Raw genomic sequence first — 51,638 nt, forward strand, 5'->3', positions numbered from 1 at the left:
CCGATGAACCGCGTCATCGTTCATTGCGAGCAAGCTTTGCTCCTACAAAAGCATCATAAATTACCGGGACATCATGGAATTCATCCGCACCCGCATTGAAACCCAAATCATGAGCCTGACCGGTCTGTCCCTGGGCAAGCTTGATCTGGAGAACCCCAAGGGCGATCCCGGACTGTTCGGGCCTGACTCCGTGAGCTGGCAGGTGCACGGCGACTTCAGCAGCATGCTCATCGGCGGCATCAGCGCCCTGATGTTGCAGGCCTTGCATCCTTTGGCGCTGGCCGGCGTGTGGGACCATTCGAATTTTCGTGAGGACATGCTCGGCCGGTTGCGTCGCACCGGGCAATTCATCTCCGGCACGACCTTCGGATCAAGACAGGACGCCGACTGGCTGATCGAAAAAGTCCGCACCATTCACCTGCAAGTGACCGGCACCGCGCCGGACGGTCGCCCTTACGCCGCCAGCGATCCCGACCTGCTGACCTGGGTGCATGTGGCCGAGGTCAGTAACTTCCTCGCCGCACACTTGCGGTATCGCAATCCGCATTTGTCCCTGTCCGATCAGGATCGCTATTACGCAGAAATCGCCCTGGTCGCCGAACGTCTAGGCGCGCGGAATGTGCCGCGCTCGCGGCAGGAAATTTCCGATTATCTCGAAGGCATCCGTCCGCAACTGCTGTGCGACGCACGCAGCCGGGAAGTGTTGCGGTTGTTATTGAACGCGCCGTCGCCCAGCCGTTTGGCCAGGCCTTTCGGCGGGCTGATGATGCAGGCCGGGATCGATCTGCTGCCGGATTGGGCCAGTGACATGCTTGGCGTCAGCCAGAACCCGCTGCAACGCAAGCTGATCCGCGTCAGCGTCAATCGCAGCGCGCCGATGCTGCGCTGGGCGGTGCGTAATGGCTCGGTGCAACGGGCCAAGCGGCGGATGGGGTTGTTGACCTGACGCTCCGCCTCATGCGGCTAGACCTGTGGCGAGGGAGCTTGCTCCCGTTCGAGTGCGAAGCGCTCGCATAAAACTCCGACAAGGGCTGAGATTTTGGGGCTGCTTCGCAGCCCAGCGGGAGCAAGCTCCCTCGCCACAGTGTTAAACTCCCGCGCCAAATTCCCTCCTGCAAGGCGCCCAGCATGTCTTCCTTGAATCAGGCGCTGCGCGCCGCCCTTGAACATCGCCAGGATCTGCTCGCCGAGCTGCACAGCCAGGGCACCGATTGCTATCGCCTGTTCCATGGCAGCCAGGAAGGCGCCGGTGGCCTGACCATCGACCGCTACGGCCCGCAACTGCTGGTGCAGAGTTTCCATCAGTCGCTGGAACGCGATGCTTTGCTGCAACTGCACGAAATCGTCAACCAGCACCTCGGTTTTGAAAGCCTGCTGGTCTACAACGACCGTTCCCGTGGCAATTCGCGCATCGACCGCGAAGACACTGTCTACCGCGCCGACGAAGCCGCGCTGCAAGATCTGGTCGGTCATGAGTGGGGCCTGAACTATCGGGTGCGCGGGCGCCATGCCGGGCAGGACCCGCTGCTGTTCCTCGACCTGCGCAACACCCGCGGCTGGGTCAAGGACCACAGCAAAAACAAAAGCGTGCTGAATCTGTTCGCCTACACCTGTGGCGTTGGTCTCAGCGCGGCGGCCGGTGGCGCCAGCGAGGTGTGCAACCTGGACTTCGCCGAAGGCAATCTGGCGGTCGGTCGTGAAAACGGCTTGCTCAACCCACAATTGCCGACCATGGAATTCATCCAGTCCGATTACTTCCCGGCCATCCGCCAATTGGCCGGGCTGCCCATCAGCCAGCGTCGCGGGCAGAAACTGCCGAACTATCAGCGCCTGGAACAGCGCCAGTACGATCTGGTGCTGCTCGACCCACCGGCCTGGGCCAAGAGCGCGTTCGGCACCGTCGACCTTCTGCGCGACTATCAGAGCCTGCTCAAACCCGCCCTGCTGACCACCGCCGACAACGGCGTGCTGATCTGCTGCAACAATCTGGCAAAAGTCAGCATGGACGACTGGCGCGAACAGGTTTTGCGTTGCGCCGAGAAAGCCGGGCGGCCGGTGCGCGAGTGGACAGTGATGAAACCCGGTGCCGATTTCCCGTCGATGGATCAGCAACCACCACTGAAAACCCTGATCCTGCAGCTCTGATCCGTGTCAGACAAATCTGAAAAATCCTGAACAGGCTGTTTGCTTCGGAACCGGAATCGCGTGCCATACTCCAAGGCACTCCGATTCAGACAGATGAAGCCACGCATGTACAAAGGATTGATTCGCGCCATCGGCGCCTTGTTGACTGCTCTGGCCCTCTACAGTTTGCTGGGCTTTCTGATTTTGCCGGGCATCGCCTTGCGTATCGCCAACCAGCAATTGGCCAACTATTCCACGACGCCCGCCACGCTTCAGCGGATCGAACTCAACCCGTTCAGCTTCGAAGTGACGCTTTGGGGCCTGAGCATCGGTGAGCCCGGCAAGGAACAGGTCGGCTTCGAACGCCTGTATGCCAACCTGCAACTCGATAGCCTGTGGACCAAGGCGCTGCATCTGTCGGATATCGAACTGGACAAGTCCAAGACCGAAATCCTCTTCAGCAGGGACGGCAAACTCAACCTGCTGGGGCTGTTCAAGATACCGGCCAGCGAACCGACCCCCGCCGATCCTGACGCCAAGCCGTTTCCGCTGCGTATAGACAGCATCAAACTCGCCGGTGGCGCCGTGCACTTCCAGGATGCGCGCCCTAGCGAGCCCATCGAATTCCTCTATGACGCCCTCGATTTCGAGCTGAAAAACCTCAGCACCCTGCCCGAAGACAGCGCCGACATGACCCTGGTGGCTGTCGGCCCCAACGGCGGGCAAATCGACTGGACCGGTAACTTCAGTCTGATCCCGATCGCCTCCGAAGGTAAGCTGAAAATCACCGATGGCAAGATGAAAGCCTTCTGGCCCTACGTGCGCGATGCCGTGCCCCTGGACCTTGAAAGCGGCGTCATGAGCATCAGTACCGACTACAAACTCAATCTGTCCAAGGAAACCGAGCTGCTGCTGAGCAATGTCTCGGCCACCATCGCGCCCTTCGCCATCAAGGCACCGGACGGTCGGCCGCTGGTGAAGCTCGAACGACTGGACGTCAGCGAAACCACTGTCGACCTGGCCAAACAGCAAGTTGTGGTCGGCAAGATCCGCAGCCACAAACTGGAAACCTGGGCCGCACTGGAAGCCGATGGCCAACTCGACTGGCAGAAGCTGTTTGCCAGCCAGCCATCCAAACCTGCCGCCAAGGCTAACGCCGAACCGGCCAGCACTCCCGCTGCCGCCGACTCGCCGAAAGCAGAAACTGCCCCAAGCAAGCCTTGGCAGGTATTGCTCAACGACGTGCAACTGCGCGATTACCAAGTGCACCTGGCAGACCGCAAGGCTCAACCCGCCGTGGCACTGGAACTCGGCCCACTGAATCTCGACCTGCAAAAATTCGACAGCCTCAACGGCTCGCCCTTCTTGCTCAAGCTCGACACCGGCGTGGGCAAGCAAGGCAAGCTCATCGCCGAAGGCGAGGTCAATCTGGCGCCGGTCAGCGCCAAGCTGAATGTGCAGACCAAGGACATCGACCTGCGCGTCGCCCAGTCCTACATCAGCCCGTTCATCCGCCTTGAGCTGCGCAGCGGCATGCTTGGCAGCGATCTGGCGGTCAACCTGAAAAGCACCGAGCCGCTGGCCTTCAGCGTCACCGGCCGCGCCCAAGTTGATCAACTGCACACCCTCGACACCCTGAAAACCCGCGACTTCCTCAAGTGGCAGCAGGTGGTGGTCGAAGGCCTGAACTATCAACACGGCGACAGCCTGTCGATCGACAAGGTCAACCTGCTGCAACCCTATGTGCGTTTCATGATCAACGATGACCGCACTACCAACATCGATGACTTGCTGATCCCGCAACCGGCCGACACCGGCGGCAAACCTGCCGCCGCCAAACCCGCCGCGAGCAAGGACAAGCCGTTGGGTATCCACATCGGCGGCATTGCCATCAATGACGGCTCGGCCAACTTCGCCGACTTCAGCCTGACGCCGAACTTCGCCACCGCCGTCCAGCAACTCAACGGGCAGATCGGCACCATCGACAGCCGTCAGGCGAAGCCGGCCAGCGTCGACGTCAAGGGCAAGGTCGACCGCTATGCGCCGGTCACCATCAAGGGCGCGGTGAACCCGTTCGACCCGATGGCCAGCCTCGACATCGCCACCAGCTTCAAACGCGTGGAACTGACGACGCTGACGCCTTACTCCGGCAAATTCGCCGGTTACCGCATTCGCAAGGGCCGGCTGAATCTCGACCTGCATTACCAGATCACCAAAGGCCAGCTCAAAGCCGAAAACAAAGTCGTGGTCGAGCAGCTGCAACTGGGCGAGAAAGTCGACAGCCCGGATGCCGTGAGCCTGCCGCTGAAATTGGCGATTGCCTTGCTCAAGGACGTCGACGGCAAGATTTCCATCGAGCTGCCGGTGACCGGCGACCTGAACAACCCGCAGTTCAGCGTCATGCCGATTGTCTGGCAAACCCTGCGTAACCTGATCGTCAAAGCCGCGGCCGCGCCGTTCAAACTTATTGGCGGCCTTGTATCTGGCGGCGGTTCGGAAGATTTGGGCAGCGTGTCGTTCGCCCCAGGCTCAAGCGACTTGAGCAAGGACGCCGAAGGCGCTTTGGACAAGCTGAGCAAGGCCCTGAAAGAGCGCCCCGCCCTGCGCCTGGAAATCGAAGGTACGGCGGCGAAGAGCAGCGACGGTCCGCTGATTGCCGAGCAACGTCTGGAACGGGAATACCAGTACAACTACTACAAGATGCTCCAGCGTCGCGGCGACAAGGTTCCGGCCCAGGCTTCGTTGCTGGACGTTCCGGACAGCGAAAAAGGTCCGCTGCTGGAAGGCATCTACCGCACACGCCTGAAGGTTCAGCCGCCTGCGGAATGGAAGGACCTGGGCAAGGATGATCGCACGGCGAAAATGCGCGAAGGCGTGATCCAGTTCTGGAGTTCCAGCGATGTATTGCTGCGCCAGTTGGGCCAGGACCGCGCCAGCAGCATCAAGGACTATCTGGTCGACAAGGGTCAGCTGGCCGATGATCGTGTGTACTTCATCGATGCGCAATTGGGCGAAGCGGAGAAGGACGGCAAGGTCGTGACGCCGATGCATCTGGACGCTGAATGATGGGGGTTCGGCTGCTGCTCGCACTGGCGCTGGCAACCGCTGCGAGCCAGGCCTCGGCAGCGGACACCTTGCGGTGTGGCAGCCAATTGATCAGCGTCGGCGACCGGTCGAGCGAGGTGCTGCAGAAATGCGGCGAACCTGTCGGCCGTGATTTGCTGGGGTACAAGCGCAGCGCCAATCGGCGGGAAGAGTTCCAGGTCGAGGAATGGACCTACGGGCCGAATGGCGGGATGTATCAGTACTTGCGGTTCGAGGGGAACCGTTTAGTGCAGATCACCAGCAAGCGCGGTAATTAAAAGTCAAAAGATCGCAGCCTTCGGCAGCTCCTACATGGGATGAGTACACCTGTAGGAGCTGACGTGGCTGCGATCTTTTGCGTTACAAATAGAACAGGCCCCGACACGAATGCCGGGGCCCGTAATGGCCACATCCTTATGGCCGTTCGCATGAACTCCTGAGATGCGGCAGACGTATGACTTGGCCCGTCTACCGCGCCTTCTCCCGGTCCAGGCGAGAAGTCTTGCCTTACTCGGCTTTCAGGCCGTCAGCGGAGACCGCTTTGACGCCTTTGATTTTCTTGGCGATCGCCACGGCGGTGGTTTTCTGAGCATCAGTTACCGCAGTTGTGGACGACAGAGACACGACGCCTTTGTTGGTTTCAACTTTGATATCGGTACCTGGGATGCCTTTTTCGGTGACCAGGTCGGCTTTGACTTTGGTAGTGATCCAGGTATCGGAAGTAGCTTCTGTTGCCTTGGTCATTTCACCCGCTGCCAGAGTCATTGGAGCTTGGGTAGCCTGGGTAGTCTGGGCGAATGCAGCGCCAGCCATGGTCAGGGTCAACGCGGTAGCAGCAGCGGCAGTGATAGCGAACTTCTTCATACGAGTAACTCCTGTTTTTCTGGAAATTCTGCTGGGTTCTTGTCAGCAGGGTTACCAGAGATATTGCGAACGCTGTGCCAAGTTTGAGACAGATAATTAATCCTTATAAATCAACGACTTACTAAAAAGACTATTTTGCGGATTCGTGCAAAATGCATGAGTTGAACTTTATCTACATGCAAGTTGCGGGTTTTCAACAAGGCCTAAAGCCATGAATTGTCGGAGGTTTTCTCATTTACTCGACATTCTGGACTGCGAGCAAAAAAATACCCCGCCACGGGCGGGGTATCAGGCATGAAAAGCAATGGTTCAAGCTTTCGGAGCAACCCCCGTGCAGCCCTTCGGCGCGTATTCCTGATCCACGGTTGTGGCACACGTCCAGCCAGTCACCGTACGCGAAAGGGTAATGGTTTTATTCAGTACCGGACCCGGCGCATTAAGGATCGTGCAACCAATAGTCCCGGTGCCATCAGCGGCTTTACCCGAGGCCGTGGTGGTGCAGTTGGAGGTGGCTGCTGTGCCGCCAACCTTGGTCAAATCAGGGTCGGTCCCTTGATTGATAATGTCCTCGAACGGCACCTTCAACGCCGAAATCTCGGCCAGCCCCGCCGTCACCTTGGCCCGCGCCTGATACTTGGAGTAAGCCGGTATCGCGAACGTCGCGAGAATCCCGATGATCGCCACCACGATCAGCAGCTCGATCAGGGTAAAACCTTTTTGAGTGTTCATAGACAGCCTCCGTGCATGAGTCGAAATCTCATGATCTGAACCTGTCGCAGCACAGCCCATGCCAAGCCCCGTGCGCCCTATAGACGGGGGGCGTGTAGTCTGCGACGCCCTTTCCTACTCCCAGGATCCGCACTATCTGACGCTTTTTGTCACCTCACTACCGCTGGTTTGGCTCCATTGCTTGACTAGGCTATAAGTCATGAATTGTCTGCGTCCGGTATCCCAATGAATGACATCGCCCTCAGCGGCCTGGCCAAGCAATTGGTCCTGGCCGAGCTGCTCACTGACAAAAGCGCGCAACAGGCGTCCCAGCAAGCCCAACGCAACCGCATCTCCCTGGTCAGCTATCTGGTTCAGAACAAACTGGTCAAAAGCCGCCAGGTCGCCGAGATCGCCTCGGAGCATTTCGGCATGGCCTTGCTGGACCTTCATGCCCTGGACACGGAGATTCAGCCCAAGGGCCTGGTCAGCGAGAAACTGGTCCGCCAGCACCACGCGCTGCCCCTCTGGCGCCGAGGCAACAAACTGTTCGTGGGGATTTCCGACCCGACCAATCACCAGGCCATCAACGACATCCAGTTCAGTACCGGGCTTACGACCGAAGCCATCCTCGTGGAGGACGACAAGCTCAGCGACGCCATCGAGAAGTTCTTCGACACCCATGGGACCGGCCTGGAAGACATGGCCGATGTCGACCTCGAAGGCCTGGACATCGAGACCATCGATGACAAGCGTCAGGACGCCATCGTCGGCCAGGATGCCGATGACGCGCCGGTGGTGCGCTTCGTCCACAAAATGCTGCTCGACGCGATCAGGAGCGGTTCTTCCGACCTGCATTTCGAGCCCTACGAGAAAATCTATCGCGTGCGGATGCGCACCGACGGCATGCTGCGGGAAGTCGCCAAGCCGCCGATCCAATTGGCCAATCGAATCGCCGCGCGGCTGAAGGTCATGGCCAGCCTCGACATCTCCGAACGCCGCAAGCCCCAGGACGGGCGGATCAAGATGCGCCTGTCCAAGAGCAAATCCATCGACTTCCGGGTCAACACCTTGCCGACCCTGTGGGGCGAGAAAGTGGTGATCCGGATTCTTGATCCCTCCAGCGCGCAAATGGGCATCGACGCCCTCGGCTACGAGCCTGAACAACAAGAACTGTACATGGCCGCACTCAGGCAACCTCAAGGCATGATTCTGGTGACCGGCCCCACCGGCTCGGGCAAAACCGTTTCGCTCTACACCGGGCTGAACATCCTCAACACCGTGGACATCAACATTTCCACCGCCGAAGACCCGGTGGAGATCAACATGGAAGGCATCAACCAGGTCAACGTCAATCCGAAGCAAGGGATGGACTTCGCCCAGGCGCTGCGCTCGTTCCTGCGCCAGGACCCGGACGTGATCATGGTCGGCGAAATCCGTGATCTGGAAACCGCCGAAATCGCCATCAAGGCTTCGCAGACCGGGCACCTGGTGCTGTCGACCCTGCACACCAACAGTGCCGCACAAACCCTGACCCGCTTGCAGAACATGGGCATCCAGGGTTTCAACATCGCCACGTCCGTCAGCCTGATCATCGCCCAGCGCCTGGCGCGCAAACTGTGCAGCCATTGCCGGGTGCCGCTCGACATTCCCCGCGAGGCGCTGCTCAAGGAAGGCTTCCCCGAGGAACGCATCGGCACATTCACGATCTATGAGCCGGTCGGCTGCGAACAATGCAACGGCGGCTACAAAGGGCGAGTGGGGATTTATGAAGTGGTGAAGAACACAGCGGACTTGCAACGATTGATCATGGCCGAAGGCAACTCACTGGACATCGACGAGCAGATGCGCAAGGACGGCTTCAACGACCTGCGCACCTCGGGCCTGCTCAAAGCCATGCAGGGCATAACCAGCCTTGAAGAAATCAACCGGGTTACCAAGGACTGAACATGGCGGTCAAGGCAGCGAAAATCAGCATTTACGCCTGGGAAGGCACCGACCGCAAAGGCACGAAAGTCACCGGTGAGTTGAGCGGGCAAAACCCGGCGCTGATCAAGGCACAACTGCGCAAACAAGGCATCAACCCCGGCAAGGTGCGCAAGAAATCCGTCTCGCTGTTCAACGTCGGCACGCGCATCAAGGCCCAGGACATTGCCCTGTTCACGCGCCAGATGGCGACCATGATGAAAGCCGGCGTACCGCTGTTGCAGTCGTTCGACATTATCGGCGAAGGCTTCGATAACCCGGCCATGCGTACGCTGGTGGACGAGGTCAAACAGGAAGTCGCGGCCGGCAACAGCTTCGCCGCGGCCCTGCGCAAAAAGCCGCAATACTTCGATGAGCTGTACTGCAATCTGGTGGATGCCGGTGAACAGGCCGGCGCGCTGGACACCCTGCTGGAACGGGTCGCGACCTACAAGGAAAAGAGCGAAAGCCTCAAGGCCAAGATCAAGAAAGCCATGACCTATCCGCTGCTGGTGGTGTTGGTCGCGATCGTTGTCACCGGGATTCTGCTGGTCAAGGTGGTGCCGCAATTTCAGTCGGTGTTCGAAGGGTTTGGCGCCGAATTGCCCGCCTTCACTGTGATGGTCATTGGTCTGTCGCGATTCATGCAGGACTGGTGGTGGATGATGCTCGGCGTGCTGATCGTCGCGATCTTCGCGCTGCGTCACGCCTTCAGGACGTCTCAGGCCTTTCGCGACCGAACGGACGCCTGGCTACTGAAGCTGCCGCTGGTGGGCACCTTGATGTACAAATCCGCGGTGGCGCGTTTCGCCCGCACGTTGTCGACGACCTTCGCCGCCGGTGTGCCGTTGGTGGAAGCCCTGGAATCGGTGGCCGGCGCCACCGGCAACATCGTATTCAAGCGTGCGGTGCTGCGCGTCAAGCAGGACGTTTCGACGGGCATGCAGTTGAATTTTTCCATGCGCACCTCAGGCATTTTTCCGAACATGGCGGTGCAGATGACCGCCATTGGCGAAGAGTCCGGCGCACTGGACGACATGCTCGACAAGGTCGCGGGTTTTTACGAGGACGAGGTGGACAACATGGTCGATAACCTCACCAGCCTTATGGAACCGTTCATCATGGTGGTGCTGGGTGTTATTGTCGGCGGCCTGGTGGTTGCAATGTACCTGCCCATCTTCCAACTCGGCTCAGCGATCTGACATGCCCTTGAACGAAATCCTGCTCCAATACCCGCTGGCATTTGTTGTCATCGCGGGAGTGATTGGCCTATTGGTGGGCAGCTTCCTCAATGTGCTGGTCTGGCGCCTGCCGAAAATGCTCGAACGCGAGTGGCGCGTTCAGGCCCATGAGATCCTCGGGCTGCCCGGTGAAACCCCGCTGCCGACCTTCAACCTGTTCCTGCCCCACTCCCAATGTCCGCATTGCGGCCACCGGATTCGCCCGTGGGAAAACATTCCCGTGCTCAGTTTCCTGCTTCTGCGCGGGCGCTGTTCAGGGTGCAAGGCACCGATCAGCAAGCGTTACCCGTTGACCGAACTGGCCTGCGGCCTGTTGTCGGCGTTCATTGCCTGGCACTTCGGCTTCGGCTGGCAGGCCTGCATGGCGCTGCTGCTGACCTGGGGTCTGTTGGCCATGAGCCTGATCGACGCCGAGCATCAACTGTTGCCGGATGTGCTGGTGCTGCCGTTGATGTGGCTGGGGCTGATCGTCAACAGTCTCGACCTGTTCGTACCGCTGCATGACGCGTTGTGGGGCGCCATTGCCGGTTACATGGCGCTGTGGTCGGTGTTCTGGCTGTTCAAGCTGATGACCGGCAAGGACGGCATGGGCCATGGTGATTTCAAGTTACTGGCGCTGTTTGGCGCCTGGGGCGGCTGGCAGGTTTTGCCGCTGACCATCCTCCTTTCATCCCTGGTGGGGGCCGTTATCGGCGTGATTTACCTGCGCCTGCGCAAGGCTAAAACCTCGACGCCGATTCCCTTCGGCCCCTATCTGGCAATTGCCGGCTGGATTGCCTTGCTCTGGGGTGGTCAAATAACCGACTTCTATTGGCAGTTTGTCGGTTTGAAATGAATACCCCTGTGGAAAAACCCTGGATTCTCGGCCTGACCGGCGGCATCGGCAGCGGCAAAAGCGCGGCGGCCCAGCACTTCATCGACCTCGGCGTGCACGTGGTCGATGCCGACCATGCGGCTCGCTGGGTGGTGGAGCCGGGCCGACCGGCGCTGGCGAAGATCGCCGAGCACTTCGGCCCCGGCGTGTTGCTGGCCGATGGGCAACTGGACCGTGCCGCCCTGCGTAAACTGATCTTCGAAGTGCCGGATGAACGCCGCTGGCTGGAAGCCTTGCTGCATCCGCTGATCGCCGAGGAAATCGCTCATCATCTGGCGCTGGCAAAATCACCTTACGCGATTCTGGTTTCGCCATTGCTGATCGAGTCCGGCCAGTACGCCATGACTCAACGGGTGCTGGTGATCGATGCCCCGGAAGAGCTACAGATCGAACGCACCCTGCAGCGCGACCAGACCAGCGAACAGCAGGTCCAGGCGATCCTCAAGGTCCAGTCCAGCCGCCAGGACCGCGTCAGCCATGCCAACGAAGTGGTGGTCAACGACCGCGACCTCGCCTGGCTGCACAGCGAGGTCGAACGCCTGCATCACTTTTACCTAACTTTGCCTGGAGGCCAGTCATGAGCCAGATTCCAACCGTCGAATGCCCGACCTGCGGCGCCCCTGTCGAATGGAGCCCCGAGAGCAAGTTCCGACCGTTCTGTTCCGACCGTTGCAAACTGATCGACCTGGGCGCGTGGGCCTCGGAAGAACACAAAATCCCAGTGGCGCCGGATGCCGAGGACGAACTGTTCAGCGGTGATTTCGACCCGCGTCACTGAGCCATTGCGTCGACGATTTCAGGCTTTGATGTCCATCAAGACTTGGGATCGTCGTCCTTCCACGGCGCCGACAGATAGCGCGTGCGGTTGAAGGTTTCCAGCCATTCCGGGCAGAACACCACCAGCGCGCTGACCACCATGCCGTTAATGAACGCCTCGGGAAAAATGATCAGCCACAGGTAACCGATAAAATCTTCGAGCCAGTACGGCAGGGCGAACAGTTCGTCGTACCACAGCACCGTGAGCGCCAGCACCAGGCACAACAATGCCGAAAGCGCGGCGGCAAAGAACCCGGAAACGAAGATGTAGACGAAGAGATTTCGTGGTTGTGCGCGTTCCACCAGAATCGCACAGCACTCGGTGACCAATACCGGCAACAGAATGAACAGCGCGCCATTGACCCCCATTGCCATCAAGTCCTGACGCCCGAGCAGCACCAGCCCGGCTTGCGCCACCACGCCGCCGACGATCGCCAGCGGCCAGTCCAGCAACAGGGTCACCGCCGTCATGCCGATGAAGTGGTAAGACACGCCGGTATCGAAATCCCGTCGCACCAGCCACAGCATGAATAACGCGAACACCGTGCCGAACAGCAGATGCTGACGACGGCTGTCGGTGAACAGCTCGACCCACGGTGCGCGCGCAGCGGCCCAGATCAAAACCGGTCCGTAGATCAGCCACCCCACGGTGAGGGTTTGAGATGACAGCAACTCGGCACCGATCATGGCTGGGCGCGCTCCCTTGTCTTGCCGTAAGCGAACAGGCCCCCAGTCTACCCGCCCCTTTTGATCTCGTGCCAAATGGGCGCTGATTGTTACGTTTTACGCAAGACTGCATCTGGCGTTCGCCCCTTTATCGGACGGTGGCAAAGACTAAAATTCAAACATCAAAACCGATCCGGAGTACGCCAGCATGAAAACGTTGTTCAGCCTGTTGCTGACCGTCATCGCTACCTCGGCCATGGCCGCCGAAATCGAGCCACCCGCTGTCCAGTACAACCCCGCGCAGCCACTGGACATCGCCAAGGTGGTTTCCGTATCGGATACCGCGACCGCGTGCGGGGTTGTGCCGGCGACGATGGTGTACGTCGATCATCAGGGCCAGACCCGCCGCGTGACGTACGAAGTCATCGGCGATTGCACCAGCAACCTTTGATCAATGGCTCATAACAACGTCCACGTGTAGCTGAGGATCAGACGGTTTTCGTCGATGTCGCTGCGGTAATTGGAACGCGCCATCGCATTGCGCACGCGGATACCCAGGCCTTTGAGGCTGCCGCTTTGCAGCACATAGCCGATGTCCAGGTCACGCTCGCGATCCTTGCCTTCATAGCCCTTGCCGGTGTCGACATTGTTGCCGCTGATGTAGCGCACAGTACTCGTCAGCCCCGGCACGCCGAGTGCCGCGAAATCGTAGTCGTAGCGCGCTTGCCACGAGCGCTCATCGGTGTAGGCGAACTCATAGGTCGGCACTTCGTTGCCCAGTGGTGAGATGTTGGCAAACACCCGTGGAAATGCGCTGTCGCCAAACATGCCCTGATAGCCGACGTAAAACGTATGGCCACCCCGCTTGGCCGATAGCAGCGAAAAGAACGCCTGGTTATCGATATTGCCCAGCAGCTTTTTGCCGTCCTCGCGCGAATCGTAGTAACCGAGATTGGCGCCGAGAACCCAGTCGCCCACCGGCTCGCTGTGCTTGAGGCCAAGGAAGCGCTGGTTATAGATATCTTCCAGTTGCCCGTACCACGCGCTGACCGAAGTGCGCTTGTCATTGAAGGCATAATCGGCGCCGGCAAAATTGAATCCGTCACTGCTGACCTGACGCTGCGGAACATGGCCGAGCATGGCTTGCATCTTTTCGTCACCGGCCTCGTTGCGCAGGCTGGTTGAACTCAGGTGACCACCCTGCAGCGTCAGGCCGCTGATCTCGTTGGAGGTAATGCTTGCGCCCTGGTAACTCGGCGGCAGCAGGCGAATGTCACTGAACGCCAACACCGGTAGATTGGGTTGCAACTCACCGACTTTCAGCTCGGTTTTGGAGTAGCGCATTTTCAACGCGCCTTCGAGACGGCTGTAGTTGTCCGGCGCACGGCCGTCGTCCTGCACCGGCAACAAGCCCGTATTGGTCCGGTCCGGGGCGCTGTCGAGCTTGAGGCCGAGTAAGCCAATGACGTCCACACCAAACCCGACGGTGCCTTGGGTGTAGCCGGATTTCACGTTGAGAATGAAGCCCTGCGCCCACTCTTCAGCCTTCGACTGTTGATTGGCGCCGACGATGTCGGAAAAGTCGCGACTGAAGTAATAGTTACGCGCCTGCAAGTTCGCGGTGGTGTCTTCGATAAAGCCTTTTTCAGCAGCCATCGCGCCTGTGGAAAAACTCGAGGCGACAGCCAGGGACAACGCAGAACCGGTTGTTGGGAAAATCTGTTTCATTGTCTTTCTCTTATTGTTATTGATCGACAGGTTGAACAACTACAGTTGCAGTGGATTCGCGACGGGGAACAGGACGACGGGCGTTTAACAGCACATGGGTGACCATGCCGAAAATCAGCCCCCAAAATGCGGCGGACAATCCAAACAGCGACATGCCCGACGCGGTGACCAGAAAGGTCACCAACGCGGCTTCACGATCGTTCGGCACTGCCATCGCCCCCGCCAAAGCCCCAGCAATCGCGGCGAACAGCGCCAATCCGGCCAGTGCGGCGATCAGCTCTTTGGGGAATGCGGAAAACAGCGAGACCAGCGTGGCGCCGAAGATCCCGAACAGCAGGTAACACAGGCCGCCGACAACCCCGGCCACGTAGCGCTTGCGCGGATCTTCGTGGGATTCGCGACCGGTACAGATCGCCGCCGTGATCGCCGCCAGATTCAAACCATGGCAACCGAACGGCGCCAGCAACGCCGTACCCAGCGCGCTGCTGGCAATGATCGGGCTCGCCGGCGTCGAGTAACCACTGGCGCGCAGCACCGCCATGCCGGGCACGAACTGGCCGGTCAGCGCCACCATCACCAACGGCAAGGCGATGTTCAGGATCGCGCCCAGGCTGAACTCGGGCGTGATCCACACCGGCGTGGCCAGGCCGATCACCAGCGCTTCACGATGCAAATCACCGGTGAACGCAGCAATCGAACAGCCCACCAACAGCACCATCAACACCGCATAACGCGGCATCACCCGCTTGCAGATCAGGTACGTGGCAAACATCGCCAGCACCAGCAGCGGCTTGCGTTGCATCGACACGAACAACCCGGTGCCGAAACTGAAGAGGATGCCCGCCAGCATCGCCGCCGCAATCGCTGCGGGCAGCTTGCTGATGATCCGGTCAAACGCCCCCGAGATCCCGACCACGAAAATGATCAGGCTGCTGATCAGGTAAGCACCCACGGCCTCTGCCATGGAGATGTCCGGCAGCAGCGCCACCAGCAACGCCGAGCCCGGCGCCGACCAGGCGATGATCACCGGAACGCGGTAGCGCAGGCTCAAACCGATACCCAGCACCGCGCTGCCGATGGAGATCGCCCAGACCCAGGACGACAACACTTCCCGCGAGAGATGGGCCGCTTCGGCCGCCTGAAAGATGATCACCAACGGACCGGCGTAGGAAATTACCGTGGCGATGAATCCAGCCACGGCGGCGGACAACGAAAAGTCCTGGAAGAACGCTTTCATGACTCAGGCACCGGTCGCGGAGAGCGCTGGGCTGACACTGGAGGCGCTGCGTCGGCTGCTGATGGCGAACACGGTCATGGCGAGGGCCGCCACCGCACCGGGCAAGGCAAACGCCATGAAGTTCAGTTGTAGCGGCAGGCTGATCCCGAGCAAGGCACCGCCCAGCAATGGACCGACGATGGCTCCGTTGCGCCCGATGCCCGAGGCCCAGCCCAGCCCGGTGGAACGGATGGTCATGGAATAGAACTGCGCGGCGCAGGCGTACAGCAGAATCTGCGAGCCAATGGTGGTGGCGCCGGCAATGGCGATCAGCAGGTACAACACCGGCATCGGGCTGTTGAAACCCAACAGCGTGATCGACACCGCCGCCATGGCGAAAAACACCGCCAGCACTTTCGGCAGATTGAGTTTGTCGCCTAACACTCCGCCGCCGACCGCGCCGAAGATCGCCCCGAAGTTCAACATCAGCAGGAACGACAGGCTCGAACCGAGGCTGTAACCGGCGTTGGCCATCAGTTTCGGCAACCAGGAACTCAGCGCGTACACCATCAACAGGCAGCAGAAAAACGCCAGCCACAACATCAGCGTGCGCAGCGCTCGGCCCTCACGGAACAACTGCAGAACGGGCGTGCCCGTGCCCTTCACTTCGGCCATGTGCAACTGATCGGAAGGCTGCGCAACGTAGGCCGGATCGATGCGTTGAAGAATGTCGCGTGCTTCTTCATCGCGCCCCTGACGCAACATGAACCCTACCGATTCGGGCAGGAAGTACATGATCAGCGGCAACAACAGCAACGGCAGGACCGCCACGTAAAACACCGACTGCCAACCGAAACTCGGGATCAGCACAATGCCCAGCCCGGCGGACAACATGCCGCCGACCGAATAGCCGCTGAACATGATCGCCACCAGCGTGCTGCGGATTTTCTTCGGCGCGTACTCGTTCATCAGCGCCACGACGTTAGGCATCACACCGCCAATGCCGAGCCCGGCAATGAAACGACACAGGCCAAACTCGGTGGGGTTGCGGGCAAAGCCGTTGAGCACGGTGAAACCGCTGAAGAGCATCACGCAGATCGTGATGGCTTTTTTACGACCGATCCTGTCCGAAAGCGGTCCGAAAAACAGCGCGCCGAACATCATGCCGAACAGCGCATAACTGCCCAGTGCGCCGGCTTGCAGAGGGCTGAGCCCCCACTCTTTCATCAGCATCGGCAAGACCACGCCGTAGATCACCAGATCGTAACCGTCGAAGATGATGATCAGGGCGCACCAGAACAGCACCATCCAGTGAAAGCGGTTGAAACGAGCGTTGTCGATAACCTCATGTACGTCGATCTTGCGCATGGCATTTATCTCTTGTTGTTGTTTTTTTAGAGCGTGGGTATCACGGCTTACGTCCGTACAGCCGAGGGTAGAGCCACCAGGCGCGGGTCAATATCCGCATTGCGCAGACCACTATCCGTTTTGTGCAGGGCCCTGAAACGGGCATGGGAACCGAGGGAATTGCCTCTCTCCGATAAACTGTCTTCTTCGCGATCGCATTTGAACGCTAAGCTTGGGCCTATGGATGACTCAGATTACTTACGCCTGCTGACCATCGCGGCCGAGCAAGCCAACGCGTTCCTGTCCAATGCCCGCAAATGGGAGCGTGAGCGTTGGGTCTGTCAGCGCCTGCTGCAAGGGCTGAACATTCCCTATCGCGCCGACGAATTCGCCCCGGCCGGAGAGCCGCCGGACGTGTTGTTTCGCGACGCCAGTTTCGAGGTGTTCTTCGTGCTTGATGAGGGCCGGCGCCTCAATGATGAATGGCGAGATGAGCTGCAACGTCGACGTAGCGCATTCTCCTTGAGCCAATTGGTAAGACGCGAAGCCAAGCCGCGACGCATCCCCGCCAACGAGTTCTTGCTGCGACTGGCACCGACCTTGCGCAAAAAAGCGCACAACTACAAAGAACGCGGTATGGACCTGGGTGAGCTGGACATCATCGCCTTCGCCAGCCTCAAGCGCGAAGTGCTGGACCTCAACAGCCATTTCCCGCCGCCTACGGAATACCTGCGCCAGGGTTGGCGCTCGCTTTCGCTGGTGGGTCCGACCTTCGCCCGTGTGCTGTTTGCCCATCCTGATGCACCGGACTTCCTGCGCAGCAACCTGGGACGCAGCATCGTTTTCGATGTCGGGATCAGCCTGTGAGTCCGTTGCAGGAATTGATTGCCCATGTCCCGCAAACCGGCCGCGTACGCTGGATCGGCGTGCGCCCGGAGCGTCACGCGCCGATGATCGAACTGGACGCTGTGGAAGCGCGGCTTGAAGCCGGTTTGACCGGTGACCGCGCCCAGCCCGGCGTACGCAACGCGCGGCAGGTAACGCTGATTCAGTGGGAACACTTGCCGGTCATCAGTTCGCTGATGGGCCGCCCGGCGGATCAACCGATCCGGCCTGAAGATCTGCGGCGCAATCTCGTTATCAGTGGGATCAACCTGTTCAGCCTCAAGGGGCGACGCTTCCGGATTGGCCAGGCGATTTTCGAAACCACCGGCTGGTGCCAGCCCTGCGCGCGCCTGGAAAACAACCTCGGCAGCGGAACGTTCCAGGCCGTGCGCGGGCATGGCGGAATCACCGCTCGAGTGTTACAAAGTGGCATCATTCGCCTGGAAGATACGGTGAGCGTCGAGCCCTTGCCAGAGAGCGGCTATGCTCCGTTCATCGCGGGATAACGCCCGTTGTAGCTTCATCACATTTAGCAACGTCTACCCCTGACGAGGCCCGATATGACCAGCCGCCTGAACCCTGACGACCAGAAGCATGTCGAAGCGTATCTGCAACTGTCCCAACACCGAGTCGAGCGCCGGCCATTCCGGCCGTGGATGCTCCTGGTGATGGTGCTGGCAGTGACCATTGGTCTGGGCCTGTTGAGCCGACTTATCAGTTACCTGACGCTATGAGCTGCCTTGCGCTCGCTTGGGTAACCGTACCGATTTCTTTTAGCCTTGCGAGTTATCCCCATGTCCCATCGTATTGTCATTGTCGGCGGCGGCGCCGGCGGTCTGGAGTTGGCTACCCGTCTGGGTAAGACTCTGGGCAAGCGCGGCACGGCCAACGTCATGTTGGTCGACGCGAACCTGACCCACATCTGGAAACCGTTGTTGCACGAAGTCGCGGCCGGTTCCCTGAACTCTTCCGAAGATGAACTCAACTATGTTGCCCAGGCGAAATGGAACCACTTCGAGTTCCAGCTGGGGCGCATGAGCGGGCTCGATCGCGCGAACAAGAAAATCCAGCTGGCCGCGACCTATGACGAAGCCGGGCTGGAACTTGTGCCAGCGCGGGAAGTACCTTACGACTCGCTGGTGATTTCCGTCGGCAGTACCACCAACGATTTCGGCACCCAGGGCGCGGCGCAGCACTGTCTGTTCCTCGACACCCGCAAACAGGCCGAGCGTTTCCATCAACAATTGCTCAACCACTACCTGCGCGCCCATGCCGGGCAAACCGACGCGGTCGAGCAAATCAGCGTGGCCATCGTCGGCGCCGGTGCTACCGGGGTCGAACTGGCAGCTGAACTGCACAACGCCGCCCATGAACTGGCGGCCTATGGCCTGGACCGGATCAAACCGGAAAACATGCACATCACCCTGATCGAAGCCGGGCCACGGGTGCTGCCGGCGCTGCCTGAGCGGATCGGCGGACCTGTGCATAAAACCCTGGAGAAACTCGGGGTCAACGTGATGACCAACGCGGCGGTCAGCGAAGTGACGGCGGACAGCCTGATCACCGCCGATGGCAAAGTGATCAACGCCAGCCTGAAAGTCTGGGCGGCGGGGATTCGGGCACCGGGTTTCCTCAAGGACATCGATGGCCTAGAGACCAACCGCATCAACCAACTGCAAGTGCTGCCGACACTGCAAACCACTCGCGACGAAAACATCTTTGCCTTTGGTGACTGCGCTGCTTGTCCGCAACCGGGCACCGACCGCAACGTGCCGCCGCGCGCCCAGGCAGCGCATCAACAGGCGTCGTTGCTGGCCAAATCGCTGAAGCTGCGCATCGAAGGCAAGGCATTGCCGGAGTACAAGTACACCGACTACGGCTCGCTGATCTCGCTGTCACGTTTCTCGGCTGTGGGTAACTTGATGGGCAACCTCACCGGCAGCGTGATGCTGGAAGGCTGGCTGGCGCGGATGTTCTACGTGTCGCTGTACCGCATGCACCAGATGGCGCTGTACGGACCGTTTCGCACGGCGATGCTGATGCTGGGGAGCAAGATCGGACGCGGGACCGAGCCGCGTCTCAAGCTGCACTGATGTAAAACCTGTGGGAGCTAGCTCCCACAATTTCTATCTGAAGAAATTACACCCGAAACCGCCGCACCATCCCCTGCAACGCATTCGCCAGTTGCGACAACTCATGGCTCGATGCGCTGGTCTGATCGGCCCCGGTGGCAGAACGCACCGACAAGTCGCGAATGTTCACCAGATTACGGTCCACCTCACGCGCCACTTGCGCCTGCTCTTCGGCCGCGCTGGCGATCACCAGGTTTCGCTCATGGATCTCATGCACGGAAGCCGTGATGGTTTGCAACGCCTCGCCTGCGCGCTCGGCCAGGACCAGCGTGCTGGCAGCACGCGAAGCGCTGGAGTTCATCGCCTCAAGCGCCTGGCTCGACCCATCGCGCATGCCTTGCACCATTTGCTCGATTTCCTGGGTCGATTGCTGCGTGCGATGGGCCAAGGCGCGCACTTCATCGGCCACCACAGCAAAACCTCGACCACTCTCCCCCGCCCGCGCCGCTTCAATGGCCGCGTTCAGCGCCAGCAGATTGGTTTGCTCGGCAATGGCGCGAATCACATCCAGCACCTTGCCGATATCCTGCGACTGATTGGCCAGGGACCGCACCAATTCCCCGGTACTTTGCACGTCATGGGCCAGCGAACTGATCGCGCTGGCCGTCTCGCTGACTCGTTCCTGCCCCAGATGCGCCGACTCACTGGACTGGCGAGTGGCATCGGAGGTGGACACGGCGTTACGAGCGACCTCTTCCACAGCGGAGGTCATTTCATTGACCGCCGTGGCCGCCTGCTCAATTTCGTTGTTCTGTTGTTGCAGGCTCTGATTGCTGTCGAGGGTAACGGCGTTCAATTCATCGGCAGCCGTGGCCAGTTGCGTCGCGGAGCCGCTGATGCCTTGCAGGGTTTCCCGCAAATTCTGCTGCATGGTCGCCAATGCCTTGAGCAAACGGCTGACTTCGTCGTTGCCATGGGTTTCGATCGGGCGAGTCAGGTCGCCCTGCGCCACATGTTCCGCTGCGCTCACGGCTTCACTCAGCGGACGCACGATGCTGCGGGTCAATAACATCGCCAGGGCAACAGTCGCCAACGCCGCGAGGGCGATAAACAGGCTGACGATCGTGCGCGACGTTTCGTAGTGTTCTTTGGATTTCTCGCTCTCTGCCGCGACTTGTCGGCTAAACAGTTCCGCCAGGTCACTGAGTTGCTTGCCGGAGCCGTCGACCACGGTCTTCATATCCACCAGCAGCAGCTTGGTCAGCTCGTCGCGACGGCCTTGTTCGGCCAAGGTGAAGGATTGGGCAATACCGGCGCGATAGGCTGTGAAGGTGTTTTTGAATTGGTCGTACAACGCCTTGCCTTCAGCCGTGGTGACCAGCTTGTCGTAGGCGGCGATTTTGTCGCTCAGCTCCTTGTCCCGGGTATCCATCTGGCTGCGGTATTGCGCGATGTTCTTCGGATCCGGGTCCAGCGCCATGCGCAAGGAAATGGTGCGAATGCGCAACATGATTTCGCGTATTTCATCACCGCCGCGAATGCTCGGCAGCCATTGTTTCTCCACCGCCACTTCACTCTCGCGAATGCTCGACATCTGCCCCAGCGCAAAAATCCCGAGCAGCGCTACAAGCACCGCGATCAAGGCAAAACCCAGTGCGGCACGGGGGGCAATATTCAACTGACGCAGAAACATAACGAGTGCCTTTGTTTTTATTGGCTTGAGTGGAGGCGCTGTCGCGCACCGGTAGCTCGTTATCGGCAAGTTGTACGATGACTAAAGAGATGGATGCACTTTTTCGAAGGCAAAAAAAATCCCCGTATCTTTCGATACGAGGATTTTTAATATGGTCGGGGTAAGGGGATTCGAACTCCTGACATCCTGCTCCCAAAGCAGGCGCGCTACCGGACTGCGCTATACCCCGGTAAAAAAAAGGCACCTTTGAAAGGCGCCTTCTTCGATCAGTGCTTTTGGCCTCTGATCTTAAGATTCGATTCCAGCGCTAACTGGTTTCAAAAATGGTGGGTCGTGTGGGATTCGAACCTACGACCAATTGGTTAAAAGCCAACTGCTCTACCAACTGAGCTAACGACCCAAAAATGGTCGGGGTAAGGGGATTCGAACTCCTGACATCCTGCTCCCAAAGCAGGCGCGCTACCGGACTGCGCTATACCCCGGTTTGAAATTGGCTCCGTGACCAGGACTCGAACCTGGGACCCAATGATTAACAGTCATTTGCTCTACCGACTGAGCTATCACGGAACTACACATTTCAATTTACAACGGTGAAGCTTTACTGCGTTCTCTTCGACCCGTTCGCATCGCTGCGTTCGTGTGTCTGAGGCGCGCTATTCTACAATCTTAAGCACCTCTGTCAACCCCCTAAATTGCTTTCAAGTTAATGATTTGCAACTTATTTCAGATTTCCGCTTGGGGAGCAGAAACCCTACCGGGTGACTTACTGCGGGGCGCACTTTACAAGCCTTTTCCTTTAAGTTCAACAGCCTGGCGAAAAAAAGGCCTCGCAATGCGAGGCCTCCTTTTTTGTACTGCCGTTTGGACTCAGTTGAAAACGATTTCGTCGTTTTCCACTGTACCCACAGCCGTGTCTCCCGGCATGAAGCGACCGGACAGAATCAGCTGTGCCAGCGGGTTTTCGATCCAGCGCTGGATCGCCCGTTTCAGTGGCCGCGCGCCGTACACCGGGTCGTAACCGACCGCGATCAGCTTATCCATGGCCTCTGGGCTCAACTCCAGCTTCAACTCGCGCTCAGTCAGACGACTGCGCAGACGACTCAACTGGATCTCGGTAATGCCAGCGATCTGATCCCGCGCCAACGGCTCGAAGATCACCACTTCGTCGACCCGGTTGATGAACTCCGGCCGGAAGTGGCTGGAAATCGCATCCATCACCGCTGCACGCTGCGCTTCACGATCACCGACCAGCTCCTGGATCTGCACCGAGCCCAGGTTGGAGGTCATGACAATCACGGTGTTCTTGAAATCTACCGTGCGGCCATGGCTGTCGGTCAGGCGACCGTCTTCGAGCACTTGCAGCAAGATGTTGAACACATCCGGGTGCGCCTTCTCGACTTCGTCCAGCAAGATCACCGAATAAGGCTTGCGACGCACCGCCTCGGTCAGGTAACCGCCCTCTTCATAGCCTACATAGCCTGGTGGCGCGCCAATCAAGCGAGCCACGGAATGCTTCTCCATGAACTCGGACATGTCGATCCGCACCATCGCCTCTTCGGTATCAAAGAGGAACTCGGCCAGTGCCTTGCACAGCTCGGTTTTACCGACACCGGTCGGGCCGAGGAACATGAACGAACCACTCGGGCGATTCGGGTCGGACAACCCGGCACGGGAACGCCGCACTGCGTTGGAAACCGCGACCACCGCTTCGTCCTGGCCGATCACACGCTGGTGCAACAGGCTTTCCATCTTCATCAGCTTGTCGCGCTCGCCTTCGAGCATCTTCGACACAGGAATACCGGTCCACTTCGAGACGACTTCAGCGATCTCTTCTTCAGTCACTTTGCTGCGCAGCAACTGGTTCTCGGCTTTGCCGTGCTGATCGACCATTTGCAGGCTGCGCTCCAGGTCCGGGATCACCCCATACTGCAATTCAGCCATGCGGTTCAGGTCGCCTTTGCGGCGCGCGGTTTCCAGTTCCTGACGGGACTGTTCAATCTTCTGCTGAATCTGCGCAGAACCCTGAACCTCGGCCTTTTCCGAGTTCCAGATTTCTTCGAGATCCGAGTACTCACGCTCAAGACGAACGATTTCTTCCTGGAGTTTTTCCAGACGCTTGATCGCCGCTTCGTCGCTTTCTTTCTTCAGTGCCTGGGATTCCACCTTCAACTGAATCAGGCGACGTTCCAGACGATCCAGTACTTCCGGCTTGGAGTCGATTTCCATGCGGATGCGGCTGGCGGCCTCGTCGATCAGATCGATGGCCTTGTCCGGCAACTGACGGTCAGTGATGTAGCGATGGCTGAGCTTGGCCGCCGCGATGATCGCACCGTCGGTGATCGCCACCTTGTGGTGAACTTCGTAGCGTTCTTTCAGGCCACGCAGGATCGCGATGGTGTCTTCTTCGCTCGGCTCATCCACCAGCACTTTCTGGAAGCGTCGTTCAAGCGCCGCATCCTTCTCTATATATTGGCGATACTCGTTGAGCGTGGTCGCACCGACGCAATGCAGCTCACCGCGAGCCAAGGCAGGCTTGAGCATATTGCCCGCATCCATCGAGCCTTCGCCTTTACCGGCGCCGACCATGGTGTGCAGTTCGTCGATGAACAGAATGATCTGCCCTTCCTGCTTCGACAGTTCGTTCAGCAGCGACTTGAGCCGCTCTTCGAACTCACCGCGATACTTGGCACCGGCAATCAACGCCCCCATGTCCAGGGACAGCAAGCGCTTGCCCTTGAGGCCGTCCGGCACTTCACCGTTGATAATGCGCTGGGCCAGGCCTTCGGCGATGGCGGTTTTACCGACGCCAGGCTCACCGATCAGCACCGGGTTGTTCTTGGTACGGCGTTGCAGGACCTGGATGGTCCGGCGAATTTCGTCGTCACGGCCGATCACCGGATCGAGCTTGCCGTCTTCGGCGCGCTTGGTCAGGTCGACGGTGTACTTATCCAGCGCCTGTCGCGCTTCCTCGTGGTTCGGGTCGTTGACAGCCTCGCCACCACGCAAGTTATTGATCGCGTTTTCCAGGGCTTTCTTGCTCACGCCCTGACCGAGCAACAGCTTGCCGAGCTTGCTGTTTTCATCCATGGCGGCGAGCAGCACCAACTCGCTGGAAATGAACTGGTCGCCCTTCTGCTGGGCCAGGCGATCAGCCTGATTGAGCAGGCGCGCCAGATCCTGCGACATGTTGACGTCGCCGGTCGGGTTCTGGATTTTCGGGAGCTGGTCGAGCTCTTTGGTCAGCTCTTTACGCAAGCTGTTGACGTCGAAGCCCACCTGCATCAACAGGGGCTTGATCGAGCCGCCCTGCTGTTCGAGCAAGGCCTGCATCAAGTGCGCCGGCTCGATGGCCGGATGATCGAGACCGACGGCCAGGGATTGGGCATCGGACAACGCTAACTGCAATTTGCTGGTTAAACGGTCTATACGCATGGGTCACCTTCCTTTTGAGCAGGCCGGACCTATAAAACATCCTGAATGAAGAAACCTGCCAGATACCACAATAGATGTGGTCAATTCTGGGAGTTTCAAGCGTCGTGACGTTGATGCAGGTCAGGAAAGTCTAGCGCTCGAGCCAGATCAAGGAAGCAAATCGACCAGTGCGGGGCGCACGGCGGAAAGAAAAGAAGCGCGGATCTGTCACGGTGCAGAAACCACCGCCATAGACTGCAGTCACACCGCGAGCCGCCAGACGCAGACGCGCCAGCTTATAGATGTCGGCCATGAACTTGCCGGCATTGACGCTTGGCACAAAGGCTTCAGCTGCTTGCGGCAACTGCTGTACGAAGGTTTCGCGCACTTCCGGCCCGACTTCAAAGGCTTGCGGGCCAATGGCCGGACCGAGCCAGACCAGCACGTCGGCAGGTGGCACGGCCAGACTGTCGAGCGTGGCTTCCAGCACACCCGCCGCCAATCCGCGCCAACCGGCATGGGCCGCCGCAACGCGAGTGCCGGCACGGTCGCAAAACAATGCTGGCAGGCAATCGGCGGTCATTGCTGCGCAAGCGATGCCGGGGGTGGAGGTCCAACTGGCATCAGCGGTGACTACCTGACTTGGGTCGGCATGGGCCACGACAATGCCGTGGACCTGCTGTAACCAGGCCGGTTGAATAGAGAAGTGATCGGTAAGACGACGGCGGTTCTCGGCGACAGCTTCAGGGCTGTCGTCGACATGGTCGCCGAGGTTGAGGCTGTCGAACGGCGCCAGACTGACGCCGCCCGCACGGGTGGTCACACAGGCTTTCACCCCGGCCGGCGCGGGCCAGTCAGGAATCAGCCAGTCACTCATCCGATGAACGCCTCGCGGTCTTGCTTGAGCAGGGTCAGCAACCAGACGAAATCTTCTGGCAACGGCGATTCCCAGCTCATGCGTTGACCGGTGGTCGGGTGATCCAGCTCCAGGAAACGCGCATGCAGCGCCTGACGCGGGAAATTTTTCAGCGACTCGACCATGGTCGGGTTGGCTGCCGGTGGAATTCGGAAACGACCGCCATAGGCAGGATCTCCGACCAACGGGAAGTTGATGTGCGCCATGTGCACGCGAATCTGGTGCGTACGACCGGTTTCCAGCTTCACCCGCACGTGGGTGTGGGAGCGGAAACGCTCGAGCACGCGGTAATGGCTGACGGCTTGCTTGCCACCTTCCATCACGGCCATGCGCTGGCGCTGCTGGCCGTGACGACCGATCGGCGCGTTGATTTTGCCGCCGGCGGTTACCACACCAATCACGATGCACTCATAGATGCGGCTGACACTGCGGCTCTGCAACTGTGTAACCAGCTGCGTCTGCGCCTGAATGGTCTTGGCCACCACCATCAGACCGGTGGTGTCCTTGTCCAGACGGTGCACGATACCGGCGCGGGGCACATTGACGATGTCCGGCACGTGGTGCAGCAAAGCGTTGAGCAAGGTGCCGTCGGCGTGACCGGCAGCCGGGTGAACCACCAGGCCCGCAGGCTTGTTGATCACCAGGATGTCGTCATCTTCGTAGACGATGTCCAGGGCAATGTCTTGAGCGACCCATTCGCCCTGAGCTTCCTGCTCGGCAGTGAGTTCAAGAATGGCGCCACCGTGAACGATGTCTCGCGGGCGGATAACCGCCCCATCCACAGTCAGGCGGCCGTCTTTGATCCAGGCGGAAAGGCGCGAGCGCGAGTGCTCAGCGAATAATTGTGCGGCGACTTGATCGAGGCGTTGGCCGCCCAATTCGGACGGCACCTCTGCGCGAAGTTCAATTTTATCGGACATGCTCAGACTAGGCGTCGGCACAGCCTTTGGTTTCGGCTGCGCGCTTGTGGTTAAATACGGCGTCTTTTGCCCCGAGGCTATTCAACGGGGCGCTCATCATAACAGGACGGCCACGCCCAAGACAGCGGCCGTCATAGGGACGCAAGCCGCCATGCAAGTGAAACACCTGCTGCTGATCGCCATCCTCGCATTGACCGCTGCTTGCTCATCGAAGGAAGTCGTAGACGAAAACCTGAGTGAAGTCGAGTTGTACCAACAGGCCCAGGCCGATCTGGACAACAACAGCTACACCAGTGCCACCGCCAAGCTGAAGGCTCTGGAGTCGCGTTATCCGTTCGGTCGTTATGCTGACCAGGCTCAACTCGAACTGATCTACGCCAACTACAAGAACGCCGAACCGGAAGCTGCCAAAGCCGCTGCCGAGCGTTTCATTCGTCTGCACCCACAGCACCCGAACGTCGATTACGCCTACTACCTCAAGGGCCTGACTTCGTTCGACCAGGACGTTGGCCTGCTGTCGCGCTTCCTGCCGCTGGACATGACCAAGCGTGACCCGGGTGCCGCGCGTGACTCCTATAACGAGTTCGCCCAGCTGACCAGCCGCTTCCCGAACAGCCGTTACTCGCCTGACGCCAAGCAGCGCATGATCTACCTGCGCAACCTGCTGGCAGCCTACGAAATCCACGTTGCCGACTATTACCTGACCCGTCAGGCCTATGTCGCTGCCGCGAACCGTGGCCGCTACGTGGTGGAAAACTTCCAGGAAACCCCTTCGGTCGGCGACGGCCTGGCGGTGATGACCGAGGCTTACCAGCGTCTGCACCTGGACGAACTGGCAGCCACCAGTCTCGAAACCCTGAAGCTCAACTACCCGAACCACCCAAGCCTGGTTGACGGTCAGTTCGTGCCGTCGGTTGCCGAAGCCGACAACCGTTCGTGGCTGAGCAAGGCCACCCTGGGCCTGATCGAATCCCGTCCGCCGCTGCCGCCGGGAGAAACCCGCGCCAACCAGGACGTGCAGAAGCAGTTCCAGGACGCGAAAGACGCGATTCCGAGCGATCTCAAGCCTAAAGACGAAAACGGCGATGTGATCGAAGAAGAAGATCACGAAGCGGAAGGCAACAACGATGACCGTTCGTGGTTCAGCTACATGACCTTCGGCGTGTTCGACTGACACGACCGGCGGTACGCAAAGGGAGACTCTTGAGTCTCCCTTTTTTGTTGCCGTTTTTTTGTGTTGAGCAATTGCACTGTGCGCCTGTCATGTCCCCGGCTAAACTGCCGGTTCATCAGCCAATAAAGCAGCTCATCATGCTTCGTTTATTATTCTGGATCGCCGTGATTGCCGCCGCCGTGTGGTTCTGGCGCAAGTACAAAAGCGCGGCTGCCGTACCCAAGTCACCTGCCGAACTGGAAGCGGCACCGATGGTTCGCTGCGCCCATTGCGGCGTGCACCTGCCCCGCGATCGCGCGCTGAACCTTCAAAAACAGTGGTATTGCAGCCAGGCTCATCTGGAGCAAGGCCCCGGCTCCAGTGATCGCTGAGGCGTCCAGTCACAGCGACAAACAGGCCCAGCGACTGCTGCGCCTTTACCATCTCTACCGTTTAAGCGTCGGCATCATCCTGGTGCTGCTGATCTCCAGCAACATGGACAACCGGTTGCTGGCCTCGGCCAATGACGACCTGCTGCGCTCTGGCAGCTGGTTGTACCTGGTGCTGAACATTCTGCTGGTGGTGTTCTTCGAGAACACCCGCCATCCAGCGCAACTGTTCAGCCTGGCGCTGCTCGACGTACTGCTGCTGTGCGGCCTGTTCTTCGCTGGCGGCGGCGTGGCCAGCGCCATTGGCAACTTGCTGATCGTTTCGGTGGCTATCAGCAATACGTTGCTGCGAAGGCGCATCGGCCTGTTGATTGCCGCCGTCGGGGCGATCGGCATTGTCGGCTCGAGTTTCCTGTTGAGCGTCAGCCATCGCGCCAATCCCAATGACTATTTGCAGGTCGGCACCCTCGGCGCCCTGTGTTTTGCCGCAGCCCTGCTGGTGCAAGGCCTGGTCCGACGCCTGGAAGTCAGCGAAACGCTGGTGGAGCAGAAGGCCAGTGAAGTCGTCGGCCTGGAAACGCTCAATGCGCTGATCCTGCAACGCATGCGCACCGGCATTCTGGTGCTCGACGAGCAGCGGCGCGTGCAATTGGCCAACCACAGTGCCCTGACGCTGCTCGGCTGTGACCGACTCGAAGGCCAACTGATCGACGACCACCTCCCGGCGCTTGTCGATCGCCTGAGCCTGTGGCTCAGCAACCCGACCCTGCGCCCGCAAAGCCTGAAAATCGCCAGCAGCGGCGTTGAGCTACAGCCCAGCTTCATAGCACTGGACCCCAGCCCGCAGCATCAGACGCTGATCTTTCTCGAAGATCTCGCCCACATCGCGCAACAAGCCCAACAACTGAAACTCGCCGCCCTCGGGCGCCTGACCGCCGGCATCGCCCATGAAATTCGCAATCCACTGGGCGCCATCAGTCATGCCGCACAGCTATTGCGCGAATCTGAGGAACTCAACAGCGCGGATCAACGTCTGACCCAGATCATTCAAGATCACTCCCAGCGCATGAATCGAGTCATCGAAAACGTCCTGCAACTGTCCCGCCGCCAGCAAACCGTGCCGCAACGGTTGGACCTGAAGCCGTGGCTGCTACAGTTCGTCACTGAAACCCGCGAGGGCGCGACCGAGCGCCAGCAGATTCATCTGCACATCGCTGCGGGAGACTTCAAGACCTTGATGGACCCGAACCAGTTGAACCAGATTCTCGACAACCTGATTCGCAACGGCTGGCGCCACAGCGCCCAGAACCACGACCAGGCACAGGTCTGGCTTGAGTTGTTCATCGACCCCGACAGCCAGTTGCCAATCCTTGAAATCCTCGACGACGGCCCCGGTGTGGCCACGGACCATCAGGCGCAGCTGTTCGAGCCTTTCTTCACCACCAGTCACCAAGGCACTGGCCTTGGGCTGTATCTGTCCCGTGAGCTGTGCGAAAGCAACCAGGCCCGCCTAGACTTCAAACCACGCCAAGGCGGCGGCTGCTTTCGCATCACTTTTGCTCACGGACGGAAACAAAGTTGAACATGGGCCCACGGCAAAAAGTCTTGATCGTCGACGACGAACCGGACATTCGCGAACTCCTGGAAATCACCCTGGGACGGATGAAACTCGATACCTACAGCGCGCGCAACGCCGGCGAGGCCCTGGCCCTGCTCAAGCGCGAAACGTTCGATCTGTGCCTGACCGACATGCGCCTGCCGGATGGCACCGGCCTTGAGCTGGTGCAACACATCCAGCAACGTTACCCGCAAGTTCCGGTGGCGATGATCACTGCTTACGGCAATGTCGACACGGCAATTAACGCCCTCAAGGCCGGCGCCTTCGACTTCCTGAGCAAACCAGTGGACCTCCCCCGCCTGCGGGAACTGGTCACCAGCGCCCTGCTCCTGCCCGTTCCCGGCGCTGCCCTTGATCGGCGCTTGCTCGGCGATTCATTGCCCATGCGCAATTTGCGCAAGCAGATCGACAAACTGGCGCGCAGCCAGGCGCCGGTGTACATCAGCGGCGAATCCGGCAGCGGCAAGGAATTGGTGGCGCACCTGATCCACGATCGGGGGCCTCGCGCCAATCAACCCTTTGTTCCGGTCAACTGCGGGGCGATTCCGTCGGAACTGATGGAAAGCGAGTTTTTCGGCCATCGCAAAGGCAGCTTCAGCGGTGCCATCGAAGACAAACCCGGCCTGTTCCAGGCCGCCCATGGCGGCACGCTGTTCCTCGACGAAGTGGCTGACTTGCCGTTGCCGATGCAGGTCAAATTGCTACGGGCCATTCAGGAGAAAGCCGTACGCAGCGTCGGCGGACAACAGGAAGAGGTGGTCGACGTACGTATTCTTTGCGCGACCCACAAAGACCTCGGCGCCGAAGTCGCTGCCGAGCGTTTTCGCCAGGATTTGTACTATCGCTTGAACGTGATCGAGCTGCGGGTTCCGCCGCTGCGCGAACGTCGAGACGATATCGAACCGTTGGCCGGCCATGTGCTCAAGCGCCTGGCGGCCGACACCGGCCAGCCGGAAGCAAAACTTCACCCGCAAGCACTCGATGCGTTGAAAAGTTACCGCTTCCCCGGAAACGTCCGGGAACTGGAGAACATGCTCGAACGCGCACACACGCTTTGCGAAAACAAACAGATTGAAGCGGGCGACCTGCGACTGGCCGAGGGCAACTGTCATCCGGAAGGAGGCGTGCCGGATCTGACGCAGATCGACAATCTGGAAGCGTACCTGGAAAACGTCGAACGCCAGCTTCTTCTGCAAGCCCTGGAAGAAACCCGCTGGAACCGCACGGCGGCGGCTCAGCGGTTGAATCTTTCATTCAGGTCGATGCGGTATCGGCTGAAGAAATTCGGGTTGGATTGAGGGCCTTGAATCTGGCTTAGATCCGCCCCGTCGGCGCATACGGCGTCGGATCAATGATCGGCGTCCTGCCCAACATCACATCGGCAAACAACTGACACGACGCCGGTGCCAGCACCAAACCATTACGAAAGTGTCCGCAGTTCAGCCACAACCCGTCAAACCCAGGCACCTGGCCAATGTACGGAATGCCTTCCGGCGAGCCCGGCCGCAAACCGGCCCAATGCCCGACCACTTCGGCGTCGGCCAGTGCCGGAATCAACTCCACCGCCGAGGCCTTGAGGCTTTCAAGAGCCGACTCGGTAGTGGTCTTGTCGTAACCCTCATACTCCAGCGTACTGCCAATCAGAATGTGCCCGTCGCGCCGGGGAATCGCATAACGCCCCTTCGCCAGCACCATACTCGGCAAAAAATCCGCCGCGCACTTGTAGAGAATCATCTGCCCTTTCACCGGTTCGACCGGTAATTCCAGGCCCAGGCTTTTGAGCAGATCGCCGCTCCAGGCACCAGCGGTCAGCACCACTTGATCGCCATGGATTACACCTGTGGAGGTCTGCACACCGACAACTTTTTCGCCTTCGCGAACAAATCCACTGACTTCGCACTGCTCATGAATCGTCACGTTCGGCAGCGCCTGCAATGCAGCCTTGAGCGACTTCACCAAGCGCGGATTACGCACATTGGCTACATCAGCCATGTAGATGGCTCGGGAAAAACCACCGCCCAGCACCGGCACCGCGTCGTGAGCCGCCGAGATATCCACAGCCCGCAACGGCCGATTCTCCCTCGCAGCCCAAGCCAGCGCCTCGGCTTCGTCGTCCAGATCCAGCCAGTACAGGCCGGTGGTGTGCACTTCGGGATCGACTCCGGTAGCGGCAAACAAATGCTCGCCCAGTTGTGGATAAAAATCCTGGGACCAATGGGCCAGTGCGGTGACTGCCGGGTTGTAGCGCCACGGGTAGAGCGGCGAAACGATGCCACCCCCCGCCCAAGACGACTCCTGACCGAGGTTCGAACGGTCCAGCAGCACAACGCTCTGCACTTCGGACGCGAGATTGAAAGCCGTCAGCAGACCGATTACCCCACCGCCGACAATCACCACTTGCTGTTGCCTGGTCATATTCTGATCCAACCGATAAATAGACAGTGGACGCAAAAGGCGCCCGAAAAGAAAACTCAGCGACCCCAGCAATCCTTGGTGGTCAGGCCGGCCGTGGCGTTAACCATGCTGCGCACGCCAGTATTGGTAATCGTGAAATCACCGCACTTGTCCGTCGCCATGGATGTACCCGCCTTGCGCACCGCCGTCAGCAAAAAAGTCTGGTCGGTCAGCGTCGACGTGATGGTGTAGTAGTCATTGCCGGGGCTCAGGCCCGCAGCACCGGTATAGACATTTTTTTGCGAATAGAAACGCTCGAGAATCTGTGCCTGCTCGGAGAGCAGACCGGCCACTTCGGTACGACGACCCTTCTTCAGGTATTCGGTGAAGCTCGGGGCAGCAATGGTCATGACAATCCCGATGATCGCAATCACGATCATGATTTCGATCAGGGTAAAACCGCGGTTGGATCTGTGCATGCCTCAACTCTCACTTACTGTATTTGTCGCCACATGATGCGACGGCTGCCGCCGCCGGATTTTTCCACCAGCGTGGTGATGCCGCCACTGGAATCGTTCACGACCTTGCGGGTCGCGCCATTGACGACGGCATTCAACGTCGGGATGCCGCCGGTAAAAATCACGCCGCTGGACACCGTGTCGGTGCTGTCGACCACGCCGTCGCCATTGGTGTCGAGCACCGCGTAGTTGAGCATCTTACCGCTGAACGCATCGAGTTCGACCAGTTTGCCTGTGCCAAAACTTGCGCAAGGGTCGGTGGTGTCCACGCTGGCCGTGGTGAAGATGATCCGCCCGAGTACCAGGCTGGCCTGATTGATCACCCTCTCGCCCGTCAGCGCGTTGTTGTAAACCAACGGCAAGTACCAACCCTTTTCCGCCGGATAGGTCACCTCGTTCTGGCTGGTGGTGATGAACTGGCCGGAGCTCCCCGAGAACACACCGGCCACAGCCTGGGCCTGCAAACTCGACGTGGTGATCTGCCCGGAACCACCGTCCGCGTCCCACACCGCGTAGAACGCCTGCAAATCCTTGTTGGTCTTGTCCGCCGTTTCGTTGAATTTCCCGGTGCCGAAAAATACCACTTTGCCGCCCAGGGAATTGTCCGCCAGCAAGGGCTGCGCGGTGATCGGCTGAGTCGCGCCTCCCGCTGCGGTGAACAACGGCTTGCCGGAAAACGCCACGCCCCAGCTATCTGTGGTCGTGCCGCTCAGATCAAACTTCCACAGCCGTCCCTTCAAGTCACCGCCATACGCGGCCTGCACCACGTTCTGCGAGTTGACCTTGAGCTTTACCGAGGACAAACCATTGGTGGTTTCACTGCTATCGACGACGATTTTTTTGATCAGCGAGCCATCGCGAATATCCACCACATACAACGCCGCCACGCCGGAGTTGCTGCCGTAGCCGTTGGAAATAAACGCGGCCCATCGACCATCGGCCAAGCGTGCCACTTCCGGACGGGCGTAGGCATAACCCAGATCATTGAAAGCGTTTGCCGTGCTGGCGGTGGCAGGTGCACTGATTTCCCACAGCGCTTTGGTGACATTACCGGCCGAGGCGTCGAACAGTTGCAACGCATAGAAGGTTCTCCCGCCCGCCCCGGTTCCGCCGAGCGCGAGGGTTTTCCAGGCACTGTTGAGTTGGGCATCGAACACGCCGACCTGTCCGTCCACCAGAAACTTGTGGCTGACGCCGTTGATGTACGTGGTATCGGCGATATAGCGCAAAGATGGCAACACGCTGGACGGCATGTAGGCATAGCGCCGGGTGCCGTTTGCCGAGTTGATGACGTTTACAAAACCGTCGTTGGCGTTGACCACCAGGCTGGCGCTCATGTTGGCCGACTTGGTTGCCAGATAGGTGCTGTAGGTGGTGTCGCCGGAAAGATCAGATGCGGTTTTATCCGTAGGTGAAGCCAAAGCCAACGGAGAGTTGATGATGTCCCCCAGCAGCACACTGCGCACTTTCAGACCGGTTTTGTTGGTGCCCTTGCTCCACTCCACCAGATCGCTGCCGGTGATGCCTGTAGGAAGTCCTTGATTGAGAATGGTTTGCTGGGCTGTGGAAAAATTGGCATAGGCCAAGGTCACTGCCGTGTTGGTTTGGTTGTTCCAGGACTGATAGGTCGGTGCAGTGGCTGCGGGCACTATGGCCGTGTCAGTGGTCCACAGCACTGCACTGGTATTAACCGCGCCGCTCGGGGAGAAACCATAGGACTTGATCGTGCCCCGCCAGTCCTTGGGGTCGTAACTGGTCTGGAAGTAACTGGTGCCGCTGGCGAGAATCGTTCCGCTTGTGGTGCCGCTGCCGCCGGAACCTGCCTTGGACGTGATTTCACTCAGAGCCGAAGACAACGCGGCGTTCAACCCGGCGCTGTCGGTGGCCTGGTAGTACTTGCCCTGACCGTAACTCGCGGCGTCCGACAGCATCTGGTTCGCCGCGGTAAAACCCACGGTGTAGGTGTTCATGTTCTGCTTCGGAAAATCGGCGGCATCCCAGCTTTTGCCCGCAAGGTCGGTGCCGGTCGAGCGCATATCGATGTCGAAGGCGAATTTGGCGATGTCATCCAGATAAAGTGCATCGCCTTCTTCGTCCCCTTTTTCCGGAGCATTTCCATCGTTGTTAACACTGTCCCAATTGGGTAGTCGAGGACCTCCTTTGGTGGAGGCCTGGGGATCATCGCTTGGGAAAGTCCGGTCGAACGTGGGTAAACCGTCAGTGACCACTACCCCGTAGTTTTTCTGGCAGCGATACTGGATCGGGCTGGTGTAAGTGGTAGGTGCAGTGTTGTAGAACGGCGCCATGCCACGCATGTAACGGGTCACTTCGTAATAGGTCTTCGCCAATGGAGTACTAGCGACAGCGCTCAAGCCATTGATCGAGTTGATCAATGCGTTGTAGTTGGCATCTACAGACAAATCACCGATCGCCCTGGCAATGTAACCACCACTGCCAAGGTTGTTACTGGTGGGCAGATTGAAGGTCGCAAGACCGATGCGCAGCGTGCGATTACTGAAGACCAGACTTCTGGAAACATCCCGAGCCACATCCATCCGGTAGTCGTCAGGTATGGCATTGGCGCCCGAGGTGAAGTCCCGATTCGAACCATTAGCAAGCGCCAAGAGATAAGCAAGGTAGTTAGCGGAGTATCGCGTGTTTTCATTGCCCACCGGGTCGGGCAGTTTCAGGCAAATCGGTGTCAGTCCAAGAAAGCCGCGATAAAAACCGTACCAATTACCGTTGGTCGAACACCCGCCCCGGTTCAGGCTCGACAAAGAAATATTGGCGTCACTCATGTTCAGATTCTCGCCGCCGACACATGAAAAATTGGAACTGCACACCGCAATCTGCGCCCGGTTGACCGTCGGATCGAACCCCGGCGCCCAGATGATGTTATTCATGCTCCCCGAATTGTCGATCATCAACATCACGTTCGGTGCGACTGCGGCGGCACTCAACAACGGCGAGTCCGAAGGCGTAAAGGCGTAGGCCGGCGCTCCCAGATACAGCGCCAAAACAGCACCACAAAACATCTTCCAGAGGCGCGCGCGCGTTTCAGTACTTCGCATAAATACTCTCCACCACACTGCGCGAGTTACCCGCGATGCCCACTGCGGTCACCCGGTACAACGTTGCCGACGTATTGCTTGGAACGTTCACCGCCGTCAGTGTGGTGCCAATGTTTTGCACGCCATAAAAACCGGTGCCGGAAGCGATCCAGGTCACTCCAGAAGTGGAATTGAACCCGGCGGCCCTGACCGTCGACGACTCGGTCGGCGGCGCGCACTGGCTGGTGCCGTTGCACACCGCCAATGAATAGCTGTCGAGTTGCACCGCACTTTCACCGACGCGCAACGCCGCTTCGGCGCCCTGGAACGACTGATTGCGCAAGCTCACACTGCCGGCCATTTTTTCCTGCAGGGTGGCGTTCTGCATCGATGAAAGGCCAATCAGCGTCAGCAGCAACAGGAACACCAGGCTGACCAGCAACGCCATGCCACGCTGGCCATGATCAGTGACGGGAGAAAATTTCATCGGCCCTCCCCTCACGGCAATCGGTTGCGCAGAGCGGCAACCACGTTGAAGGTTTGTTTGCTCACCCTATTCGGATCCGTGAGGGTCAGGCTCAAGCGCACGCTGCGGATGCGTGCAGGGTCAGAGGGATTACTGCTGTAACTGGAGGCGGCCGAATCGGCGGCGGAGCTGGCAAGGCCGAAGCTGACATTGAAGGCACTGACGTTATCCACCAGCACTTGCTGGGCCGGCGTGCCTCTGCCGATACCCATCGTCAACTGGCCGTTCTTCAGGCTGTAGATCAAGCGCCGGATCGGAAACGCCAGTTGTCCTGATGCAGGCGTACGTGAGTCGGAGTAAGCCGTCGCACTGTTTCGACAATCTGAAATCACTGTCCATGTCGGCGTGCCGCCGCTGCTTCCCACATCCGCAGTCACCAGCGTCAGCTTGAGGTTTGCGTTATCCCAACTGATCGGCGTGACTTGAGCTGCATTGAAATCACCCGCCGTACTGGCATCGGTGATCGTCCCCAGACAACCGAACATGCCGACCATGCGAATTTCCTGAATCATTTTGCTCAGCACGAATCGCGCGTCTTCCTGCATGACCGCCGCGGCGTTCTGGCTGACGTAGGTGTTTTTCGCGGCAATGAAAACCTGCACCACGCCCAGCACCACGATCAGGCTCAAGGCCAGGGCGATCAGCAGCTCGATCAGGCCAAATCCTCTATGCAAGCGGTTCATGGCGTCGATACCGGATCGACGGTCGCGCGACTGGTGAGGACGAAGCTGCGACGGGAATTGGCGCTGTTGGCGGCCCGGGAGTCATCCCATGTGATGGTGATGGTGTACACCCGTTGATTGAGCGCGATGCTGCCGGTGGCGGTGGGTCCACCGAAATTGACGATATTGCTGGTGAAGTCGTAGAGGTCCTGGTCCCGAGCGATGTTCAGGTTACCCGAGGTCGGGGGCGTCACGGTGTAGTCGGCGGCTGAGTTGGCGCGAATGCGGTCCATCATGTCGTAGGCAATGAAACTGGCCTGGCTGGTCATGCGCGCACTGTCGGTGTACTTCAGCGCATTGAGTTGGAACGCCGCCGCACCCAACAGCCCTACGCTCAGAATCAACAACGCGACCAACACTTCGATCAACGTCATGCCATCCTGTGCATGCTTGCTCCATTGCCTCATCCGCAACTTCCACCCAATAGAATTCGTCCGTTCAAACACACATTCAGCGTCTTGCTTTGCGTGCCCAGCACATAGTTGATCGCCACCGCTGTGGACGGTGACGACAGCCCGCCCAGATTATTGAAATCGATGGCGGTCACTCCTGAGGTTAGCGTCAGAGTCGCACCGCTGCTCATCGCTGGAACAACCCGCAATACATTGGCCGGAGTGCCAGTACTGTCATAGACCGTCAACTCCCCGGTCCAGACGCTGCCGCCCGCCGTGGGTCGAAGCCGGGTCGTCACGCCACGATCGATAGCCTCAAGACGGGCGAAATTCAAACCACGTTGCAGGTCGCCGATTTCGGTATCGGCCCTTGTCGTTTGCGCCGAACGGGTAAACGCCGGAACAGCCAAAGTGATCAGCACCAGAAAGATCCCGAGCGCGATCAGCAACTCGACCAGCGTGAAACCTTTTGAACGATGTTCCATCGGTGCCCTCCGTTGCCGTCGGCTATACCTGCTTACACGCTAGAACATTCGACCGCCAAGACCCGGTTGAATTGCCATTACCCGTGCATGGATCGCACGGCCCGCATCACTCCAGGGAGGAAAACGACATGGATCAGCGAGGCTTCAGCCTGATCGAACTGCTTATGGGACTGACGATTGTCGGGATTGTTCTGCATTTGGTCAGTCCGGCTTTTGCAGCGGTCACTGAATCGAACCATCGCGAGCAGGCGGCACAGTCGCTTTACAGCGGCATCCGCACGGCCAGGAGTGAGGCCATCGCCCGTCATCAGAACGTGATGATCCACGCCATCAATGGCGACTGGGGCCAGGGTTGGCGGATCATTCTGGATATCAGCGGCAAGGGGCAGCACGACGCCAGCAACCCGCTGCTGGTCGAACGCCAGAGCGGCACTCGGGTGCCAATCGTGGGAAATAGGCCAGTGAGCAAATTCGTGCGTTTCAGCGATCTGGGTGAACCACAGTTCGCCAGGGGCGAATTTCAGGCAGGGACTTTACATGTGTGCGCCACTCGCGAACCGGTGAGCCAGTACCAGGTGGTGCTGGCCCCGACCGGTCGCGTCAGCCTGCGCAGCGCAAAGGCTGAGCAGGCATTGTGCGCAGAAGGGAAAAAACTTAAAGCAGGGAACGCACGCGCAGTTCTTTAGGCATGGAGAAGGTGATGTTCTCCTCGCGACCGGCCAATTCATCGGCACCGGTAGCGCCCCAGGCCTGCAACTGCTGGATCACCCCACGCACCAGAACTTCCGGTGCAGAAGCGCCAGCGGTAATGCCGATGCGCTCGACACCGTCGAACCAGCTCTTTTGCAGATCTTCAGCACCGTCGATCAGGTACGCCGGAGTAGCCATGCGCTCGGCGAGTTCACGCAGGCGATTGGAGTTGGAGCTGTTCGGACTGCCAACCACCAGCACCACATCGCATTCGTCGGCCAGTTGCTTGACCGCATCCTGACGGTTTTGCGTGGCGTAGCAGATATCGTCCTTTCGTGGACCGCCGATGGCCGGGAAACGCGTACGCAGGGCGTCGATGACGCGACTGGTATCGTCCATGGACAACGTGGTCTGGGTCACGAACGCCAGTTTTTCGGGGTTGTTCACTTGCAGTTCGGCGACGTCTTTCTCGTCTTCGACGAGGTAGATCGCACCGCCATTGCTGGCATCGTACTGGCCCATGGTGCCTTCGACTTCCGGGTGCCCGGCGTGGCCGATAAGGATGCATTCACGGCCGTCGCGGCTGTAGCGTGCGACTTCGATGTGCACCTTGGTCACCAGCGGGCAAGTGGCATCGAACACTTTCAGGCCACGGCCGGCGGCTTCGGTGCGCACAGCCTGGGAAACACCGTGGGCGCTGAAGATCACGATCACGTCGTCCGGCACCTGATCCAGCTCCTCGACGAAGATCGCGCCACGATTGCGCAGGTCTTCGACGACGAATTTGTTGTGGACCACTTCATGGCGCACATAGATCGGCGGCCCGAAGACTTCCAGGGCGCGGTTGACGATTTCGATCGCCCGGTCCACACCGGCGCAGAAGCCACGGGGGTTGGCGAGTTTGATTTGCATGCTGTGCCTCGTGTCTTGCCCTGTAGGAGCGAGCTTGCTCGCGAAAAACTAAGGGACACCGCGTTAATCCAGAGGAAACGCGTATTCGTTGACGATCATCGCGAGCAAGCTCGCTCCTACAGAAAAGCAGTTACAGCGCTTTGACGGAAATGATTTCCACGTCAAAGGTCAGTGTCTTGCCTGCCAGCGGATGGTTGAAGTCGATGGTCACTTGCGCGTCATCGAACTTTTTCACCACGCCCGGCAATTCAGTATTGGCCGCATCGTTGAAGATCACCAGCAAACCCGGCGACAGGTCCATGTCCTGGAACTGCGAGCGCGGGATGATCTGCACGTTTTGCGGGTTGGGCTGGCCGAAAGCGTTTTCCGGCTCGATGCTCAGCGTACGCTTGTCACCGGCCTTGAAACCGAACAGCGCCGCTTCGAAACCTGGCAACAGGTTGCCGTCACCGACCTTGAAGGTCGCCGGGGCTTTGTCGAAAGTGCTGTCCACTGTGTCGCCGTTCTCCAGGCGCAATGCGAAATGCAAGGTGACTTCCGTGTTCTGGCCGATGCGTTGCTCAGCCAATACCTGTTCAGTCATGAACGGCTTCTCCGGTCTTTTTACTTTTGAACATATCCAGTGCCAGCATGACAGCGCCTACAGTGATTGCGCTGTCGGCAAAATTAAACGCCGGGAAGTGATGGCGGTTCTGCCAGTGCACCAGGATGAAATCGATCACATGGCCCAAGGCAATGCGGTCATACAGGTTGCCTAACGCGCCGCCGAGCACCAGTGCCAGCGCTACCGCCAGCCAGGTTTCGTTGCGACCCAGGCGTTTGAGCCACACCACCAGCACCGCACTGACCACAATGGCGATCAGGGCAAACAACCAGCGCTGCCAGCCGGAGCTGTCAGCCAGGAAGCTGAACGCCGCTCCGGTGTTGTAGGCCAGGGTCCAGCTGAAGTAGTCAGGGATCACCACGATCTGCTGATACATCTCGAGCTTGCCCTCGAAGTAGAACTTGCTGGCCTGGTCGATGACCAGGACCAGCAAACTCAACCAGAGCCAGCTCAGTCGCCCAAAGCGACCAACGGCATTAGGCATAGTGACGAACCTCGCCAGCGCCGCTGATGTTGTCGACGCAACGGCCGCAGATTTCCGGATGCTCCGGGTTCACGCCGACGTCTTCACGGCAGTGCCAGCAACGGGCGCACTTGGCGAAGGCCGACTTGACGATCTTCAGCTTCAGGCCGCTGACTTCAGTGACCACGGCATCGGCCGGAGCCTGCACGAACGGCGCAACGCTGGCGGTCGACGTGATCAGTACAAAGCGCAATTCGTTGCTCAGTTTGGCCAGATCGGCGCTCAGCGCGTCTTCGGCAAACAGCGTCACTTCGGCTTGCAGGTTGCCACCGACGGCCTTGGCCGCGCGCTGGATTTCCATTTCCTTGTTGACCGCGACCTTCACGGCCATGATCCGGTCCCAGTACGCACGATCCAGCTCGAAGCCTTCCGGCAGTGCGGTCAGGCCTTCGTACCAGGTGTTGAGCATGACGGACTCGTTACGCTCGCCCGGCAGGTATTGCCACAGTTCGTCGGCGGTAAAGGCCAGGATCGGTGCGATCCAGCGTACCAGCGCCTCGGAGATGTGGAACAGCGCGGTCTGGCACGAACGACGGGCCTTGCTGTCGGCGCCGGTGGTGTACTGGCGGTCCTTGATGATGTCGAGGTAGAAACCACCCAACTCCTGCACGCAGAAGTTGTGGATCTTCGAGTACACGTTCCAGAAGCGGTATTCGCCGTAGTGTTCTTGCAGCTCGCGCTGCAGCAGCAGGGTGCGGTCCACGGCCCAACGGTCCAGAGCCAGCATTTCTTCAGCCGGCAGCAGGTCGGTGGCCGGGTTGAAACCGGTGAGGTTGGAAAGCAGGAAACGCGCGGTGTTACGGATGCGCCGGTAGGCGTCCGCACTGCGTTGCAGAATCTGCTCGGAAACCGCCATTTCGCCCGAATAGTCGGTCGAAGCGACCCACAGACGCATGATGTCGGCGCCCAGGGTGTCGTTGACTTTCTGTGGCGCGATCACGTTGCCCAGGGACTTGGACATCTTGCGGCCGGACTCGTCGACAGTGAAGCCGTGGGTCAGCAGCTCGCGGTACGGCGCGTGGTTGTCGATGGCGCAACCGGTCAGCAGCGACGAGTGGAACCAGCCACGGTGTTGGTCCGAGCCTTCCAGGTACAGGTCGGCGCGTGGGCCGGTTTCGTGGCCCATCGGGTGCGAACCGCGCAGGACGTGCCAGTGCGTGGTGCCCGAATCGAACCAGACGTCGAGGGTGTCGCTGATCTTGTCGTACAGCGGGGCTTCATCGCCCAGCAACTCGGCGGCGTCCAGCTTGAACCAGGCTTCGATGCCCTCGCCTTCAACGCGCTTGGCCACTTCTTCCATCAGCTCGACGGTGCGTGGGTGCAGTTCGCCGCTTTCCTTGTTCAGGAAGAACGGGATCGGCACGCCCCAGTTGCGCTGACGGGAGATGCACCAGTCCGGACGGTTGGCGATCATCGAGTGCAAGCGTGCCTGGCCCCAGGCCGGGACGAACTTGGTGTCTTCGATGGCTTTGAGCGAGCGCACACGCAGGGTGTCGCCGCTGGTTGGCTCTTTGTCCATGCCGATGAACCACTGCGCGGTGGCGCGGTAGATCAGCGGGGTCTTGTGGCGCCAGCAGTGCATGTAGCTGTGTTCGATGATGGTGGTGTGCAGCAGCGCACCGACTTCGGTCAGCTTGTCGACGATGGCCGGGTTGGCCTTCCAGATGAACTGGCCGCCGAAGAATTCCAGCGACGGCACGTACACGCCGTTGCTTTGTACCGGGTTGAGGATGTCGTCGTTGACCATGCCGTACTTTTTGCAGGTCACGAAGTCGTCCACGCCGTAGGCCGGAGCGGAGTGAACCACACCGGTGCCCGCGCCCAGTTCAACGTAGTCGGCCAGGTAAACCGGCGACAGACGGTCGTAGAACGGGTGACGGAAGTTGATCAGCTCCAGCTCTTTACCGGTGGTGGTCGCGATGACCGAACCTTCCAGGTTGTAGCGAACCAGACAGGCTTCGACCAGTTCTTCAGCCAAAACCAGCAGCTTGTCGCCGACATCGACCAGTGCGTAGTTGAATTCCGGATGAACGTTCAGCGCCTGGTTGGCCGGGATGGTCCACGGGGTGGTGGTCCAGATCACGATCGAAGCAGGCTTGGCCAGCGACGGCAGACCGAAAGCGGCAGCCAGTTTGGCTTCATCGGCAATCGGGAACGCCACGTCGATGGTCGAGGACTTCTTGTTCTCGTACTCGACTTCCGCTTCAGCCAGGGCCGAACCGCAGTCGAAGCACCAGTTCACAGGCTTCAGGCCCTTGAACACGAAACCGCCCTTGACGATTTCGGCCAAGGCACGGATTTCACCGGCCTCGTTCTTGAAATCCATGGTCTTGTACGGGTTGGCGAAGTCGCCCAGCACACCCAGACGGATGAACTCGGACTTCTGGCCTTCGATCTGCTCGGTGGCGTAGGCCCGGCACAGTTCGCGGGTCTTGTCGGCGCCCAGGTTCTTGCCGTGGGTCACTTCGACTTTGTGCTCGATCGGCAGACCGTGGCAATCCCAGCCCGGAATATAAGGCGCGTCGAAGCCCGAAAGGGTCTTCGAACGGATGATCATGTCCTTGAGAATCTTGTTCAGTGCGTGACCGATGTGGATCGTGCCGTTGGCGTACGGAGGGCCGTCGTGCAGGACGAACTTCGGACGATCCTTGCCAATCTCGCGCAACTTTCCGTACAGGCCAATACTGTCCCAGCGCTGCAGAATCTGCGGTTCGCGCTGTGGCAGGCCGGCCTTCATTGGGAAGGCGGTGTCCGGAAGGTTTAGCGTGGCTTTATAGTCGGTCATTTAAGGCTCTTCATTAGCGATTGGCGCTAGGTGCGACAGGGCACGGGCGGCGGCGACATCCGCATTGATCGCCGTCTTAAGCGCCTCCAGAGAGGCGAAACGCTGCTCTTCACGCAGCTTTTGGTGGAAAACCACCGTCATACGCCGGTCATACAGATCGCCGGCAAAATCTAAAAGATGGACTTCGAGGTGGGCTTTGCCATCCCCTTGGACCGTAGGCCGCACGCCAATATTGGCGACACCCGGCCAGGTCTTGCCGTCGAGGTCGACGCTGACCAGGTAAACCCCGGTGAACGGCACGCGACGGCGCTTGAGTTGAATGTTGGCAGTGGGCGTACCCAACTGACGCGCCAGTTTCTGGCCGTGCAGCACGCGACCGGCAATCCGGTACGGGCGACCGAGCAGGCGTTCGGCCAGTGCGAAATCAGCGGCGGCCAAGGCATTACGTACCTGGGTGCTGCTGACGCGAATGCCGTCGAGCTCGACGGTCTGCGCCGCTTCGACGGTAAAGCCCTGCATCACGCCGGCCTGTTGCAGGAAATCGAAATCCCCTACCCGGTCACAGCCGAAACGGAAGTCGTCACCTACTTCAAGGTGCTGCACGCCGAGGCCGTCGACCAAAATGGTATCGACGAATTCGCTGGCGCTGAGCTTGCTCAGACGCTGGTTGAACGCCAGGCACAAGACCCGGTCGACGCCTTCGGCGGCCAATAGCTGCAGTTTATCCCGCAGGCGGGCCAGACGGGCCGGCGCCGTGTCCGGAGCGAAAAACTCCCGTGGCTGCGGCTCGAAAATCACCACGCAGCTGGGCACGCCCAACTCCAGCGCACGCTCACGCAGCCGCGCCAGGATAGCCTGGTGGCCACGGTGTACACCGTCAAAGTTGCCAATAGTGGCGACACAGCCCCGATGCTGGGGGCGCAGATTGTGGAGGCCTCGAACCAGCTGCATAACGCGCTTCTTGCTCATAAAGTGGTCGATTATAACCACACCCGGCGGCCGACGACAGGCAACACCGTAACCCAAAGTGATCGAGCCGACAAAAATGCCGGCTCGCCCGTATTTATGGAGGTTTTATCCTCAGCCCAACGCTTTGCGATTGAAGTCGCGCAGGCGGAAGCCCATCAACATTAACATGCCGAAATACGCCACCACACCGGCAACCACCAAGGCGCCCAGGCGCAGGAAACGCTCAAGCATCTGTCCCTCGCCCCAGGCCGGCATGAAATGCATCCCGGCCAGCAACACGGCGGACATCACCGTCACTGCGATCACCAATTTGAAGCCGAACTTCGCCCAACCCGGTTGGGGCTGGTACATCTGCTGTTTGCGCAGTTGATAGAAGAGCAGGCCCGCATTGAGGCAGGCACCGGCACTGATGGCGAGCGCGAGCCCGGCGTGGGCCAGCGGGCCGATCAGCAACAGGTTGAACAACTGAGTAACGACCAGGGTGAATATTGCGATTTTTACCGGCGTGCGGATGTTTTGTTGCGCATAAAAGCCCGGTGCCAGCACTTTAATCACGATAATACCGAGCAGACCGACCGAATAGGCGATCAAGGCGCGCTGGGTCATGGCCGCATCATGCGCATCGAACTGACCGTACTGGAAAAGCGAAACCGTCAGCGGCTCGGCGAGAATCCCCAGCGCCAGGGCGCATGGCAGTACCAGCACGAAGCACAGGCGCAGGCCCCAATCGAGGATGCGCGAGTACTCCTGGCGATCCTTGCTGGCGTAAGTCTTGGCCAGGGTCGGCAGCAGAATCGTGCCCAACGCCACGCCCAGAACGCCGGACGGCAGCTCCATCAAGCGGTCGGCGTAGTACATCCAGGACACGGAACCAGCCACCAGGAACGAGGCGAAAATGGTGTTGATGATCAGCGAGATCTGACTCACCGAGACCCCGAGGATCGCCGGCAGCATCTGTTTCATGACCCGCCAGACGCCGGTGTCGCGCAGATTCAGGCGCGGCAGCACCAGCATGCCGATCTTTTTCAGGTGCGGCAGCTGATAGAGCAACTGCGCCAAGCCACCTACCAGAACCGCCCAGCCCAGCGCCATTACCGGTGGATCGAAGTACGGCGTCAGGAACAGCGCAAAGATGATCATGCTGACGTTGAGCAGGGTCGGCACGAACGCCGGCACCGAAAAACGGTTCCAGGTATTGAGGATCGCCCCCGCCAATGACGACAGGGAAATCAGCAATATGTAGGGAAATGTCACCCGCAACAGGCTGGAGGTCAGCTCGAATTTTTCCGGCGTATCGGCGAAGCCCGGCGCCGTAACCCAGATCACCCAGGGTGCGGCAAGCATGCCCAACGCCGTGACCAGCGCCAGCACCAGCGTCAACAAACCCGAGACGTAGGCAATGAACGTGCGCGTCGCCTCTTCGCCCTGCTGGCTTTTGTATTCCGCAAGAATCGGCACGAAGGCTTGGGAAAACGCCCCTTCAGCGAAGATCCGGCGCAGCAGATTGGGCAATTTAAAGGCGATAAAGAAGGCGTCGGTCGCCATTCCCGCGCCAAATGTACGCGCAATGAGAGTGTCACGAACAAACCCCAAAATCCGGGAAAGCATCGTGATAGAGCTGACGGCGGCCAACGATTTAAGCAGATTCATTGAAAGAGTTTGTGCCTGTCGATAAACAGCAGGCGAACAATGCGCCTACTTGTGCGATACTCCGCGCCGCAACAGCACAGAGCCAAAGCTCGCGAGTTTACAGGTCACACGCCGGAAAGAAATATCCCGTCGCACCACGCCTACCACTTAGCGGAACGTTTCAAGCGCCCTTGACAAGACTTCAACTCATCGGCATGATTCGCGGCCTATTTTGTTTGCTATTTCCTAAAAAGTCTTTCGAGGAGCTCGACGGTGGCCAACTCACCTTCCGCCAAAAAACGTGCAAAACAGGCTGAGAAGCGTCGCAGCCACAACGCCAGCCTGCGTTCCATGGTCCGTACCTACATCAAAAACGTAGTTAAGGCCATCGACGCAAAAGACGCTGCTAAAGCACAAGCTGCTTACGTTCTGGCTGTGCCAGTTATCGACCGTATGGCCGATAAAGGCATCATCCACAAGAACAAGGCTGCTCGCCATAAGAGCCGCCTGAATGGCCACGTAAAGGCCCTGAACGTTGCCGCTGCTGCCTAAGCGACTCGTTCATTAAAAAACCGACCTCAGGGTCGGTTTTTTATTGCCTGCGATTTAGTGAACTCAACGCAAAAAAATGTGGGAGCGAGCCTGCTCGCGATGACGGATTACCATTCAGCATTTGTGCTGGCCGGATATCCGCTATCGCGAGCAGGCTCCCACAGTTTGTTTTGCGTCAGGTTATTGAGCGTGCGCCCACGGCAAAATCGGAATCGCCGTCACCGCATTCTGCGGACTGCCTTCGATCAAGCGATCGCTGTACACCAGATACACCAGCGTATTGCGCTTCTTGTCGAGGAAACGCACCACCTGCATGGTCTTGAACACCAGCGAGGTGCGCTCCTTGAACACCTCATCGCCATCCTTCAGCTCACCCTTGAAGCTGATGGGCCCGACCTGTCGACAGGCGATGGAAGCCTCGGCACGGTCCTCGGCCAGACCCAACCCACCCTTCACGCCACCGGTTTTGGCGCGCGACAGGTAGCAGGTCACACCTTCGACCTTCGGATCATCAAACGCCTCGACCACGATCCGGTCGTTCGGCCCGACGAATTTGAATACCGTCGACACCTGGCCAATTTCCTCAGCCGAAGCCAACAGCGGCATCGCCAATACCAGCCCCAACAATCCTTTTGCCAAACGCATTCAGGTATTCCTTCAGACCAGAATCAGGTTATCGCGGTGAACCAGTTCCGGTTCCGCCATATACCCCAACAATCCGACAATCGCCTCAGACGACTGACCGATGATTTTTTGTGCTTCCAGCGCGCTGTAGTTGGCCAGGCCACGGGCGATCTCACGACCGTCCGGCGCCACGCACACCACCATTTCGCCGCGACGGAAGCTGCCCTGAACCAGCTTGACCCCGACCGGCAGCAAACTCTTGTTGCCCTGGGACAGTGCCGTCACCGCACCCGCGTCCAGCACCAGCGTGCCCCGGGTTTGCAGATGACCAGCCAGCCACTGCTTGCGCGCCGCCAGCATGCCGCGCTCAGGCGAAAGCAAGGTGCCGATGCGCTCACCAGCCTTCAAGCGATCCAGGACACGATCAAGACGCCCACCGACGATGATGGTATGCGCACCGGAACGGGCAGCCAGTCGCGCAGCGCGCAATTTGGTCTGCATACCGCCACGTCCCAGCGCACCGCCCGTACCGCCCGCCACCGCGTCGAGCGCAGGATCATCGGCGCGCGCTTCGTAAATTAGCTGGGCATCCGGATTGTTGCGCGGATCGGCGTCGAACATGCCGTCGCGATCCGTCAGGATCACCAGCAAATCCGCCTCAACCAGGTTGGCCACCAGCGCTGCCAATGTATCGTTGTCGCCGAAACGAATTTCGTCGGTGACCACAGTGTCGTTCTCGTTGATCACCGGAATGACTTTCAGCTCGACCAACGCGCGCAACGTGCTGCGGGCGTTCAGGTAGCGCTTGCGGTCGGACAGGTCGTCGTGGGTCAGGAGAATCTGCGCCGTGTGCCGGCCATGCTCGGCGAAGCTCGACTCCCAAGCCTGCACAAGCCCCATCTGACCGATTGCAGCGGCAGCCTGAAGCTCATGCATCGCACTGGGTCGCGAGGTCCAGCCCAGACGGCTCATGCCGGCAGCCACCGCCCCGGAGGACACCAGCACCAGCTCAACGCCCGCCTCATGCAGGGCCACCATCTGTTCAACCCAGACACTCATTGCCGCGCGATCCAGGCCTTTGCCGTCCGCCGTCAGCAAAGCGCTGCCGATTTTCACGACCCAACGCTGCGCACCTGTCACCTTGCTCCGCATCATCTTCAACCTTAGCTTGAGGGCAGCGCGACCTGGCACTGCCCGTGACGTTATTCGTGGTTATTCGTGACCAACGATCGATTTCCAGATACTAAAACGCCGCTCGATTGAGCGGCGCTTAAGTTTATCGCAACGAATCAGTCACGCACGTAAATGATTTCCGGACCGTCTTCGTCATCCACATCTTCTTCGTCCCAATCGTCGTCACCGATGTCATGGACCGACTTCACGCCGCTGCGACGCAGGGCACGCTGGTCATCCAGCGCCTGCAACTGGGCACGGGCTTCGTCTTCGATACGCTGATCGAGATCGGCCAGCTCTTCCTTGTAGGCCGGGTCGTTAGCCAGGCGATCGGCACGATCTTCCAGGTAACGCATGATGTCGTGGCACAGACGCTCGGTGTTCTGCTTGGCAATCGCCGAGATCACATAGACCGGACCAGTCCATTCCAAGCGATCAACGATCTCTTTGACGCGAGCATCGTGCTCTTCGTCGAGGATCTGGTCGCACTTGTTCAGGATCAACCAGCGATCACGCTCAGCCAGGGACGGGCTGAACTTGGTCAGCTCGTTGACGATGACTTCGGCAGCGTCCGGAGCACTGGTGTCGTCCAGCGGCGCCATGTCGACGAGGTGCAGCAGCAAACGGGTACGCGACAGGTGCTTGAGGAAACGAATCCCCAGGCCTGCGCCATCGGAAGCACCTTCGATCAGACCCGGAATGTCCGCGACCACGAAGCTCTTCCAGCGATCGACGCTAACCACACCCAGGTTTGGCACCAGGGTGGTGAACGGGTAGTCGGCGACTTTCGGCTTGGCGGCCGATACCGAACGGATAAAGGTACTTTTACCAGCGTTCGGCAAGCCCAGCAGACCAACGTCCGCCAGCACTTTCATTTCCAGCTTGAGGTCACGTTGCTCGCCCGGCTTGCCCGGCGTGGTCTGGCGTGGCGCACGGTTAGTACTGGATTTGAAACGGGTGTTGCCCAGACCGTGCCAGCCGCCGTGAGCGACCAGCAACTTCTGGCCAGCTTTGGTCAGGTCGCCGATCACTTCCTGAGTGGCGGAGTCGATCACCGTGGTGCCGACCGGAACGCGCAGCACAAGCTCTTCACCCTTCTTGCCGGTGCAGTCAGTGCTGCCGCCGTTGGCGCCACGCTCGGCATCGAAGTGCCGGGTGTAACGATAATCCACCAGGGTGTTGAGGTTTTCGTCGGCGATCATGTAGACCGAGCCGCCATCACCGCCATCACCGCCGTTCGGGCCACCGTTTTCGATAAATTTTTCCCGACGGAAACTCATGGCGCCATTGCCACCGTCGCCAGCCTTTACTCGGATCGATACTTCATCAACAAACTTCATAACAACACGCCTCTCGCCATACGGACGAGCCGAAAAACACTAAGACATAAGACTCTTGCAAAAATGAGCGCAGCGACCTCAATCAACGACCGCACAGTCCAGCGCGCCGACAGCCCATACAAACAGTTTTGCAAGAGACTCACCCCACAAACGAAAAAGCCCCGTCGCGAGACAGGGCTTTTCCAGCGATCGCGCAATTAAGCGGCGATTACGCTCACGTAACGACGACCGAAGGCGCCTTTTACTTCGAACTTGATCACGCCTTCGACTTTAGCGAAGAGGGTGTGATCTTTACCCATACCAACGCCGTAGCCAGCGTGGAATTGGGTGCCGCGCTGACGCACGATGATGTTGCCCGCTTTGATAGCCTGGCCGCCATACATCTTCACGCCAAGGCGTTTGGCTTCTGAGTCGCGACCGTTACGGGTACTACCACCAGCTTTTTTGTGTGCCATGAGTTCAATTCTCCTAGTGAGGAATTAGGCTGAAATTAAGCCTGAATACCGGTGATTTTGATCTCGGTGTACCACTGGCGGTGGCCCATACGCTTCATGTGGTGCTTACGGCGACGGAACTTGATGATGCGGACTTTATCGTGACGACCTTGGGAGATCACTTCAGCCACAACGGTAGCGCCAGCAACAACTGGAGCGCCGATATTCACGTCGTCGCCATTGGCAACCAACAGAACGCGATCAAAGGTAACGGATTCGCCGGTAGCGATTTCCAGTTTTTCGATCTTCAGGTATTCACCTGGGGCGACTTTGTACTGCTTGCCGCCAGTAACGATTACTGCATAAGACATGGTATTTCTCCGATAATCCTGCTCACCCAGCTCTTTATAAGAAGAGGTATTGGCTGGCATGGCTGCATGGGGCTGGAAGGCCCGCTTGCAATTGCGTAAGGCAGGTGCTGCCCAGGAAGTTCAGGGTGCGCGATTGTACGCAAGGCACGAGCGCCTTGCAAGGGGCCGTCCATCGCGCCTTGACAGGCCCGGACGTGGGTCCTAGCATGCCGCGCAACCCTTCTGGAGCGACTGTCGCTGATGCAACCCCAAGCTTTCTACCGCGCGGTCGCGGACGATTTTAGCGCCGTCGACGGCATCATCAAGAAGCAGCTGACTTCCCGAGTGCCGCTGGTCTCTAAAATCGGCGACTACATTACCTCGGCCGGCGGCAAACGCCTGCGTCCTTTATTGGTGCTGCTGTCCGGCAAAGCACTGGGACGTGAAGGCGATGACCTGCGACTTTTGGCCGCGACCATCGAGTTCCTGCACACCGCGACCCTGTTGCATGACGACGTAGTCGACATGTCCGGCATGCGCCGTGGCCGCTCGACCGCCAACGCCATGTGGGGCAATGCGCCGAGCGTGCTGGTGGGCGACTTCCTGTATTCGCGCTCCTTCGAAATGATGGTCGAACTGGGCTCCATGCCGGTGATGAAAATCCTTTCGCAAGCCACGCGCATCATCGCCGAAGGCGAAGTGTTGCAGCTGTCGAAGGTCCGTGACGCCAGCACCACTGAAGAAACCTACATGGAAGTCATCCGCGGCAAGACCGCGATGCTCTTCGAAGCCTCGACCCACAGCGCCGCGGCCCTGGCCGGCGCAACACCTGAACAGAGCGAAGCACTGCGCATGTTCGGCGATCACCTGGGCGTGGCATTCCAACTGGTCGACGACCTGCTGGATTACAAAGGCGACGCGGAAACCCTGGGCAAGAACGTCGGTGACGATCTGGCCGAAGGCAAGCCGACCCTGCCGCTGATCTACACCATGCGCGAAGGTACGCCGGAACAGGCTGCCCTGGTGCGCAAGGCTATCCAGAAAGGCGGCATCGAAGACCTGGAAAGCATCCGCGAAGCCGTGGAAGCCTCGGGCTCGCTGGAATACACCGCGCAACTGGCCCGCGATTACGTGGCTCGTGCGATCAAATGCCTCGACGCACTGCCGCCGAGCGAATATCGCGATGCGCTGGTTGAGCTGAGCGAGTTTTCGGTCGCCCGTACGCACTGATCGTTAAAGCAAGATCAAAAGATCGCAGCCTTCGGCAGCTCCTACA

General features: G+C 59.4%; 49 protein-coding genes, 4 tRNA genes and 1 pseudogene. 21 read left to right on the plus strand and 33 right to left on the minus strand.

Translation table 11 applies throughout. The features are described from left to right. Nucleotides 1-73 precede the first annotated feature (73 nt). The 4 genes from ACW9JC_RS06735 (at nucleotide 74) to ACW9JC_RS06750 (ending at nucleotide 5,486) form a co-directional block, all read left to right on the plus strand. A complete protein-coding gene (locus tag ACW9JC_RS06735) occupies nucleotides 74-946 on the plus strand; it encodes an oxygenase MpaB family protein (protein ID WP_457454284.1) in 873 nt (290 codons plus the stop codon). A 182-nt stretch (nucleotides 947-1,128) separates the two neighbouring features. Beyond that, the gene (locus tag ACW9JC_RS06740; RefSeq protein ID WP_457454286.1) at nucleotides 1,129-2,145 is read left to right on the plus strand and encodes a class I SAM-dependent rRNA methyltransferase; all 1,017 of its coding nucleotides are present in this window, start codon (nucleotides 1,129-1,131) and stop codon (nucleotides 2,143-2,145) included. A 93-nt stretch (nucleotides 2,146-2,238) separates the two neighbouring features. Continuing rightward, nucleotides 2,239-5,190 carry a DUF748 domain-containing protein gene (locus ACW9JC_RS06745; RefSeq protein ID WP_457454287.1) on the plus strand — a complete coding sequence of 984 codons (2,952 nt, stop codon included), beginning with the start codon at nucleotides 2,239-2,241 and terminating at the stop codon, nucleotides 5,188-5,190. Then, complete coding sequence (locus ACW9JC_RS06750; RefSeq protein ID WP_457454324.1) at nucleotides 5,190-5,486, plus strand: DUF2845 domain-containing protein; 297 nt, start codon at nucleotides 5,190-5,192, stop codon at nucleotides 5,484-5,486. Before ACW9JC_RS06745 ends, ACW9JC_RS06750 begins: the two co-directional genes overlap by 1 nt. A gap of 229 nt (nucleotides 5,487-5,715) precedes the next feature. Here the strand turns inward: ACW9JC_RS06750 and ACW9JC_RS06755 are convergent, their stop codons facing one another. Beyond that, nucleotides 5,716-6,072, minus strand: a complete 357-nt coding sequence (locus tag ACW9JC_RS06755) for a BON domain-containing protein (RefSeq protein ID WP_457454289.1) — start codon at nucleotides 6,070-6,072, stop codon at nucleotides 5,716-5,718. 309 nt (nucleotides 6,073-6,381) lie between these two features. Further along, complete coding sequence (locus ACW9JC_RS06760) at nucleotides 6,382-6,801, minus strand: pilin (protein WP_416128995.1); 420 nt, start codon at nucleotides 6,799-6,801, stop codon at nucleotides 6,382-6,384. A gap of 225 nt (nucleotides 6,802-7,026) precedes the next feature. Here ACW9JC_RS06760 and pilB point away from each other — a divergent pair, with 225 nt between their 5' ends. The 5 genes from pilB to yacG are packed head-to-tail and all read left to right on the plus strand — an operon-like array spanning nucleotide 7,027 to nucleotide 11,638. Then, nucleotides 7,027-8,727 (plus strand): type IV-A pilus assembly ATPase PilB, encoded by a 1,701-nt coding sequence (gene pilB, locus ACW9JC_RS06765; protein WP_457454290.1) that lies wholly within the window; start codon nucleotides 7,027-7,029, stop codon nucleotides 8,725-8,727. A gap of 2 nt (nucleotides 8,728-8,729) precedes the next feature. Beyond that, nucleotides 8,730-9,947: a type II secretion system F family protein gene (locus tag ACW9JC_RS06770; RefSeq protein WP_457454291.1), complete on the plus strand. Its 1,218-nt coding sequence runs from the start codon at nucleotides 8,730-8,732 to the stop codon at nucleotides 9,945-9,947. Between the two features lies 1 nt (nucleotide 9,948). Next, nucleotides 9,949-10,821, plus strand: coding sequence for a prepilin peptidase (locus ACW9JC_RS06775; protein ID WP_457454292.1), 873 nt, complete (start codon nucleotides 9,949-9,951; stop codon nucleotides 10,819-10,821). After that, nucleotides 10,818-11,441: a dephospho-CoA kinase gene (gene coaE, locus ACW9JC_RS06780; protein WP_457454294.1), complete on the plus strand. Its 624-nt coding sequence runs from the start codon at nucleotides 10,818-10,820 to the stop codon at nucleotides 11,439-11,441. The genes ACW9JC_RS06775 and coaE overlap by 4 nt, the downstream gene beginning before the upstream one ends. Next, on the plus strand, nucleotides 11,438-11,638 hold the full coding sequence (gene yacG / locus ACW9JC_RS06785) for a DNA gyrase inhibitor YacG (protein ID WP_060543361.1): 201 nt from the start codon (nucleotides 11,438-11,440) through the stop codon (nucleotides 11,636-11,638). Before coaE ends, yacG begins: the two co-directional genes overlap by 4 nt. A 35-nt stretch (nucleotides 11,639-11,673) precedes the next feature. Here yacG and ACW9JC_RS06790 read toward each other — a convergent pair whose 3' ends face one another. Beyond that, nucleotides 11,674-12,363, minus strand: coding sequence for an energy-coupling factor ABC transporter permease (locus ACW9JC_RS06790; RefSeq protein WP_457454296.1), 690 nt, complete (start codon nucleotides 12,361-12,363; stop codon nucleotides 11,674-11,676). 187 nt (nucleotides 12,364-12,550) lie between these two features. Between ACW9JC_RS06790 and ACW9JC_RS06795 the strand changes: the two genes are divergently transcribed. Further along, nucleotides 12,551-12,793 (plus strand): DUF2790 domain-containing protein, encoded by a 243-nt coding sequence (locus ACW9JC_RS06795; protein WP_457454298.1) that lies wholly within the window; start codon nucleotides 12,551-12,553, stop codon nucleotides 12,791-12,793. A gap of 8 nt (nucleotides 12,794-12,801) precedes the next feature. Here ACW9JC_RS06795 and ACW9JC_RS06800 read toward each other — a convergent pair whose 3' ends face one another. The 3 genes from ACW9JC_RS06800 to ACW9JC_RS06810 are packed head-to-tail and all read right to left on the minus strand — an operon-like array spanning nucleotide 12,802 to nucleotide 16,654. After that, nucleotides 12,802-14,070: an OprD family porin gene (locus ACW9JC_RS06800; protein WP_457454299.1), complete on the minus strand. Its 1,269-nt coding sequence runs from the start codon at nucleotides 14,068-14,070 to the stop codon at nucleotides 12,802-12,804. 16 nt (nucleotides 14,071-14,086) lie between these two features. Next, nucleotides 14,087-15,307, minus strand: coding sequence for a benzoate/H(+) symporter BenE family transporter (locus ACW9JC_RS06805; RefSeq protein ID WP_457454301.1), 1,221 nt, complete (start codon nucleotides 15,305-15,307; stop codon nucleotides 14,087-14,089). 3 nt (nucleotides 15,308-15,310) lie between these two features. After that, nucleotides 15,311-16,654 (minus strand): aromatic acid/H+ symport family MFS transporter, encoded by a 1,344-nt coding sequence (locus ACW9JC_RS06810; protein ID WP_457454302.1) that lies wholly within the window; start codon nucleotides 16,652-16,654, stop codon nucleotides 15,311-15,313. Nucleotides 16,655-16,873: 219 nt separating this feature from the next. On the opposite strand from ACW9JC_RS06810, the gene ACW9JC_RS06815 reads away from it, so the two are divergent. Genes ACW9JC_RS06815 through ACW9JC_RS06830 form a run of 4 tightly spaced genes read left to right on the plus strand, consistent with a single transcriptional unit; the run spans nucleotide 16,874 to nucleotide 19,611 of the window. After that, on the plus strand, nucleotides 16,874-17,500 hold the full coding sequence (locus ACW9JC_RS06815) for a DUF1780 domain-containing protein (RefSeq protein WP_007970534.1): 627 nt from the start codon (nucleotides 16,874-16,876) through the stop codon (nucleotides 17,498-17,500). Continuing rightward, nucleotides 17,497-18,024 (plus strand): MOSC domain-containing protein, encoded by a 528-nt coding sequence (locus tag ACW9JC_RS06820; protein WP_457454303.1) that lies wholly within the window; start codon nucleotides 17,497-17,499, stop codon nucleotides 18,022-18,024. Before ACW9JC_RS06815 ends, ACW9JC_RS06820 begins: the two co-directional genes overlap by 4 nt. 54 nt (nucleotides 18,025-18,078) lie before the next feature. Then, nucleotides 18,079-18,252 (plus strand): DUF3094 family protein, encoded by a 174-nt coding sequence (locus ACW9JC_RS06825; protein WP_338583115.1) that lies wholly within the window; start codon nucleotides 18,079-18,081, stop codon nucleotides 18,250-18,252. Nucleotides 18,253-18,312: 60 nt separating this feature from the next. Next, on the plus strand, nucleotides 18,313-19,611 hold the full coding sequence (locus ACW9JC_RS06830; protein WP_457454304.1) for an NAD(P)/FAD-dependent oxidoreductase: 1,299 nt from the start codon (nucleotides 18,313-18,315) through the stop codon (nucleotides 19,609-19,611). A 46-nt stretch (nucleotides 19,612-19,657) separates the two neighbouring features. On the opposite strand, the gene ACW9JC_RS06835 is transcribed toward ACW9JC_RS06830, so the two are convergent. The 9 genes and pseudogenes from ACW9JC_RS06835 to rluD all read right to left on the minus strand — a co-directional run bounded on the left by ACW9JC_RS06835 (nucleotide 19,658) and on the right by rluD (nucleotide 26,530). Further along, nucleotides 19,658-20,521: a methyl-accepting chemotaxis protein gene (locus ACW9JC_RS06835; protein WP_457454325.1), complete on the minus strand. Its 864-nt coding sequence runs from the start codon at nucleotides 20,519-20,521 to the stop codon at nucleotides 19,658-19,660. Continuing rightward, nucleotides 20,513-21,283: pseudogene (locus ACW9JC_RS06840) on the minus strand (MCP four helix bundle domain-containing protein); the annotation flags it as partial. The pseudogene ACW9JC_RS06840 and the gene ACW9JC_RS06835, both read right to left, overlap by 9 nt. Before the next feature lie 152 nt (nucleotides 21,284-21,435). After that, a tRNA-Pro gene (locus tag ACW9JC_RS06845) sits at nucleotides 21,436-21,512 on the minus strand. 95 nt (nucleotides 21,513-21,607) lie between these two features. Continuing rightward, a tRNA-Lys gene (locus ACW9JC_RS06850) sits at nucleotides 21,608-21,683 on the minus strand. 5 nt (nucleotides 21,684-21,688) lie between these two features. Continuing rightward, a tRNA-Pro gene (locus ACW9JC_RS06855) sits at nucleotides 21,689-21,765 on the minus strand. Between the two features lie 9 nt (nucleotides 21,766-21,774). Further along, nucleotides 21,775-21,850 (minus strand) — tRNA-Asn (locus tag ACW9JC_RS06860). Between the two features lie 300 nt (nucleotides 21,851-22,150). Next, complete coding sequence (gene clpB, locus ACW9JC_RS06865) at nucleotides 22,151-24,715, minus strand: ATP-dependent chaperone ClpB (RefSeq protein WP_338583119.1); 2,565 nt, start codon at nucleotides 24,713-24,715, stop codon at nucleotides 22,151-22,153. Nucleotides 24,716-24,845: 130 nt separating this feature from the next. Beyond that, complete coding sequence (gene pgeF, locus ACW9JC_RS06870; protein WP_457454307.1) at nucleotides 24,846-25,571, minus strand: peptidoglycan editing factor PgeF; 726 nt, start codon at nucleotides 25,569-25,571, stop codon at nucleotides 24,846-24,848. After that, on the minus strand, nucleotides 25,568-26,530 hold the full coding sequence (gene rluD / locus ACW9JC_RS06875) for a 23S rRNA pseudouridine(1911/1915/1917) synthase RluD (protein WP_047533394.1): 963 nt from the start codon (nucleotides 26,528-26,530) through the stop codon (nucleotides 25,568-25,570). The genes pgeF and rluD overlap by 4 nt, the downstream gene beginning before the upstream one ends. Before the next feature lie 151 nt (nucleotides 26,531-26,681). On the opposite strand from rluD, the gene ACW9JC_RS06880 reads away from it, so the two are divergent. The 4 genes from ACW9JC_RS06880 to ACW9JC_RS06895 all read left to right on the plus strand — a co-directional run bounded on the left by ACW9JC_RS06880 (nucleotide 26,682) and on the right by ACW9JC_RS06895 (nucleotide 30,988). After that, nucleotides 26,682-27,704, plus strand: coding sequence for an outer membrane protein assembly factor BamD (locus ACW9JC_RS06880; RefSeq protein ID WP_338583123.1), 1,023 nt, complete (start codon nucleotides 26,682-26,684; stop codon nucleotides 27,702-27,704). Nucleotides 27,705-27,841: 137 nt separating this feature from the next. Then, nucleotides 27,842-28,075 (plus strand): PP0621 family protein, encoded by a 234-nt coding sequence (locus ACW9JC_RS06885; RefSeq protein WP_338583125.1) that lies wholly within the window; start codon nucleotides 27,842-27,844, stop codon nucleotides 28,073-28,075. Further along, nucleotides 28,065-29,654: a sensor histidine kinase gene (locus ACW9JC_RS06890; protein ID WP_457454308.1), complete on the plus strand. Its 1,590-nt coding sequence runs from the start codon at nucleotides 28,065-28,067 to the stop codon at nucleotides 29,652-29,654. The genes ACW9JC_RS06885 and ACW9JC_RS06890 overlap by 11 nt, the downstream gene beginning before the upstream one ends. Before the next feature lie 2 nt (nucleotides 29,655-29,656). Then, entirely contained in the window at nucleotides 29,657-30,988 is a 1,332-nt protein-coding gene (locus tag ACW9JC_RS06895; RefSeq protein WP_457454309.1) for a sigma-54-dependent transcriptional regulator, read from the plus strand. A 16-nt stretch (nucleotides 30,989-31,004) separates the two neighbouring features. On the opposite strand, the gene thiO is transcribed toward ACW9JC_RS06895, so the two are convergent. Genes thiO through ACW9JC_RS06930 form a run of 7 tightly spaced genes read right to left on the minus strand, consistent with a single transcriptional unit; the run spans nucleotide 31,005 to nucleotide 37,777 of the window. Continuing rightward, nucleotides 31,005-32,105 carry a glycine oxidase ThiO gene (thiO, locus tag ACW9JC_RS06900; protein ID WP_457454311.1) on the minus strand — a complete coding sequence of 367 codons (1,101 nt, stop codon included), beginning with the start codon at nucleotides 32,103-32,105 and terminating at the stop codon, nucleotides 31,005-31,007. 56 nt (nucleotides 32,106-32,161) lie between these two features. Then, nucleotides 32,162-32,563 (minus strand): type IV pilin protein, encoded by a 402-nt coding sequence (locus tag ACW9JC_RS06905; protein ID WP_448109358.1) that lies wholly within the window; start codon nucleotides 32,561-32,563, stop codon nucleotides 32,162-32,164. A gap of 14 nt (nucleotides 32,564-32,577) precedes the next feature. Then, nucleotides 32,578-35,673 carry a pilus assembly protein gene (locus ACW9JC_RS06910; protein WP_457454313.1) on the minus strand — a complete coding sequence of 1,032 codons (3,096 nt, stop codon included), beginning with the start codon at nucleotides 35,671-35,673 and terminating at the stop codon, nucleotides 32,578-32,580. After that, nucleotides 35,660-36,139, minus strand: coding sequence for a pilus assembly PilX family protein (locus ACW9JC_RS06915; RefSeq protein ID WP_457454314.1), 480 nt, complete (start codon nucleotides 36,137-36,139; stop codon nucleotides 35,660-35,662). The genes ACW9JC_RS06910 and ACW9JC_RS06915 overlap by 14 nt, the downstream gene beginning before the upstream one ends. Before the next feature lie 11 nt (nucleotides 36,140-36,150). After that, on the minus strand, nucleotides 36,151-36,861 hold the full coding sequence (locus ACW9JC_RS06920; RefSeq protein ID WP_457454315.1) for a PilW family protein: 711 nt from the start codon (nucleotides 36,859-36,861) through the stop codon (nucleotides 36,151-36,153). Further along, nucleotides 36,858-37,307 (minus strand): type IV pilus modification protein PilV, encoded by a 450-nt coding sequence (pilV, locus tag ACW9JC_RS06925; protein ID WP_457454316.1) that lies wholly within the window; start codon nucleotides 37,305-37,307, stop codon nucleotides 36,858-36,860. The genes ACW9JC_RS06920 and pilV overlap by 4 nt, the downstream gene beginning before the upstream one ends. Beyond that, nucleotides 37,304-37,777: a GspH/FimT family pseudopilin gene (locus tag ACW9JC_RS06930; RefSeq protein WP_457454318.1), complete on the minus strand. Its 474-nt coding sequence runs from the start codon at nucleotides 37,775-37,777 to the stop codon at nucleotides 37,304-37,306. The genes pilV and ACW9JC_RS06930 overlap by 4 nt, the downstream gene beginning before the upstream one ends. A gap of 128 nt (nucleotides 37,778-37,905) precedes the next feature. Here ACW9JC_RS06930 and ACW9JC_RS06935 point away from each other — a divergent pair, with 128 nt between their 5' ends. After that, nucleotides 37,906-38,463, plus strand: a complete 558-nt coding sequence (locus tag ACW9JC_RS06935) for a GspH/FimT family pseudopilin (RefSeq protein WP_457454326.1) — start codon at nucleotides 37,906-37,908, stop codon at nucleotides 38,461-38,463. Here ACW9JC_RS06935 and ispH read toward each other — a convergent pair. From ispH to murJ, 6 genes are all read right to left on the minus strand, one after another. Continuing rightward, a complete protein-coding gene (ispH, locus tag ACW9JC_RS06940; protein ID WP_095196614.1) occupies nucleotides 38,432-39,379 on the minus strand; it encodes a 4-hydroxy-3-methylbut-2-enyl diphosphate reductase in 948 nt (315 codons plus the stop codon). The two genes, ACW9JC_RS06935 and ispH, sit on opposite strands and share 32 nt — an antisense overlap. A gap of 130 nt (nucleotides 39,380-39,509) precedes the next feature. Then, nucleotides 39,510-39,947, minus strand: a complete 438-nt coding sequence (fkpB, locus tag ACW9JC_RS06945; protein ID WP_457454327.1) for an FKBP-type peptidyl-prolyl cis-trans isomerase — start codon at nucleotides 39,945-39,947, stop codon at nucleotides 39,510-39,512. A 7-nt stretch (nucleotides 39,948-39,954) separates the two neighbouring features. Further along, nucleotides 39,955-40,467, minus strand: coding sequence for a signal peptidase II (lspA, locus tag ACW9JC_RS06950; RefSeq protein ID WP_150730452.1), 513 nt, complete (start codon nucleotides 40,465-40,467; stop codon nucleotides 39,955-39,957). After that, nucleotides 40,460-43,291 carry an isoleucine--tRNA ligase gene (gene ileS / locus ACW9JC_RS06955; protein WP_457454320.1) on the minus strand — a complete coding sequence of 944 codons (2,832 nt, stop codon included), beginning with the start codon at nucleotides 43,289-43,291 and terminating at the stop codon, nucleotides 40,460-40,462. The genes lspA and ileS overlap by 8 nt, the downstream gene beginning before the upstream one ends. Beyond that, entirely contained in the window at nucleotides 43,292-44,242 is a 951-nt protein-coding gene (gene ribF, locus ACW9JC_RS06960; protein WP_008058292.1) for a bifunctional riboflavin kinase/FAD synthetase, read from the minus strand. A 129-nt stretch (nucleotides 44,243-44,371) separates the two neighbouring features. Further along, a complete protein-coding gene (gene murJ / locus ACW9JC_RS06965; RefSeq protein ID WP_457454321.1) occupies nucleotides 44,372-45,910 on the minus strand; it encodes a murein biosynthesis integral membrane protein MurJ in 1,539 nt (512 codons plus the stop codon). A gap of 252 nt (nucleotides 45,911-46,162) precedes the next feature. Here murJ and rpsT point away from each other — a divergent pair, with 252 nt between their 5' ends. Beyond that, on the plus strand, nucleotides 46,163-46,441 hold the full coding sequence (gene rpsT, locus ACW9JC_RS06970; protein WP_007970922.1) for a 30S ribosomal protein S20: 279 nt from the start codon (nucleotides 46,163-46,165) through the stop codon (nucleotides 46,439-46,441). A gap of 180 nt (nucleotides 46,442-46,621) precedes the next feature. Here rpsT and ACW9JC_RS06975 read toward each other — a convergent pair whose 3' ends face one another. The 5 genes from ACW9JC_RS06975 to rplU form a co-directional block, all read right to left on the minus strand. Further along, a complete protein-coding gene (locus ACW9JC_RS06975; RefSeq protein ID WP_338583146.1) occupies nucleotides 46,622-47,086 on the minus strand; it encodes a CreA family protein in 465 nt (154 codons plus the stop codon). A gap of 12 nt (nucleotides 47,087-47,098) precedes the next feature. Next, complete coding sequence (gene proB, locus ACW9JC_RS06980) at nucleotides 47,099-48,217, minus strand: glutamate 5-kinase (RefSeq protein ID WP_457454323.1); 1,119 nt, start codon at nucleotides 48,215-48,217, stop codon at nucleotides 47,099-47,101. 137 nt (nucleotides 48,218-48,354) lie between these two features. After that, complete coding sequence (cgtA, locus tag ACW9JC_RS06985; RefSeq protein ID WP_338583148.1) at nucleotides 48,355-49,578, minus strand: Obg family GTPase CgtA; 1,224 nt, start codon at nucleotides 49,576-49,578, stop codon at nucleotides 48,355-48,357. 197 nt (nucleotides 49,579-49,775) lie between these two features. After that, nucleotides 49,776-50,033: a 50S ribosomal protein L27 gene (rpmA, locus tag ACW9JC_RS06990; RefSeq protein ID WP_003205738.1), complete on the minus strand. Its 258-nt coding sequence runs from the start codon at nucleotides 50,031-50,033 to the stop codon at nucleotides 49,776-49,778. A gap of 35 nt (nucleotides 50,034-50,068) precedes the next feature. After that, entirely contained in the window at nucleotides 50,069-50,383 is a 315-nt protein-coding gene (rplU, locus tag ACW9JC_RS06995) for a 50S ribosomal protein L21 (protein WP_003176051.1), read from the minus strand. Nucleotides 50,384-50,623: 240 nt separating this feature from the next. On the opposite strand from rplU, the gene ACW9JC_RS07000 reads away from it, so the two are divergent. Further along, a complete protein-coding gene (locus tag ACW9JC_RS07000; protein ID WP_150701501.1) occupies nucleotides 50,624-51,592 on the plus strand; it encodes a polyprenyl synthetase family protein in 969 nt (322 codons plus the stop codon). Nucleotides 51,593-51,638: the final 46 nt, after the last annotated feature.

Source organism: Pseudomonas sp. SDO5591_S426, from assembly GCF_054070755.1.

Bases quoted from the DNA above. Each gene is read 5' to 3' on its own strand.
- ACW9JC_RS06775 (WP_457454292.1), top strand. From the start codon at position 9,949: ATGCCCTTGAACGAAATCCTGCTCCAATACCCGCTGGCATTTGTTGTC.
- pilB (WP_457454290.1), top strand. From the start codon at position 7,027: ATGAATGACATCGCCCTCAGCGGCCTGGCCAAGCAATTGGTCCTGGCC.
- ACW9JC_RS06760 (WP_416128995.1), bottom strand. From the start codon at position 6,801: ATGAACACTCAAAAAGGTTTTACCCTGATCGAGCTGCTGATCGTGGTG.
- ACW9JC_RS06810 (WP_457454302.1), bottom strand. From the start codon at position 16,654: ATGCGCAAGATCGACGTACATGAGGTTATCGACAACGCTCGTTTCAAC.
- ispH (WP_095196614.1), bottom strand. From the start codon at position 39,379: ATGCAAATCAAACTCGCCAACCCCCGTGGCTTCTGCGCCGGTGTGGAC.
- ACW9JC_RS06825 (WP_338583115.1), top strand. From the start codon at position 18,079: ATGACCAGCCGCCTGAACCCTGACGACCAGAAGCATGTCGAAGCGTAT.
- ACW9JC_RS06740 (WP_457454286.1), top strand. From the start codon at position 1,129: ATGTCTTCCTTGAATCAGGCGCTGCGCGCCGCCCTTGAACATCGCCAG.
- ACW9JC_RS06750 (WP_457454324.1), top strand. From the start codon at position 5,190: ATGGGGGTTCGGCTGCTGCTCGCACTGGCGCTGGCAACCGCTGCGAGC.
- ACW9JC_RS06895 (WP_457454309.1), top strand. From the start codon at position 29,657: ATGGGCCCACGGCAAAAAGTCTTGATCGTCGACGACGAACCGGACATT.
- ACW9JC_RS06915 (WP_457454314.1), bottom strand. From the start codon at position 36,139: ATGAAATTTTCTCCCGTCACTGATCATGGCCAGCGTGGCATGGCGTTG.
- proB (WP_457454323.1), bottom strand. From the start codon at position 48,217: ATGCGGAGCAAGGTGACAGGTGCGCAGCGTTGGGTCGTGAAAATCGGC.
- ACW9JC_RS06905 (WP_448109358.1), bottom strand. From the start codon at position 32,563: ATGCACAGATCCAACCGCGGTTTTACCCTGATCGAAATCATGATCGTG.
- ACW9JC_RS06755 (WP_457454289.1), bottom strand. From the start codon at position 6,072: ATGAAGAAGTTCGCTATCACTGCCGCTGCTGCTACCGCGTTGACCCTG.
- ACW9JC_RS06910 (WP_457454313.1), bottom strand. From the start codon at position 35,673: ATGCGAAGTACTGAAACGCGCGCGCGCCTCTGGAAGATGTTTTGTGGT.
- lspA (WP_150730452.1), bottom strand. From the start codon at position 40,467: ATGCCTAATGCCGTTGGTCGCTTTGGGCGACTGAGCTGGCTCTGGTTG.
- ACW9JC_RS06830 (WP_457454304.1), top strand. From the start codon at position 18,313: ATGTCCCATCGTATTGTCATTGTCGGCGGCGGCGCCGGCGGTCTGGAG.
- ACW9JC_RS06880 (WP_338583123.1), top strand. From the start codon at position 26,682: ATGCAAGTGAAACACCTGCTGCTGATCGCCATCCTCGCATTGACCGCT.
- ACW9JC_RS06920 (WP_457454315.1), bottom strand. From the start codon at position 36,861: ATGAACCGCTTGCATAGAGGATTTGGCCTGATCGAGCTGCTGATCGCC.
- coaE (WP_457454294.1), top strand. From the start codon at position 10,818: ATGAATACCCCTGTGGAAAAACCCTGGATTCTCGGCCTGACCGGCGGC.
- ribF (WP_008058292.1), bottom strand. From the start codon at position 44,242: ATGCAGCTGGTTCGAGGCCTCCACAATCTGCGCCCCCAGCATCGGGGC.
- rplU (WP_003176051.1), bottom strand. From the start codon at position 50,383: ATGTCTTATGCAGTAATCGTTACTGGCGGCAAGCAGTACAAAGTCGCC.
- ACW9JC_RS06935 (WP_457454326.1), top strand. From the start codon at position 37,906: ATGGATCAGCGAGGCTTCAGCCTGATCGAACTGCTTATGGGACTGACG.
- cgtA (WP_338583148.1), bottom strand. From the start codon at position 49,578: ATGAAGTTTGTTGATGAAGTATCGATCCGAGTAAAGGCTGGCGACGGT.
- ACW9JC_RS07000 (WP_150701501.1), top strand. From the start codon at position 50,624: ATGCAACCCCAAGCTTTCTACCGCGCGGTCGCGGACGATTTTAGCGCC.
- murJ (WP_457454321.1), bottom strand. From the start codon at position 45,910: ATGAATCTGCTTAAATCGTTGGCCGCCGTCAGCTCTATCACGATGCTT.
- clpB (WP_338583119.1), bottom strand. From the start codon at position 24,715: ATGCGTATAGACCGTTTAACCAGCAAATTGCAGTTAGCGTTGTCCGAT.
- ACW9JC_RS06930 (WP_457454318.1), bottom strand. From the start codon at position 37,777: ATGGAACATCGTTCAAAAGGTTTCACGCTGGTCGAGTTGCTGATCGCG.
- ACW9JC_RS06805 (WP_457454301.1), bottom strand. From the start codon at position 15,307: ATGAAAGCGTTCTTCCAGGACTTTTCGTTGTCCGCCGCCGTGGCTGGA.
- yacG (WP_060543361.1), top strand. From the start codon at position 11,438: ATGAGCCAGATTCCAACCGTCGAATGCCCGACCTGCGGCGCCCCTGTC.
- pilV (WP_457454316.1), bottom strand. From the start codon at position 37,307: ATGAGGCAATGGAGCAAGCATGCACAGGATGGCATGACGTTGATCGAA.
- thiO (WP_457454311.1), bottom strand. From the start codon at position 32,105: ATGACCAGGCAACAGCAAGTGGTGATTGTCGGCGGTGGGGTAATCGGT.
- rpmA (WP_003205738.1), bottom strand. From the start codon at position 50,033: ATGGCACACAAAAAAGCTGGTGGTAGTACCCGTAACGGTCGCGACTCA.
- ACW9JC_RS06735 (WP_457454284.1), top strand. From the start codon at position 74: ATGGAATTCATCCGCACCCGCATTGAAACCCAAATCATGAGCCTGACC.
- ACW9JC_RS06975 (WP_338583146.1), bottom strand. From the start codon at position 47,086: ATGCGTTTGGCAAAAGGATTGTTGGGGCTGGTATTGGCGATGCCGCTG.
- ACW9JC_RS06770 (WP_457454291.1), top strand. From the start codon at position 8,730: ATGGCGGTCAAGGCAGCGAAAATCAGCATTTACGCCTGGGAAGGCACC.
- pgeF (WP_457454307.1), bottom strand. From the start codon at position 25,571: ATGAGTGACTGGCTGATTCCTGACTGGCCCGCGCCGGCCGGGGTGAAA.
- ileS (WP_457454320.1), bottom strand. From the start codon at position 43,291: ATGACCGACTATAAAGCCACGCTAAACCTTCCGGACACCGCCTTCCCA.
- ACW9JC_RS06795 (WP_457454298.1), top strand. From the start codon at position 12,551: ATGAAAACGTTGTTCAGCCTGTTGCTGACCGTCATCGCTACCTCGGCC.
- ACW9JC_RS06815 (WP_007970534.1), top strand. From the start codon at position 16,874: ATGGATGACTCAGATTACTTACGCCTGCTGACCATCGCGGCCGAGCAA.
- ACW9JC_RS06790 (WP_457454296.1), bottom strand. From the start codon at position 12,363: ATGATCGGTGCCGAGTTGCTGTCATCTCAAACCCTCACCGTGGGGTGG.
- ACW9JC_RS06745 (WP_457454287.1), top strand. From the start codon at position 2,239: ATGAAGCCACGCATGTACAAAGGATTGATTCGCGCCATCGGCGCCTTG.
- ACW9JC_RS06885 (WP_338583125.1), top strand. From the start codon at position 27,842: ATGCTTCGTTTATTATTCTGGATCGCCGTGATTGCCGCCGCCGTGTGG.
- ACW9JC_RS06835 (WP_457454325.1), bottom strand. From the start codon at position 20,521: ATGCAGCAGAATTTGCGGGAAACCCTGCAAGGCATCAGCGGCTCCGCG.
- rluD (WP_047533394.1), bottom strand. From the start codon at position 26,530: ATGTCCGATAAAATTGAACTTCGCGCAGAGGTGCCGTCCGAATTGGGC.
- ACW9JC_RS06800 (WP_457454299.1), bottom strand. From the start codon at position 14,070: ATGAAACAGATTTTCCCAACAACCGGTTCTGCGTTGTCCCTGGCTGTC.